We start from the raw sequence: 50,541 nt of genomic DNA, 5'->3' as shown, positions 1-50,541 counted from the left end.
TCATATAAGCCCCTTCAGCAAAAGTCCAATTGGTATTATTATCACCTGGAACCATTTGTTCTCTTAACTCCGATCGAGAATATTTTGTGTTTGCTGTGGTTGCGTTACTAGGAAATGCATAAAAATCTAAAGTTCCTTTGATAGAATCGTTATACATATAAGGAATTAGCCTTTCATCCGTTGCGTAATCAAGAATTTCTGGAGGCTCGATATTCATGGCGCCTCCCTTTCTGTTTAGTTCAGGGGTGGTAACACTCCAATGACTTAAATCTATTTTTGAGAGTTTAACTTTTTTGCGTTTTTTCTTCTTCTTTTTAGCTTTTATTTCTTTTTTAGTTTCAGAAACGCTACTTGTCTTTTCTTGACAAGTAGCGTTTAATGAAACTAAAATTATTAATCCTAAGATTAATGTTTTAGCACAATTCCTCATGTTGTTGAGTTTTATTAATCTATTCTGCTGGGTAAAGTTTTACATTATCTATGTAAGCATCTTTAGATGTTACAGCGTAAAATAAAATTGATACTTCACCGTTTGCATTCGATCTGAAAGGTAACTTCATCGTAGTTCCTCCTGAACAAGAGTTATCACCAAATTTACCATTAGCGATAGTACCTACATGCCTAACCAAAGGAATGCTAGCTACAGCACTCTCGCTGTCATCAAAATGACCATTTAATATAGTAGCAACCATACTATCTTCTCCATTACCTCCAGTTCTAATCGCATAACCATACTCAAGTACGTACTCTGTGTTAGGAGTTAGGTTAAAGGCTTGGTAAGCATACCTTGTATTTCCTGGGTTAACAGTACCTTCTAAGTCTGCTGCACTTTGGCTACTTGACCACTTAGCTCCTCTTGTTTTAGACCCAAGTGTTCCCTCATAATTTGTACAAGAACCGTCTGAGCTAGTACCAAAAGGGTTCGAATTTCCTAGACCAGCTATTTTCCATGCACCTCTAATGTTACCATCATCACTTGAATCACCATTTAATCTTTCAAAATCACCTTTAACCACTTCTGGATTAATAGAACCAAAAACCCCAACAATAACATCCATTGTTGTCGAAGTTGAAACTCCTGACTCGTTTGTCGTGGTTAAAGTTACAGTATAAGTGGATTCCTCTCCGTCATCAGCATACTCATGAGTAGGGTTTTGATCTTCAGAAACCTCCGATCCATCTCCAAAATCCCAACTGTAATTTACAGCAAGCTCTGAAGCATCTGTAAAAGTAACGGAATAGTCATTAGCATTACTATCAATAGTAAAGCTTGGTACTGAAAGAGATACTCTGTGTAAATATATATTATCAACGTTCAAAGTCGCTTCATCTGTAGCTACACCATCTGATCCTAATTCAAAAACAATCTCATTAATTGAGGTAATTCCTTCATCAGACAAATCAATATCAAAAGCAGTCCATTCGTTATCTTCTAAATCTTGTTCGTAGGTCTTTCCCCCCAAAGAAATCTTAACTTTATTAAGACCAATGCTATGAATAGAATGCAAATCAATGTGCAAACTATCAGCACTTTCTCCAGAAGCGAATGCATCTGCAATTGTTATTTCATCAAAAGATACTTTTCCAATTGTTGCACTCAATTTAGAATACTGCGCCGCATTGTTATCTCCTACCAAGGCAGCAATATACTGAGCTGTTCCTCCATCAAACGCAACATTTGATACTGAATTGGTATACGCTGATAAAGCATTTCCATCACTCAAAATAGACAATACATTTTCATTCTCTACATCTGGCGATGTAGGAACAGTTGCTAACGCAGTTGGTGTATGGATAATATCAATATTGTCTGTTAATACTTGACTATCCTCTTTACCATCAGACTTTCCAGTAACCGTTATGGTATAAGTTACCTTTTCTAATTCGTTTGGATAGTCATAAGTAACAGATCCTCCCTGCTCCGTGATGGTTAACATATCTTCTGTACTCGTATCATCACCAAAATCTACTTGGTATGAATCTGCTCCAACAGATAGAGGAGTAATGGATACAATGGTACCATCACCACTTACCTCTGCAGTAAAGCTGGACAAAACTACTTGCTTTATTCCGGAAGCTGTACTGGTAACATCTCCTGGCTCAAGCATCACATCAGATTGACATGATGACAAGATAAGACTTGAAACAACCAAAGTACTTATTCCTTTTTTTAATAAATTCTTCATATTTATTTGATTTTATTTCTTGTTTAAACTGTTAGCAACAAAGTTAATCCACCGGATAAACCTTAACATTATCGACATATGCGTCTACTGGTGTAGAAGCTGAAATCCAAATAGAAGCTTCTCCACTTGCAGGAGCGGTAAATTCTACATATAATTTATTGAAAACTCCCTTTCCGTCTACTACAGTACCTTCTTCTCTACCTAGAATCTGAGTTGCATCACCTTGTGAGGCCACGAAAGCATCTGCACCATCAGTGTGATATCCATTTAATACCTCTGCAATGATTTTTCTTCCTCCTACAGGATCTGCAGAAACATCAGTTTTTATTGAATACTGTAATTCTAAAATATACTTGAAACCAGCGGTTATTGTAATCGGCTGGTAAGCAAATCTAGAACCAGACTTTCTAGTTATTGATCCGTCGGCAGCTACCTCAATAGACGTACCTGCTGTCCACTTAGCTCCACCTGATTTTCCAGTTCCTAAATCTTCTCCGTCAATATTCAATGGTGAACCATCACTACTGGTATTGAATGAAGTAGTTGTTCCATCTGTAAAAGAGTCAATTTCCCAACCGTCACGACCACTCTCGAAATCTGGATTAATAATAACCGGAGTTACGGGACCTGGTACTACTTCAACATCAAAAGTACCTGTATTAGATACATTATTTCCATCTGTAGCTGTCAAGGTAACTTGGTACGTAGCTTCTAAATCTGCAAAAGTATACTGTGGATTGATCTCAGTAGTAGTTGTTCCATCAGGAAACTCCCACAAGAAAGTGATGGCCTCAGATGATGTATTTGTAAAATTAATAACATAATATCCTGCAGGATCTGCCAAGTAAGTAAATGCTGCTGCTGGTGGCACAAGATCTTCAACTGATCCTGTATCTGGCAATTCAAAAGCATAAGGATCCTCACAACTTACCAAACTAGTGGCTGCTAAACTTAGCAGCACTAGATTTGTTTTTAATATTTTTTTAAATAAAGTTTTCATTCTAATTGAAATTTATAAATTATTAATACCCTGGATTTTGAGACAACAAACCTTTACTTAAGTTTATTTCACTCTGAGGAATTGGCAACAATAAATCTGTTGTGGAAAAAGTATACCCCATTTCGTCTGCATGGTTTTGTAAAACTTCAGCCGCAATACCAAATCTTTGTAAGTCAAAGAAACGTTGGTTTTCGAAAGCCAATTCTAATCTTCTTTCTCGAATCAAATCTTCTTGAGTAATTAAGGTAGTATTAACTGGTGAACCCACTGCTCTTGCTCTTACCGCATTGTACGATGACAAAGCACCCGGATCAGTAGTGGTATTTGCACCTGCCATAATAGCTTCAACATGTAACAACAACACATCTGCATACCTTAACACAATCCAATCGTTACCTGCTTTACGAGGAATAATCTCAGAAAAATCTCCATCAGAAATTCCATCAGGAAAATATTTTCCAACCTCGTATAAGGATAAATTATTCAAAGACACTCTATATGAAAAATCACTTCGTACTGTTGCAGCATCTCCTGTAAATGCGTTCACAAGGTTATCATTAGGAATATTTAATCCGTCTTGGCGACCCACCTTAGAATCGAATTCCGAAGAGAATCCTTGAGCATCAGCATCTATACCAGAAATATATCCAATAGAAAATATCACTTCATCATTTCCTGTTTCATTATAGAAAATATCATTGTAATCAGCTTCCAAGAGGTATGTACCTGAATTCACAACAGCCTCACAAAGAGACTGAGCTCCTGCATAATTTGGCTCGTCTAAGGATAAGAAAACTTTTGCAAGTAAAACTTGCGCAGCTGGCTTACTAGCTCTATTCTTTGTTGTTGCCTCACCCATGCTTCCAACAGCATACTCTAAATCTTCAACGATCGCTCCATAAATTTCTGATGATGCCACTCTTTTATATAGCACATCTGAATCTTCTGGACTTACAACTGATAAAGTTAATGGAACATCACCATATAATCTCACCAAATTAAAATAGGCATAAGCTCGTAAAAATCTAAGTTCACCTCTGAAAGCATCTTGATTGCTTTCATTTGCAACCTCTACGTACTGCAACATGTTATTGGCTCTAAAAATCACTTCATACATACTCTGGTAGTAATCCATTGATTCCGCATTTGTTGCTTCTACGATATACCTATGAAAATCTGCTTTAGAACCCTCAATAGTAGCTGCTCTGGTATTGTCAGAGCGGTGCTCTGTTAATAAATACTCAAATTGCACACCTTTATTGGTCTTTATCACACTACTGGTCGTTTCCTCTGGAATCCCTTGGATAGCATCATAGACACCCAAGATTCCTTGCTCCACATCTGTATCATTGCTGAAAAAAGATGAATTTGTCACTAATGATTCTGGCTCAGGATTAAGGAACTCATCAACATTACATGATGATAAAACGCCTAAAACTGCAAAAGCCATATATTTTATATACTTCATAATAGTTGTTATTTAAAATTAAAAGTCAATATTTAAACCTAATGTCATTGTTCTATACTGAGGAGTACCTGCTCTTTGCCCTCCACTAGTTAACACTGCATCTGTGTTGCTATCAGAATGTTCTGGATTGAAACCGTGATAATTTTCATCCATGGTGTAATAAATTAAATTCTGACCTGTTGCATACAATCTCAAAGACTCTAACCCAAACTTTGACAAAAATCCTTTTGGAAAACTATACCCAACATTTACGTTACGCAAGGAAAGATAGCCAGCGCCTTGTACAATATCATTTGTTAGGACCCTATCCTGTAAGAAAGTTGGATGAGAGATCAACTCATTTTGGACAGCCAACTCAGCACCTTGATCGATAGTCCCTCCTTGCCAATGCGTGTAAAAATACTGATCACCAACATTTCTAACTTGTGAACCATGACTTCCTTGAATCATAAATGACAAGTCAAAATTCTTAATTTTAAAATCATTTGTCATACTCCAAACCAAATCTGGATAAGGATCTCCTAATACTGTTTTGTCTGAATCTGAAATGATTCCATCACCATTTAAATCTTTTACGATTACCTGTTCAGATTTTCCATTGATTGGGAAATAAGGTGTATCCCAGTATTCATTTGGCAAAGGTTTAGTATCATCTACTACGTAACCGTAAAAAGAGGATATCGGATTACCCGAAGCATTAATCCATTCTGTATTTCTACCATAAGTATCTTGAAGTATTTGACCATCAGAGTCAGCAAAATCAACCAACTCATTCTTCAAAGTTGTTGCGATTACAGAAGTTGTCCACTTAAAATTCTCATTAGCAATATTTCTTGATTTGATTTCTAATTCTAAACCCGTATTCGCAACTTGACCAATATTCACAATCCCTGAATAGAAACCAGTGACAGCTCCTACTGGGTTGTTCAACAACAAATTATAACTCTCTCTTTGGAACCAATCCACAGAACCTGTAATTGTATTGTTAAAAAATCCGTAATCAATACCCACACTTAAATCCTTATTTGCTTCCCATTGAAGCGCTGTATTGGCAAGGTTGCTTGGGTTTGGTGCTGTTGAAGATACATTATTAACTGCATAAGTATCTGAATCTAACAATGAGATATATGGAAATCTGTTTATTGTATTGTTCCCCAAATTACTAAAGTTCTCATTTCCTGTTAACCCGTAACTAGCTCTTAGCTTTAGAACACTTATCACATCGCTTTCTAGCAAAAATTCTTCTTTATGAGCATTCCACCCCAAAGATACTGCTGGGAAAGTACCCCACTTACTATCTACACCAAACACTGAACTACCATCTCGTCTTACCGAAGCATTTAACAAATACTTTTCTTTAAATGCATAATTCAATCTTGCAAAATAACCTATCTTTCTTCTGGTCTCATTGAACTCTGACCATGTTGAAACTGCAGTTGCAGCATTTAATGTTTTCACCAAATCATTAGTAAAACCGGTTCCTGTAACCATAGATTCTTCATATCTTCTCTCTTGGAATGTCAAACCTAATAGAACATTGATATCATGATTCCCTATTGTATTTGTATAAGTCAATAAGTTATCATTCACCAACCTGGTTTTAGATTGATTTTGAAGATTCAACAAAGATCTAGACGCCCCATTGGCATGGTAATTTACACCATCATACCTATGTCTTTTTCTATTCTCAAGTGTAACCCCTAACTGAGTTTTGAATTTAAAATGATCATCTATTTTATATTCTAAATATGTTTTTCCAAAAATCTTTGTTTTGTACTCAAAGTGTTCTCTTTCTACATACTGAGCGTAAGGGTTAGAATCTCCTGAAGTTCTTGGACGAGTATCACTACCATCACCATCTAAATCCAACTCTACCAAATGATTTTCATAAAAGTAATCTCCTGCTTGAACATCGCTGTAATTATTTCTGTCTACAAACTGTAAAGACTCTTCTGTGTGATATATAGGCAACCAAGGTGACTGTCTTATCGGGTTGTGAATAGAAGTCGGCAAAGCTCTACGCTTAGAGTAAGAAGGTGTAGCCGTAATACCAACCTTCAATCTATCATTTAACTTACTATCAACCTTTACGTTTGCTGAGTATAGGTTATAGCTATCGGTAATAACAACTCCTTCATCACTCAAAGATCTCAAAGAAGTAGAGAACTTAGTGTCTTTTGATCCTCCTCTTGCAGAAAAAGAGTGACTTTGTACATTACCTCCATTAAAGAAAACATCCTGCCAATCTCGATCAACGCCTAAAGCATCTACCAAAAGCTGCATGTATTGAGTTCGTTCTGACACAACTCCTTCTTCGGACTGACCTGCTTCGTAAGCTGCCCAATCTGCAACAGATTTTTTGTACCCATCACTTTGGTGTGCTTCTTTACTTCCAAAATAAGTTTTATAACTAAACTTAGTCTTCCCTACTTTACCTTCTTTTGTAGAAATGATAATCACACCATTCGCTCCTTCAGAACCATAAATAGCAGCAGAAGCCGCATCCTTTAATACCTCAAAAGACTCAATGTCATTCATATCTAAGTTAGATAAGAAATCAGAATCTACAACAATCCCATCAACCACTAGGGCTGGACCTGTTTCACCAGAAATAGAACCAAAACCACGAATTGTAATTTTTGGAGCTGCACCAGCCTCAGCATTTGTAGTTTGAATATTTACCCCCGAAACCTGACCGATCAAAGCTTCATCAACACGTGAAACTGCAACTTGATCTAATTTTTCGTTTGTTACTTTTGAAATGGCTCCAGTTATGGTAGACTTCTTTTGTGTACCATACCCTACAACAACAACTTCTTCTAATGCAGATGCATCTTCCTGGAGCACCGAAGTTAAATTGTTTTGCCCTGATATAGATATTTCTTTGGTTTTAAACCCCAAATAAGAAAGCACAATAACGTCTCCTTTCTTAACTGAAAGCTGATAGTTTCCATCAAAATCTGATATGGAACCTATAGAACTTCCTTTGATGATTACATTTACACCTGGTATTGGACTATTATCAGATTGAGATAAAACCGTACCACTCAGATTATAATTCTCCTGAGCAAACAAAGCCAAATTGAAAAACAATAAAGCTATTAGTGTTATACTTTTTTTTAGTTTCATTGGTATTAGTGTTAAGTTAATTTAAAAAATTAATAAAGTTCGAATCACTCCAATAAACTAATTACTGTCTGTGATCGAATGTGTGTTTGTGTTTTTTTTTAGCCCTTATGACTTACCTTATCAAACAATAAAGTTGTTTCTGAAGACTGTTAAAATTGATTTTTTTGTATTTTTTTTTTAGCGATAGTTTATTAAATTTTAGGTTGTTTTTTTGGTTTACCAAATTGGATAACCAAAATGGTTGACCAAATATATATTTAATATGTTACAAAACAAAATTATTTTATGAGCAACTGAAAAAAAACAATAATGTGTGCTATCCAAACATTGGGTATCAAACTAGAGTAAATTTTCTGAAAATGAACCAAAAGGAACTTCATCCTAAGCTATAAAAGCAAAAAAGAATCTATTGGAAAACCAATAGATTCTTTTTGCATACTTTGAAAGTAATATTTTGTGTCTTTTTTTTTATAAAAAGCTACAAGTTTAACCACCTAGATTTACTCCAGATTAGGGTTACTATCAATTTCTGTGTTAGGAATTGGAGTTAAATAATCCGCGTCTGAAAATTCAGGTCGAACTTCTAAACCATTAGGACCGAATGCCTGTGCTCCAATCTTTCTTCTAGCAATATCGTACCATCTTTTACATTCAAAAGCTAGTTCATATCTTCTCTCCTCTAGTACATCATTTACAGTTACTGTACCTGAAATATCAGCAGGAACAGAAGTATTAGAATAATCGTTCGCCCAAGAACCTCCAGCTCTAGCTCTTGCTCTAACCAAATTCACATAAGTCACAGCATCTTGTTGATTCCCAATTTCAACAGCTGCTTCTGCTGCAATCAACAACACCTCAGCATAACGCATCATAGATGGGTTGTGACTTGTCGCTCTTACAGCTCCTCGAGCAAATGTCCCAGGAAAACGATAGTACTTCGCAATAAATGGTCTAGCCAAAGCTTGTTCATGTACAGAACCATCTGCAGTTCCAAATTCAGTATAGTTAACTTCATAGGCCTCGTCTGGAGTATCTTCGTTAGAATCGTGATCCCCAAAGAATACTGCTTTATCATCAAAACTTACAGCTCTTCTATAGTCACCTGCTGGCCAGTCATTAAAAACCTTAATTTCTGGGACAACTTGAGCCCAACCTCCATTTCCAGCTCCGAAACGATAATTGTTTCTAATACCTGTCATTGGTGCAACTTGATCATAAGCATTATCGCTAGCCTCTACATTATTATAATCTAAAGCAAATATTGGCTCTTTTGAAGCGTCTATAACATCTGCATTAAATAAATTTTGAAAATCTGAGTCTAACTCATAGTCATATGCTGCTTTGTTGTTTATCACTTCTTTTGCTTTGTCATATGCATCTTGCCAGTCACCCTTTGTCAAATAAACCAGTGCTAAATAAGATTTTGCTGCTCCTGCGGAAGGTAAAGATCTTGCAGGTTGTGTATTCGGCAAATGAGCCTCCGCAAATTCTAAGTCCTTTATAATTCCCTTATAAACATCTTCTGCAGAGGTCTTATTAATTTTAGCTTGTGCTTCTGCAGTTGTTGCAGTAACAGGTTCCGTTAAATATGGAACTTCTCCGAATAACCTTACCAAATGAAAGTAGTAAAATGCTCTCATGAAATAGGCTTGGGCTACAACTGGATTTTTTTCGGCATCTGGAACATCTACTAAAGCAGCTCCTGCAATAGCTTCATTAGCGGCTGCAATACCTCTGTAAATTCTGTTCCATGGGTCGTAAACCATTTCATTGTCATCCGTGATTGTATGGGTATCCATTTCAACTCTTCTGGCAGTAGAACCTGTTGGTCGAAATGCAGCCATGTCAGAACGTAACATCAATGCATTAGACAGCTTTCTTCCCCAAATTTGCTCATTGTATGCGTGTGCATAAGTAGCATTTATCGCAGTTTGAATATCTTCAGTAGTCTGAAAGAATCCCTCCGGCGCTAATAAACCTTTAGGTTCTTCTACTAGATCAGAACATCCAGTTACTGATAAACCGATCAGTAACAATAAATATTTATATGTTTTCATATTATATATGTTTTAAGTAATTATTAAAATTTAATATTTAAGCTAAAGTTCACAGACTGTAAAGTTGGGTAGTTACCAAAGTCAAAACCTTGAGCAGTATTTCTCTTAGTGTTGTTTGAACCACTACCACCAAAATAACTTACCTCAGGATCTAAACCAGAATAATCTGTGATGGTGAATAAGTTTTGAGCACTTACTGAAAGTCTTACATTCTCAAATCCAATCTTTTCAACAATATTTTCAGGCAAATTATATCCCAAAGCAACATTCTTTAATCTAATGTAACTACCATCTTCTACAAAACGAGAAGATATTTCTCTAGTAGAATTATTTCCTGCACGAGGAGCACTTCCATCTTTTGAAGCATTGAAGTAATCATAAGTTGTGTTAGACTCTCCGTTATACAACTGTACGTTGGTCATGTTGAATATTTCTCCACCTTGTGAACCTTGAATGAAAATATTTAGATCCCAGTTTTTGTAAGAAAGATTGTTGTTAAATCCGTAAGTGAAATCAGGATTTGGATCACCAATAATCGTTTGATCCTTAGCACCTCTTACACCGTCACCGTCTAAATCCTTAAACAATGGATCTCCTTCTAAAGTAGTCGAGGAAGCGCCTACTGTTCCTTCTGGTAAATCACCTCCTTGGTGAACACCTACGTAATCATAACCCCAAAATTGACCAACTGCTTCTCCCTCTCTCAAGATATAGGTATTACCTACACTAAAATAACTAGGCGCAGCACTATTAAACCAATCTGTATTGTTCAATAACTTCACAACTTTATTTTTGTTAGTTGACCAATTTATGTCGGTATTCCAACTAAAATCTTTTGTAGAAATTACATTCGCATTCAAAGAGATCTCAAATCCTTGATTATTAATTTCTCCAACGTTTGCTAAAATCTCATCATTTAGGAAACCAAAATATTTTGGTAATCCTGTATTACGCATGATCAAATCTTTAGTATCAATATTATAATAATCTAAAGAAAGGTTGATTCTGTTTTTCAGTAAACCTAAATCTAAACCAATATTTGTTTGAACTGAAGTCTCCCATTTTAAATCTGGATTAGACGGTTGATCTGGAGTTACTGCATTTACTTGCTGTCCATTTACAGAAGAGTAAATAGCTCTCAGACTTGCCAATGATCCGTATGGTGAGATGGCTTGATTTCCAGTTTCACCCCAACTCGCTCTTAGTTTTAAATTAGAAACCGCTTCTACGTTTTGGAAAAAACTTTCATTTGATATTTTCCAACCCAATGCAGCTGATGGAAAAGTCGCGTACTTTTCATTTTTTGAAAAGTTAGATGCTCCATCACGTCTTATAGTTGCAGTTAATAAGTATCTATCATCATAATCATAGTTCACTCTCCCAAACTGTGATAATGTTTCTGAAACTCTTCTAAAAGAAGTTGGCTGCATTGTAACCGCACCTGCATTTAGATTGTGATACCCAACACTATTTGACGGAAATTTTTGAGCTCCTGCTGTAAAAGTTTCATTTGAATCTTTTTGATAAGAGTACCCTCCTAATAAAGTTAATTTACCTTTACCGATTTCTCTGATGTAAGTCAAATAATTCTCACTCAAAATAGTTGATCGCGTACTATTCAACAAAGTAGCTTCTCCTCCTTTTTGACTTGCCGTAACAGGTAAAGTTGAAGGTAAGAAAAGACCTTCTGTTTGGTTAACAGAACTGAAACCTAAAGTTGTTCTGAAAGTAAGACCCTCTAAAATATCGTAGCTTAAATAAGAATTTGCTCTGAAATTATCCGTAATTGTCTCGTTAATTCTTTCTGTAGCAACCGCGTAAGGGTTATCAAGGAAATCTCCTCTAGTATCTGTTTGAAAACTTCCATCTTCAGCGATAACCCCAAGGTCTGGTGAAAATCTCATAGACAAAGTAACCACATCATCATTTCCAGCAGTAACACCTCCTGATGCTTGTGTTGCTATTCCATTTTGAGTACTTCTACTTCCAAAAAGATTAAGTCCTAATTTTAATTTATCTGTAACTTGTGAATCTATGTTTGATAAGAAAGTTGCTCTCTCAAATCCAGAATTCACAACAACCCCTTCTTGTTTGAAATAATTTCCAGACGCATAAAAGTTTGTTTTTTCAGAACCCCCAGAAAAAGAAAGTTGATGATTTTGAGTATTCCCTTGTTGATAAATTAAATCTTGCCAATCTGTGTTTTCAGAACCTCCACTATAACTAACAGGAGATTCTCCTGCAGTTAGAGCTTGGTTGTTAAACACCTCTTGTTGATAAGTGGCAAAATCTCCAGCATTCAATAAGTCTAACCTGTTAGCTGTATTTTGAACAGCATAAGTAGAGTTTAACTCAATATTTAACGCTCCTTTTTTACCTTTTTTCGTGGTAACTAAGACAACTCCATTAGACCCTCTTGACCCATAAATAGCTGCCGCAGAAGCATCTTTTAACACCTCTAAAGAAGCAATGTCATTTGGTTGAGGCATTGCACCACCAACAAAACCATCTACTACTATTAATGGTGAACTACTTGCGTTAATAGAAGTATTACCTCTAATTTTGATAGAAATAGGCGCACCCGGCTCTCCTCCATTATTGGACTGAACAACAACCCCAGCTGCACGACCTTGTAATGCTTGAGCAGCATCTAACACTGGAAATGCTGTTAACTCTTCAGTCTTCACAGAAGATACTGAACCAGTCAAGTCACTTTTCTTACGAGCTCCATACCCTACAACAACTATCTCCTCTAGTTCAGAAGCATCCTCCTCTAGATATGTAGTTAAGGACGTTTGATCCGTAATCACAACTTCTTGCGAAGTAAAACCTATGTAAGAGACAACGACAACATCACCTGCTTTTACAGCAATTTGATAATTACCATCAAAATCTGAAATGGTCCCACTTGAACCTCCTTTAATAATTACGTTTGCACCTGGTACGGGACTTTGATCTGAATTAGATAAAATTTTACCACTCAGTTTAAACCCTCCCTGAGCAAACAAAGCTATATTGAAAAACAATAAAGCTATTAATGTTATACTTTTTTTTAGTTTCATTAGAATTAGTTTTTAGTTAGTTAAAAAATTTAAAACACTCTTTTAAAAGTTTAGTCAATCTTTAATAGAGCTTGGAATTCATAGTTTTAGTGCATATTAATCGTCATTTCAAAGATTAATGACATTTGTTAATTAGAGTTGGGCAAATACACAAACACCCTTTTTTTTTGATTAAGTTTTACCAATCATATAGTTTGTTTTTAGAGTTTGTTCTGGTAAACCAAATTGGTTAACCATTTCAATTCACCAAATATATATAATACAAACACATTTAACAAATATTATTTTAGGTTTTATCTCTTATTGCTAGTAAAAACCAAAAAATAATGAAGAAAGAATCATGAAAAAACTTTCTCCGAACAAAAATTAAAGCACAAAAAAAAAGAACTTCATATGAAGTTCTTTTTTTATTTTTTTGGACAATTCTAATTTTGCTATACGGTCAAAACTAAAAAAACTTATTATCTCTTAGCATGAGACAAATCAAATAATGATACTACTCTTCTTTATCACCAAAGTAAGAAACCTCTCCCCCACTCAAGAAATCTTCTCTTACCGGACTAAACGTGTCTATCAAAATACCCGACTCAAGACAAGTCGCTTCATGCCATAAATTAGGCTCAATGTAGACACCATCTCCAGCTTCAACAATTTTCTTAACACCATCTATTACAAATTCAAATTTTCCTGATGCACAAAAAGTAGCTTGGGTGTGAAAATGTTGATGTGGTGCGCCAGTAGCCCCTTTTTCAAACTTAACCTGTACCATCATAATTTGATTGTCGTAACCTAGAAATTTTCTAGAAACCCCTCCTCCGAGTTCTTCCCATTTCATATCTTTTGCCACCATGTACTTTTCACTAAATCGTTTCATATTCTTAAATTTTATTTTGTTATCTATTTTGCTCTACTTATATCGAGTGATTTGTTTTTGTGCTTACCAACTTTTTTAATGAACTAAGTAAGGTCCGTTCCATTCATATTGACGACCATCAATTCTTAATTTATGTTTTCTACTGGTATCAACTTGTTTGTTTGCTATTATGATCACTTTGGAAACATTATTTGTAGTTTTTATCGTAAAGGCTGTATAATCTTGGTCATCATAAACTACTTTAATGGTTTCAATATGACTCCTTGCATCTTCTGAAGACTCCGAAACATAATCATACCCACCATGAGACTCCAACACAGATGCAAACACAGTATTTGATTTATTTCTTCTTATCATGAAGCCTGCATCTCTTCTTAAATTAAATTTTGGATCATTCGCACCAATGCGTGTGAAAAACAATTTGTCATTCATGTCGGCGGTAGTAGTAATCGTATAATAAACACCTTTATTCAAAAATGAGAACTTTGTATTGTCTGCAAGAGGTTTTCCTATTCCTTCTACCCATAAATGTTGGTACCCATGCTTAGATCCCAAGGGAGCGAGAGTTTGATTACTGGTGTACTCAAAATTTGTTTGAATGACTTGTCCTTTAAAATAAAAAGGGAAATCGTACTGGTGAATATCTTTAGACACCACTCTCATCAAGTCAACTACATATGAACTCCCTAAAGAAGATTCCTCAATCATCATCATCGTTCTATGCAAATTAGTATCTGGGTAAGCATGATTTTCTTTGGCACTTATAATTTGAATTTTTTGATTGGATAAATCATAAAAACTCAACTCTGAATGATGTTTACTTCCCTCCTCATACTTACCTTTAAAATGAGAGATTTCGTCACGAACAATGGTATTATGAGCAATGGTCTGTTTGGCCCAAGTCTTGTTCTCCTTTAAATAATTCCCTCCTCCTTTTTGTTCAATATTTACAAATCTTGCCAATCCGTAATCTTGAATAACTTCTTCGCCATTATCAAATAAAGAATACGATAATTTATCGTAGTGCCCATGGCTCGACCCTTGAGCAGTATATTTAAAAACCAATTCTAAACCCGCTTGATCTGTTCTTAGCACACAAACTCCTCCTTCATCTCCTTCTGACCCATCACTAAGATTGACAGATTTCTTATGAAAAGGAAGGGCTTCTCCCTCTCTTATCGCTAATGCAACCATAAGCCCTGAGTCGTCAAGCAAAACCTTATTTTGTCGTTCTGCAATACTCAACAAACTCTTGTCTTGATTTCCAAAACAAAAAGCAATATCTACCGCAGAAACAACGGCTTCGGTGTAATAGGACATTCCTTTCTGACCATCATTGAGAGCAAAAAATTCACCATCTGCATCAGTTAAATTCAAAAGTGCATTCACCGATTTCAAAAGAACTCCGTTTTTGTAGTTAAAAATCTTTAGATCGGGTTTTACATTTTCCAATGCTTCTGCAAAAATCAAAAACGGATACATCGCATAACGCTGATAGTAAGGACCTTCGGTATAATAACCATCAGGAGAAAATGGTTCCTCTAGATTTGCTAAAAAACCTGCTTTTCCGTCTTTGTTTTTTATAAAACCTCCATCATCGTCTTTTGCATTTGCATCTAATCCGTCATCTTTTATACCATACAGAGCTCTTTCTAATAAGACATCGTCACCCATCACCAAGGCTATCATTCCAACAGCAGCATTTCCCCAAGTACTATGATTGTGTACACGATTGTAAAACTGTGGATTTCCTATAGATATAAAATCTGCAAAAGGTCTAAATAAGTTGTTTTCTAATCTATTGCGCTCTTTTTCTGATAAATAATCATATATACAATCATAAGCTTGACTCATATAAACCAACCAATTGGAATCATTCAAGCATTGCCAAAATAATTTACCCCTAGCATAAGACCTAGTTTTGGGATGAACTGGCAGTGTTTTGTACATCGCCTCATACTGCATCAACATATCTTTTACATAATCAGCATATTTTTCATCTTGCAGAATCTGATACAACACAGCTGCTTTTGGTAAAATTAAAAAGTTTTTTTTGTGACGAGCATGTGTATAACCCCCTGAATAATCTTTTGGAATGGGTGTATCTATCCCTGATGCCATCTCTAAGTCCACTTCCTCTTTTACCCTTTTCAATGTTTCATCAAAAAGAGGAACACGCCCTAATTCTTTCCTGATATTTTCTACACCTGACCGTGTTAAAACCAAGCTAGGGTGTTCTTGAGCATTCACTTGAAATGACACACTTAAAATCAGAAAGGTGGCTTTTATGATACAATAAAAATTCAATTTCATTTTGACTGTTTTTTTTGACAGATGTAATTAATACATCAACTTCATTTTTAAATTTTGTACAACTCTAAAATCCCCTGAATTTTTTATTTGATTATTTACGGGTTTTTGTCCTTTTTCTCCCCAAAGAACAGCAATAAACTTCACTGGGTTTTTTTCAAACGTATTTCCAAAAAAATCTGCTTGTACAATTCCTCTATTCTTTATTAGTATTTTATCTAAAGATTTTTTTCCTGAATGATATACTTTATTATGGCTAAAAACCAAATTACCTCCAATAGTAGATTCATCATAACCTCCTCTAAAATAATCTAATAGAACTCCTTCAATACGATTAAATGTTGAATTCTTAACAAATACAAATTCTGCATTGTAATCTCCTTTTGCTTCTGTTTCTTTGTTTAAAAGAAATCCTTTTTCTAGGTTATGAAAAGAGGAATTTAGCACAGAAATAGTATCCGCAAAAGAACCTTTGGAGACTTGTAATGCAGAGGTGAAATTTGAAACATCAACACCGCTTAAAAATAGATCATATGCTTTAGACATATTTTTTTCTAGTGTTGCAAAAGCATGTTGTTTTTTATTTCCTACTATTTTCAAGTGTTGCAAACGTAAATGCCCTTTTGGCTTCATTAAGAATGCCGTGTTTTCTGATGTAAAACTTAAGGTTGTTTGATTGTTTTTGTCTTCAGAGGTGATGGTTATCTTTTTATCTATACTTATTGGTGTATTGATTTCGTAGGTACCAGAATTTAACACAACCACATCTCCATTTTTAGCCTTTTCTAAGGTAGCTTCTAAATCTTTTGGATCAATGGTGAATATTTCTGGATCTCCTTCTTCTTTATTATGCTTAAACCAACTCGTTCCATATTTTGAGGAGTCAATTAAAAGTGTATTATCCTTTACAGGAATAACCATTGATCCTATCGCATTTTGATCTGCTCTCAACCTTCCAAACAAATCAGAGGTAATGGCTTTAAAACCGAAACCGCTAAAAACATCATCATGATTTAAGTTGGGTGCAAATAAATTTTCGGATATTTTATCAACTGAGAAATCCACCGTTTTTAATCCTTCGGATTTCACTTCACTTTCGTTTTTATTATTTGTAATGTTTTTTTCAAAAACAATACCATCTACGACATCATAGCTATAAATTGGCTTCTTAGCTACCTGAGAATTATAAATTAAATTATTAGCCAAAGTAGTTCTAATGGGTCTCGCTGAACGAATTTCAGATTTTGGTAATACGGCACGTTTATCCACATTGGAACCTACACTAAAAAACCAGGGTGTCGGACATTCTACAAATGAATTGTGGGCCACCACCACGTCTGTTACTTGGTTGTACCTATTCAATGGAGATTTGGGAATTCCATTCATCACTGCCAATGGAGCTCTAAACTCTGAACCTTTGAGCTTATAGAAATAATTGTTATAAATCCAGTGACCCGTATTCACAACTCTTATCCCTCCAATAAACTGGGAATTGTCGTTACCTATAAAAATATTTCCGTCTATGGTAGCATAGTTCCCATGTCTCAACACAAGAGATCCCTCGCTTTCGAAGAAGATGTTATTTTTAAAAATATTAAAATTTGATTTACTGGAAATAATCTCCACCTCTCCATTACACTTTTCAAAATAGTTGTTTGCCACATTTGTATAAGATGGAGTCATAGAAGTACCACTGTCTCCAATCTGCAAAGTTTCCCCATGCGGTCCTCCTTTTCTTGGTCTTGGACCGAAATGATTGTTGACAATTTGGTGATGATTATTGATATGCTGATTCCCTTTCAACCTCACCATTACAGTAGGTCCAAAATTGGATTTACCGGTAATATAACAATGACTCAGTTCATTGTGTTGACCCCAAAACTCAATCCAGTGGTCTGAAACATGCCTGTCTAGCTGTGTAAACCCATCTATAACACAATGGGTGACTTTAGAATGTGTCGCAATTGTTTTCTTATCTACTTTAAAAAGTATTACCTGTCCTGAAGGTGAATAACCATTTCTGAAATGCAAATCTTTTACAACCAAATGCTCTCCTCCTATTTTTAAATTAGATTTTCCCTCTATAAAAACTTCACCTGCAGTTTCTGCTCTCAATATGATTGGATGTTCTTCAGTCCCATTGGCATTGAAAACAATTTCAACATCTGTCCATACTCCGTTAGCCAAAACAATTTCATCTCCTGGCTTTGCCGTGGCTACTTTACTATTTAATTCTTTGAGATTAGTTACTTTTGCTACTGAAGATTCCTTTTTTAAATGACAAGAAAATAGCAGAAAAGCTGCGAATGATAAAATGTATTTTTGCATACCCATAATTACTTTAACTGGTTTACCAATTTGGTTTACCAAATGTATAGATTAATAGGTACTTGGCAAAGAATTAGTTTATAAAAATTTAATAAATATAGAAGGGACACTGCATTACAATTGCAACTACAAAATTTAATTTTTAACCTTCTAATTCATTGGCCTCAATTGAGCTAAAAAACAGTGCGTATTCTGTTTTGACAATAAAAAGATTAAAATTGGTCTCTAACCATTGGGTAATAATCCTATTTTTTTTCCTTTTTTAAGCATCAACTGATAAGCCTCATCGTATTCATTTGGAATCATACCATCTAAAATAGATTCTTTGATAAAGTCCTTAATCTGACCTATTTCTCTACAAGGTTCAAGCCCGAAAGTTTTCATGATGATTTCACCCGTTATTGGTGGTTCAAAATTTCTAACCTTATCTCGTTCTTCTACTTCTTTAATCTTTGCTCTGACAAGTTTAAAATTATTATGGTACCTCTTGAACTTATTAGGGTTCTTAGTGGTAATATCTGCTTCACATAAAGTCATTAAACTTTCAATCTCATCTCCCGCATCAAAAACCAATCTTCGTATAGCAGAATCTGTAACCTCTGAGGCCAAGACAATCGGCCTTGAACTTAGTAATACCATTTTTTGCACAAACTTCATCTTATTGTTTAATGGCAGTTTTAACCTCTTAAAAAGTTTAAAAACCATTTTAGAACCCACAAACTCATGATTATGAAAAGTCCAACCTATTTTTTTAGAAAAACGCTTAGTAGGCGCTTTACCAATATCATGTAATAAAGCAGCCCAACGCAACCACAAATCATCAGTGTATCCCGAAATATTATCCACGACTTCTAGAGTATGGTAAAAATTATCTTTATGCTTTTGCCCTTCTACTTCTTGAACCCCTTTTAAATCGGTCAACTCCGGCAAAATTTGCTGTAACAAACCGGTTTCTTCCAAAAGAAGGAAACCTAAAGAAGGCACGGGTGACTCTAATATTTTATTCACCTCAACCATCACCCTTTCACGAGTAATAATTCCTAATCTTTGCTCATTCCTAGCGATCGCTTTTAAAGATTCTTTTTCTATCTGAAAATTCAACTGAGTGGCAAATCTTATGGCACGCATCATTCTGAGAGGATCATCTGAATACGTAATATCAGGATTTAAAGGGGTACGAATAAGCTTAGATTTCAAATCGTCAACTCCTCCAAAAGGATCCAACAAATCTCCAAGAGAGTCTTCATTTAGAGATATGGCCAAAGCATTGATTGTAAAGTCTCTTCGATTTTGATCTTCTTGTAAACTACCTTCTTCTACTTTTGGATTTCTACTATCTTCTGAATAAGACTCTTTTCTCGCCCCTACAAACTCAACCTCTATGTCTTGGTAACGCAGCATAGCAGTCCCATAGGTTTTGAAAACTTGCACCTTAGGCTTCGTGGGTAACATCTCTGCTACTTTTAATGCCAGTGCTATCCCACTACCAACAGCTACAATATCAATATCTTTTGCTGTTCCTCTTTCTAATATATAATCACGAACATAACCCCCAATCACAAAAGCATCGACTTTTAATTCTTTTGCAGCTTTGGTAATATATCCAAAGATATTCTGCTGAATCGCTAAGTTATAATTTTCTAAAATTTGCATTTAAGGGCGAATTACGGTTATTTGGTTACGATTTGTGACCTTGATAATTGTTGAGGATTTTACACAAATTTTGTCCTGATGCAAATCTACTATATAATCTACTCCATTCAAAATCGCTGAACTTATTTCAGAGAACTGAGTAGGCGTTTTTTCACCACTAATATTTGCGGAAGTAGATATGATAGGCTTTCCAAATTGAGCAATCATCTTTTTACAAAAATCATCTGAAGCAATTCGAATCGCAATCGTATTGTCTTTTCCAATCGCATTTTTTGCAATTCCTAAGGGTTGTTCATAAACAATTGTGGTGGGGTTTCGGGCTTTTTTTAATATCTCTAGAGCTTTATCAGGAACCTCAGCCACATACTTTTTTAACATTTCTAGAGAATTTACCAAAACAACCAAACTCTTGCTCTCTTCTCTTTGTTTGACCTTATATATTTTTGATACCGCTTTTACCGAAGTAGCATCACAACCAATTCCCCACACCGTGTCAGTAGGATAGAGCAAAACTGAATCTTGCTCCAAATTATTTTTTATCATGTCATTCATATTCTACTGCTGATATTTTTGCTTTAACCAACCTAAAACAAACTCTAATTTTTCTTCAGAAGCTTGATCTAAGCTCTGCAAACACAAAAACAATTTGTTCTTTTTCCTAGACAATACATTCAATTTTAGCTTCAATCCAAACATCGAGCGTTTGTAGTTTTGTATGTATAACATTTGGGTATCTGACTTCAAGACACAGGTCTTATTTTGAATTTCTAAATGATTAGCTAAACCCTGCGGGGTAAATTGCTGATGATGTCTAAATTTATGTCGAATATTTGATACTTCAACCTCAATATTTTTGTCAAAAAAATTCTCAAAAGTACTTTTTCTTAGTGCTGCAGGCACATGACTAAACTTATAATACTTTTGAAAACCAGTTAGTACTGCACTTTTCTCTTGTGCCTTTTTATGATTTGCTTTATTTTTTTTCTTTTGGCTTTTAAACCATCTTTTATAAAAAATATTTTGGGCAAAACGATTCCAGTTACCTCTAATTACTGGATTTCCATCAATAAAAAAATCTTCTAACTGAACTGTTTTAAGGAGGAACATATCGTCGTTAAAATAAATGAAGTGCTCCGATAGATTGGGAACTTTATAGAGCTTCGTTTCTATTGGTCTACAATTAAATACAGGTAAGTATTCCAAATGACCTTTGAAAATATCAGTGTGATCAATAATAAAAACATTACGATAGGAACCTGAAGTTTTATTTCTGATAAAATCAGGGGTCTGTTTGTCAGTTATGATATAAATATTTCTAACAAAATCTGCATGTTTTAAAATAGAATCCACTGTAAACTGGATTTCATTTACTTGATCAAACCTAGTTCTAAATTTTACAGAATGGAGTTTCTGAGTGTCTTTTTGATAAAATCTTAATTTATTCTGGTGGGCGATGTCACTACCATCTACCCAAGTTACCACGGCATCAACAATCATATTTGAATCCTTGTTTTACAAAAAGTTGTTTTCTATATCTGTTTGATTTTTTTTGCTCCTTTTGGAGTGTTTGGTAGGTCCATATAACTTCCCACGATTTTGTTGTACTCCTCTGGATAAAAATCTTTCCTTCCATCCGAAGGATAAAATGTCATTTCTCCAAAGATAATTTTACTTTGAACATAATAAAAATCAACTCGAACAAATGGAAATTTGTCTGCCAATACTTCTGCCAACATTATCATTTCTCCTAATGCTTTTGGCTTTTCAACTTCTTTGTCAATACTTTTCTTTAGAGAAACATTTCTAAAAGGGAGTTTCTCTAAATTTAAGTCATAGAAAGCTCTTTTATGGTTTTCTGCTCTGTCCAAATGAATTTCAATAAACTTAGCAACTCCTTTAAAACAATAAAACTTATAATCTACCAATGAGGACTGACCTTCTTCTTTGAGTAATTTTTCAGCAATGATTCTTGGTCGTATATTTTTATATGCCCACTCTTGTCCTGTTCTGTAATACTGATTGGTACGAAGCCATTTCAAAAACTTTTTTTTAGCTTTAAATTGATCAACCTTAGACTTATCATGTACAATTAAATTGTGACTTGACGAATGTGTCGCTTTTAAAATAAATTCTTCTGGTAGTTCATCAAAATTCACTTCTGAGGCTTTATCATACACCCCAAAAAGTTCATTTAAATATTTTTGGCCAATTTTTTTTTCAACGTAAAACCTTACTTCATACTTATCTACCAATTGAGTTAATATTTTCGGACGATAAAAGACTTTGTACCACTGAATTTTCTCATTAAACTCTTTAGGGTTTTTAAGATTTAATTTTTTACCATTAAAATACTCATATGCAAAACCTGCATATAGACTTGATGGTAAAAAAGTCATCTTCTTTAATATTCTTAATTTAAATCTACGAACTGATTTATTCATTCTACAATAATTAGTATGTTTGATGACTAAACTAATAATTAAAAAACCTATCCCTATTGGCTCTGTCTTAGTTAAACAAATGTAAATGTTTTGAAACCATTTACAAAAAAACTCAACCACTAACGATTTCTTATTTTACCATGACATCAGTGCTGAGACATCAGGTAGAATAATTAAATCTCCAAGTAGCTTATTGTACATGTTTGGAGTAAAATCTTTTTTCCCATCAGACGGATAAAATGTTATTTCACCAAAAATGGTTTTACCCTCTATAGCATAAAAATCAACTCTTGAAAAGGGAAGGCTCCCCGCAAGTTTATGAGCTAAAGATTTCATTTCTTCAAAATTACTCGGCTCCTCTATTGGCTGGTCACAAAAAACTTTTCCACTCTTGATGAATGGCGTTTTTTCCCAATTTAAATCATAAAAACACTGTTGTTCATTTATCCCTCTACCAAGAATTACCTGAACATATTTAGGCACTCCATTAAAACAATAAAATTTATAATCTGTTAAAACTTTTGTCCCTGATTCTTCTAGGAATTTCTCGAAAATAATTAGGGGCTTGATATTTTTATAGGCCCATTCAAATCCTACTTTCTTGTACTGATTGTGAGTTAACCATTTATTCAGTTTAGCCTTCACTGCAACTAAATCCAATTGTTGTTTGTCTTCAACAATCATATTTAAACTACTACCATGAACTCCTTTAATAACAAATGAATTAGGTAAGTTTTTGAAATTAACATCTTCTACATTTTCATAAACTCCATACAACTCATTTAAGTACTTATTTCCTATTTTTTCTTCCACATAGGACCTCACATTAAATTTACAAGCCAATTTTGTCAATAATGGATTGTGATAATACAACTTTAACCATTGTATTTTTTCATTAAATTCCTTTGGGTTTTTTAGATTTAATATTTTACCTGTATAGTACTCATGTCTTAGTTTCAATATGGTTTTAACAGGTAAAAATTTTAAGTTTTTGGCAATTCTCACAATAATTTTTCTAACCTTCATTAAAATATATTTTTATAATAATTCATGTTGTTCCTCATCTTAAACTTCCTTATTAAATTTAATGGTTTCCTTTTTAATTTATCAACCTCATTATTCTCTAAAAAAAGAGCCGCTGCATTAATAACTCTCTCGCTAGACCTCCCATCAAAATAGGGGTGCTCTTGTTTGATAAAAAACTCTATTTTATCCATCAAATCTCTAGGTCGGGTCAGTGCATATTCACACATCTCTTTAAGTTCCTGTACATTGAGTATATTGAGCATGTAATCTTGTGGTAAATTATTTTGAAACGTAACAACCGGTTTATGCTGAATTACAAATTCTGTGATCAATGAAGTTGTGTCTGTGATCAACAAATCTGCTTTCTTCAAAGGAGATAAAGTTTCCAAAAAATCTATATATGTTACGTTTGAAAAATCTTCCAAGCGTTTGAATTTGTCTACAACATTTTGATCCATCTTAGGATGTAAATTTATGATCCAATCCCACTCTTGGGTTTCAATAATTTTTTTAATTTCATAGAAGAATTGGTCCTTATGTGCTAAACTTAGTGATTCTGTAAAAGTCGATGCTAAAAAAATAATCGGCCTCTCATTTCTGATTCTTTTAATGGGAAATAAAACATCCACTTTTGACCATCCAGTCTCTACAACTTTGAAATGCTTATGTTTTTTTTCTAATCTCTTAAATTCATCGGTGGTAGAAGGTCCTTGGGTACAATACAAATCAAATAGACCTCTAATCCTAAAATGACCCCGTGATTTAGATCTCTTATTGACACTAAATCCATGAAACAATTGAACTTTAATACCTGGAAAAAAATGAGGAACCTCATTATTAGCTACTAAAACAATATCAGGGTTATAATCCATCACTTCTTCAACCGAATTGAGAACCCTTTCCTTGGGCTGCAACATTGTTTTATTTTTAAGTATTTCTACAAACCAAACAACCTGATCATTTTTTCTTAAGATTTCTTCCTGCAAAGGGCGAACGATAGGAAAACCATATTTATGTGAAACATATAATAAGTACTTAGTCATAAAACAAATTAAAAAAACAAATATAGTTAAAGTAAAACATCCTTTTTTACAAAAAACAATTTTAAATGGAGTACTTAAATTAATAAATTATAAATTTGAAATAAAAAAATGTCTAAAATACTTGCTTTTGATTTCGGAACGGTAAGAACTGGATTGGCTGAAACAGATGATTTAAAGATGATGGCTTTTGGATTGGATACCATCCCAACCAAAGAAGTTTTTGTTTATCTAAACCAATATCTCAAACATAATAGCGTTGATACATTTGTGGTAGGAGAGCCAAAACAAATGAACGGTTTAGAAAGTGAAAGTGAAGTTTATATCAGGGAGTTTATTAAAAAACTAGAAAGCACTTATCATCATATCCCAATAAAAAGATTTGATGAGCGATTTACTTCTAAAATGGCATTTGACACCATGATTGCAAGTGGTATTGGAAAGAAAAAAAGACAAAACAAAGGATTGGTTGATAAAATAAGTGCTACCATTATTTTACAAGGATATCTAGATACAATATAAAATTATGAAAGGAATTATTTTAGCCGGAGGATCTGGCACTAGATTATACCCACTAACAAAAGCAACCTCTAAACAGTTATTGGCTATTTACGACAAGCCCATGATTTATTATCCACTATCTGTTTTAATGTTAGCTGGAATTAAAGAAATCTTAATCATAACCACCCCAGAAGACCAAGAACGATTTATAAACTTATTGGGTGATGGAAGTAAGCTAGGAATTGAGCTCTCTTATGCTGTCCAACCTAAGCCAGAAGGACTAGCTCAAGCATTCATCATTGGAAAAGATTTTATCAAAAATGATGATGTCGCTCTCATTCTGGGAGATAATATTTTTTATGGACACGGTTTCCCTACGCTACTAACCCAGGCCATTAAAACTTGTAAAGAAGATAAAAAAGCAACCATTTTTGGATACTATGTTAGTGATCCAGAGCGCTATGGAGTTGTTGAATTTGACAAAGATAAAAACGCTTTGAGCATAGATGAAAAGCCTAAAATTCCAAAAAGCAACTATGCTATTTCAGGCTTGTATTTTTATCCCAACAATGTCATTGCCATTGCCCAAAATGTAAAACCTAGCGAAAGAGGAGAGCTAGAAATCACCTCCGTTAATCAAGCCTACTTAACCAATCAAAAATTAAACGTTCAACTGATGGGAAGAGGTTTCGCCTGGTTAGACACAGGAACTCACGAATCTATGCTAGAAGCCTCTAACTTTATACATACCATAGAAAAAAGACAAGGCCTAAAAGTAGCTTGCATAGAAGAAATTGCTTACGAAAAAGGATATATAGACAAAAAGCAATTACTAGTTTTGGGTAATGAAATGAAAAAAAATGAATACGGTCAATATTTAGTAAGAAGAAGTAAACAATAAGATGAAATATAAACGCACCAAAATTCCTGATGTTATTCTCTGTGAACCCAAGGTTTTTGGAGATCATAGAGGATATTTTATGGAATCCTTTAAGGAAGATTCTTTAGAGCACTTTTTAGGGTACAAAATTAGCTTTTGCCAAGACAACGAATCCAGTTCAACTAGAGGAGTGCTAAGAGGACTACACTATCAAACAAATGGATTTGAACAAACAAAATTAGTACGAGTCATCCAAGGTAGTGTCATCGATGTTGCTGTTGACATCAGAAAACAATCTCCTACCTTTGGTCAACATATTGCTATTGAGTTATCTGCGGAAAACAAAAGACAATTATTAGTTCCCAAAGGTTTTGCTCACGGATTTATTGTCACCAGTAATACCGCCATCTTTAGCTACAAGGTAGATGCACCTTACAGTTCTGAAAATGAAAGAGGTATTGCTTTCAATGACCCAGATTTGCAAATCAACTGGGAATTAAATCCTAACGAATTTATTTTGTCCGAGAAAGACAAACAAAACCCATTATTGAAAAAGGCGAAATTATTAAACTACAACACAAAATATTATGAGTAACGTATTAGTTACAGGAGCTAACGGTCAATTAGGGTCAGAAATAAAAGATTTAGCCCCAAACTACAATCAATACCATTTTTTTTTTACAGACGTCGAGGACTTGAACATCACAAACCCAAAGGAGTTAGATGTTTTTTGCTCAACTAATAAAATTCAAGTTATTTTAAACTGTGCTGCGTATACAGCCGTTGACAAGGCAGAAGAAGAAGTAGACGTTTGCAATGCTGTTAATAATATCGCTACCCTCAACTTAGCCAAAGTTGCAAAAGCACAAAATATAAAATTAATTCATACTTCTACAGATTATGTTTTTGATGGAAAAAAATATATTCCGTTTAAAGAAGAAGATACAACAAACCCAATCAATACTTATGGAAAAACAAAGTTACTAGGAGAAGAAGCTCTAAAAAAAATAAATCCGGTAAACTCTATTATAATACGAACTTCATGGGTGTATTCTAGTTTCGGAAACAACTTTGTAAAAACGATGTTAAAACTAGCTCAAGACAGAAATCAATTGAGTATTATAGCCGATCAAATAGGAACTCCAACATATGCTTATGACTTGGCAAAAATAATGTTAAATATTATCCCTAAAATAAACAGCAGCAAGGTACACGTATATCATTATGCCAACGAGGGTGTTGCTAGCTGGTACGATTTTGCTTTTGAAATTTTTCATCAAACCAGTATAAATTGTAAAATACTTCCTATAGAAACCAAAGATTATCCCACAGCAGCGGAAAGACCTTTGTACAGTGTGATGAATAAATCAAAAATTAAAAACACATTTGAAATAGAAATTCCACACTGGAAAATCTCTCTTGCAAACTGTTTAAAAAAAATATAGATGAAAACAATCTTAATCTCAGGAACGGCTGGTTTTATAGGTTCTAACTTTATATACCATTTTATAGAAAATCACCCTAATTATCATCTGATCAGTCTAGACAAATTGACTTATGCAGGTAGCCTAGAAAATTTATCAAAAGTCAAGGATCATCCGAGACACACTTTTATTGAGGGAGATATTTGCGACAGAATTTTAATCACAAGAATATTTGAAAAATACAATATTTCTGGTGTAATCCATTTAGCGGCCGAATCTCATGTAGACAATTCTATTTCTAACCCTGGTATATTTATAGAAACAAATGTAAATGGAACCTTTACTTTAATTGATGTTGCATATAAATATTGGATGGAAAAGCCATTTGTATTTAAAAAAGGATATCAAGACTGTAAATTTCTACACGTATCAACAGATGAAGTCTATGGAACTTTAGGAGCAACAGGTTTGTTTACAGAAACTACACCCTATGCCCCTAACTCTCCATACAGTGCATCTAAAGCAAGTAGTGACATGTTAGTGCGAAGTTATCATCATACATATGGAATGAATACGGTAATCACAAACTGTTCAAATAATTATGGACCTCAACAACATGATGAAAAATTAATTCCTACCGTAATAAGAAAAGCCATCGGAGGAGAAAATATACCCATTTATGGTGATGGAAAAAACATACGTGACTGGTTATATGTTTTAGACCATTGCAAGGGAATAGACTTGGCTTATCACAAAGGGATTTATGGAGAAGTCTACAATATTGGAGGAAGAAACGAGAGAAACAACAACTATATTGCTCGTAAAATCTGTGAAATACTGGATGAATTGATACCAAAAGAAAACAGTTATAAAAATTTAATTCAATACGTAGATGACAGAGCTGGTCACGATAAGCGATATGCTATTGATGCCAACAAAATTGAAACTGACTTAGATTGGAAAGCTGATGAAAATTTTGAATCTGGGATTGTAAAAACCATTGAGTGGTATTTAAATAAATACCAGTGAACCAAATACAAAACTCAAAATTATGCCCAACGATAAGTTTTTAGTTCAGTAACAACAAACTGTAAAGCTATTCTTTGTACTTTTGCAGCACCAAAATTTTAGAACATCATTATGATTTTACCTGTAATTGCATATGGAGATCCTGTATTGAGAAAAGTAGGAAAAGAAATAGATAAAGAATTCCCAGCATTAGAAAATTTAATTGCTGATATGTGGGAAACCATGGAAAACGCAAACGGTGTGGGTTTAGCCGCTCCTCAGATTGGGAAATCACTCCGCTTATTTGTCATAGATGCTACTCCTTTTGCAGAAGATGAAAATTTAGAAACTGGGGAAAAAGAAGTTCTTCAAAGTTTTAGAAAAGTATTTATCAATCCAAAAATAGTATCAGAAGAAGGTGAGGAATGGGCTTTTGAGGAAGGTTGCTTAAGTATACCTGATGTACGTGAAGAAATATGGAGAAACGAAACAGTACATGTAACCTATCAAGATGAAAACTTTGAAACACATAAAGCAACATACACCGGATTGGCAGCAAGAGTTTTTCAACATGAATATGACCATATCGAAGGTGTGCTATTTACAGACAAAATTTCTTCATTAAAAAAGAGGTTAATCAAAAAAAAGTTAGAAAACATCTCAAAAGGAAAAACAGGATCAGATTATAGAATGCGATACTTCAAATCAAAAAGAAAATAAACAAAACAAATACAAAATGAGTTTAACAAAAATAATAGCAATCGCAGGAAAACCAGGATTGTATGAAATCTTAGGACAAACAAAAGGTGGTTTTATTACAAGTTCACTGATAAATGGTAAAAAATCACCTGTCAAGAATACGCAAAACGTTAGTGTTCTCAGTGATATTGGTATCTACACTCACGAAACAGAAATCCCTCTAGGACAGGTGCTACTCTCGATTCATGAAAAATTTAATGGCAATGAAAGTTTGAGTCACAAAGCACCTAACCATGAATTGACTGCTTTGTTTGGTGAGATTCTTCCGGAATATGATGAAGAACGAGTATATGTATCTAATATCAAAAAAGTCATACAGTGGTACAACATATTGATCAAAAACGAATTTGATTTTAAAACCATTAAGGAAGATTTAGAGAAATTAGAAGAGGCTCAAAACGAAGCTTAATAAATTAAAAAGCCTTTTTAATAAACTGTTTATTACTTTCGTTCAAACGAATGTAGTTAACAGTTTTTTTGTTTTTACTTTGCACTATAAACTTTTTATTAAGAATGATGAATACAAGAAGAGACCAACTGGCTGCAATAGATCGTTTACTGACCATCATGGATGAGTTGAGACAGCAATGCCCTTGGGATAAAAAACAAACACTTGAATCCCTAAGAAATCTGACCATCGAGGAAACATACGAACTCGCGGAAGCCATACTTTCTAATGATTTGAATGAAATAAAAAAAGAATTAGGGGACCTGCTTTTACACATTGTTTTTTATGCTAAAATAGGAAGTGAAACCAATAGTTTTGATATTGGAGACGTTGCGACCAGCATTTCAGAAAAATTGATTCACAGGCATCCTCATATTTATGGTCATGCAAAAGTAAAAAATGAAGAAGAAGTTAAAAAAAATTGGGAAGAACTAAAGCTAGAAGAAAAAGGAAATACCTCCCTTTTACAAGGAGTCCCCTCATCTTTGCCCGCTCTAGTTAAAGCAAATAGAATTCAAGAAAAAGTATCCGCTGTAGGATTTGACTGGGAATACCCAGAGCAAGTATGGGAGAAAGTCAAAGAAGAACTCGATGAATTAAATGAAGAAATAGAGAAAGGGGATAAAAAACGCATAGAAGCAGAATTTGGAGATGTTTTATTCTCTATGGTAAATTATGCTAGACGGATTGGTGTAAACCCGGAAAACGCATTAGAACGTACTAATCTTAAGTTTAAGAAACGTTTTGAGTATTTAGAGAACAACACAATGAAAAAAGGCATCAAACTTACAGATCTTACTTTAGAGGAAATGGATGTATATTGGGAAGAAGCCAAAAAATTTGATTAAACATTTTGTAGCCGCAAAGCTACTAGCACCATAGAGATAAGAACCTTTTACTCACAAATTCATGAACTGCACAACAGGTCTTTGAGGTGACTTTATAGGATTCAATAAAAACATAGCATCCACCATCACAAAAATAAAATATAGTATCTTTAAACAACTTAAAATCCCACTTATTTGTTTGCATACAAAAAAAACTAAAACATGATGAATACAATCGTTAAAGATCCTAAAGACTCTGAAGTAGAAATAACAGAATTGATGAAACCGTTGAATTCAAATTTTAGCGGAAAGATTCATGGAGGTTATATATTAAATTTAATGGATCAGGTTGCATTTGCATGTGCTTCAAAATATTCTAGTGCATACTGTGTGACGGCCTCTGTAAACACCGTAGATTTCAAAAATCCAGTTAATGTTGGTGAGTTTTTAACCTTAAAAGCTCGAGTAAATTACGTAGGAAAAACATCTATGACTGTTGGTATTAGAGTCATTTCAGAAAACATACAAACAGGAGAAAAAAAACACTGCAACTCCTCATACTTCGTGATGGTTGCTAAAAGTGCTGAGGGAGAAAATATCCCTGTTCCAAAACTTAAACTCAGAAATTCAGAAGATGTGAGACGTTTTGTTAGATCAAAAAGTCGATTAGATAGCAACAAGCTTAGAAGACAAGCTTTTAGTAAAGAAGCATTTAACTACAGGGAGCATTTGGAAGAACTAAAAAACTATAATGTTCAGATCGATCAATCATTATTATAAAAAAATCCCTTTCAAATTGAAAGGGATTTTTTATTCTTATTTCATGTTGTCAATAAACTGATCAAACAAATAGGACGCATCGTGTGGACCAGGATTTGCCTCTGGATGATATTGTACTGAAAATATTTTTTTATCCTTTATCGCAATACCTGCTACCGTATTATCATTTAAGTGAACATGGGTAACCTCTACATGACTGCTTGCCTCGACATCTTCTCTACTCACGTTGAAACCATGGTTTTGTGAAGTAATTTCACCTTTCCCAGTTATTAGGTTTTTTATCGGATGATTGATCCCCCTATGACCATTATGCATTTTATAGGTAGAAATCCCCTGAGAAAGGGCTATTGTTTGGTGCCCCAAACAAATACCAAACAATGGTAAATCTTTACTAATAATGGTTTTAGCTACTTCTTGCGCACTCTTCAAGGGTTCTGGATCACCAGGACCATTAGAAAGAAAATAACCATTAGGTTCAAAAGAGGCCATATCTTCAAAAGAAGCGGTACAAGGAAAAACTTTTATGTAACAATCTCTTTTTGCTAGATTTCTCAATATGTTAGTCTTAATCCCTAAATCTAAAGCTGAGACCTTGTACTTTGCGTTTTCATTTCCGTAAAAATAAGGTTCTTTTGTGGAAACGATAGAAGCTAAATCTAAGCCTTTCATGCTTGGTGCTTCAGTCAATTTGGCTTTTAATGCGTCAATATCATCAACTTCAGTAGAGATAGCAGCATTCATAGCACCATGTTTTCTTATGTAGCTAACAACAGCTCTGGTATCAACATCTGTAATAGAGATTAGACCATGTTCTTTTAAATACTCGTCTAATGATCCACTAGAACGGTCTCTAGAATACTCATAACTAAAATTTCTACAGACCAAACCTGCAATCTTGATTCCCTCAGACTCTACCTCATCTTCGTTTACACCATAGTTACCGATATGAGCATTGGTCGTTACCATTATCTGACCAAAATATGATGGATCTGTAAAAATTTCCTGATAACCAGTCATTCCAGTATTGTAACATACTTCACCAATTGTAGTACCTTCAATACCTACAGATTTCCCTTCAAAAATAGTTCCATCTTCTAATAATAAAATTGCTCTCTTTAATTCTTTGTACTTCATAAAAGTTGTTTTTGTTGTTGGGTGGAGGTGTTTCACCTTAGCTTTCAACAAAGAATGTTTTAAAAAATATTTTTGCAAATATAAAAAAAGGATAAACTAAATAATAGTTTATCCTTTATAATATTTAAGTTGAAGTCAATCATCTTACTCTTCAGTAGATTCTTTTGCATCATTGACAACTTCTGCTTGTGGAGCAGCAGCGTCTACTTTCTTCTTAGACCTACGTGTAGTCTTTTTCTTCTTAGCTCCGTTCGGATTATAAATTTCGTTATAATCAACCAGTTCAACCATTGCCATAGAAGCATTATCTCCTTGTCGGTTTCCTAATTTGATGATACGAACATAACCTCCAGGACGATCAGCAACTTTTACTGAGATCTTCTGAAACAATTCACTAACTGCAAATTTATTTTTTAAATATGAAAAAACAATTCTGCGATTATGTGTTGTGTCTTCTTTAGACTTTGTTATGATAGGTTCTATGTACATACGCAACGCCTTTGCCTTAGCAAGAGTTGTGTTGATGCGCTTGTGCTCTATTAAAGAACAAGCCATATTCGCTAACATTGCATTTCTGTGTGCTGTCTTTCTACCTAAATGGTTAAATTTCTTTCCGTGTCTCATTATAAATGATTTTTACTTTCATCTTGCATCTACTCTTTTTGAGGAGCAAAATATGAAAGGGGTTTAGTCTTTATCTAATTTATATTTACTTAAATCCATTCCAAAATGTAAATTTTTAATATTTACCAATTCGTCTAACTCTGTTAAAGATTTCTTTCCAAAGTTTCTAAATTTCATCAAGTCATTCTTGTTAAAAGATACTAAGTCTCCTAACGTTTCTACTTCTGCTGCTTTTAAACAATTCAGTGCCCTAACAGACAAATCCATATCTACCAATTTGGTCTTAAGCAGCTGTCTCATGTGAAGAGATTCTTCATCATAAGTCTCAGTTCTAGCAATTTCGTCAGCTTCTAGTGTAATTCTCTCATCAGAGAACAACATAAAGTGATGGATTAATATTTTCGCAGCTTCAGTTAATGCATCTTTTGGATTGATTGAACCGTCTGTAACAATGTCAAAAACTAATTTTTCATAGTCTGTTTTTTGTTCCACTCGGTAATTCTCAACAGCATACTTCACATTCTTTATCGGTGTATAGATAGAATCTGTAAAAATGGTTCCCATTGGGACATTCACCTTTTTATTTTCTTCAGCAGGCACAAAACCTCTTCCTTTCTCAATAGTAATATCAAAACTCACAGCGACTGCACTATCAACATTACAAATCACTAAATCTGGATTTAACACTTGAAAACCTGAAGTAAATTTTTGAATATCACCAGCAGTTATTTGGTTTTGACCGGATATAGATACTGAAACAGTTTCTTTATCTGAATCAACAATCTGCTGCTTAAAACGTACTTGCTTTAAGTTTAAGATGATTTCAGTTACGTCTTCGACAACTCCTTGCACAGTAGAAAATTCATGTTCTACACCTTCGATGCGTAGAGATGTAATAGCGAAACCTTCTAAAGACGATAATAAAACTCTTCTCAAAGCATTACCCACTGTTAAACCAAATCCTGGTTCTAACGGTCTGAATTCGAATTTACCTTCAAAATCGGTAGATTCAATCATGATAACTTTGTCTGGTTTCTGAAAATTTAAAATTGCCATAGTTAACTGGTGTCTAAATTATTATTTCGAGTACAACTCGACGATTAATTGCTCTTTGATATTCTCAGGAATTTGAATTCTTTCTGGAGCACTCACAAAAGTTCCTGTCTTGGTATCATTGTTCCATGTTAACCACTCGTAAACGGCAGAGGAACTTGCAATACTATTCTCAATTACTACAAGTGATTTAGATTTCTCTCTTACTCCAACTACATCACCAGCTTTCAACTGATAAGAAGGAATATTCACAATCTCTCCGTTTACAGTAATATGTCTGTGTGAAACTAACTGACGCCCACCACTTCTAGAGTTGGATAATCCCATACGAAAAACAGTATTATCTAAACGTGATTCACATAATTGTAATAAAACTTCACCGGTAATACCTTTACTAGAGGAAGCTTTTTTAAATAAATTAGAAAATTGACGTTCTAAAATACCGTAAGTATATTTTGCTTTTTGCTTCTCTTGCAACTGCAAAGAATATTCTGAGCGCTTTGCTCTTTTCTTTGCTAATCCATGCTGTCCTGGTGGATAGTTACGCTTTTCAAAAGATTTGTCATCTCCAAAAATTGCTTCTCCAAACTTTCGAGCAATCTTCGTTTTTGGTCCATTATATCTTGCCATAATAAAAATTTAAAATTGGCAGTTATGAATTAAGGCTTAGTCCTTCGATAACTTGTATTGCCAATCTATTGTTAAAAATAAAATTATATTCTTCTTCTCTTTGGTGGTCTACATCCATTATGTGGTAAAGGAGTTACATCGATAATCTCAGATACTTCTATTCCAGCATTATGTAAAGTACGTATAGCAGATTCTCTACCATTACCAGGTCCTTTTACGTAAACTTTAACTTTACGTAAGCCTGCTTCATGTGCTACACCAGCACAATCTTCAGCAGCTGTCTGAGCTGCATATGGAGTATTCTTTTTTGATCCACGGAATCCCATCTTACCTGCAGATGACCATGAAATTACATCTCCTTTTTTATTTGTTAAAGAAATGATGATGTTGTTAAATGAAGCTGTAATGTGTGCTTCACCAACAGACTCAACAATAACTTTACGCTTTTTAGCGGTCTTTGTATTAGATTTAGCCATAACTTAATTATTTCTTTTTGTTCGCTACAGTTTTACGTTTACCCTTTCTTGTTCTAGAGTTGTTTTTGGTTCTTTGACCTCTTAAAGGTAATCCTGCTCTGTGACGGATTCCTCTAAAACATCCAATATCCATTAAACGCTTAATGTTTAATTGGATTTCTGAACGCAACTCCCCTTCAATTGTGAACGTACCTGCTTGCTCACGGATTGCTCCAATTTGAGCATCAGTCCAATCTTGAACTTTGATGTTCTCATCTACTCCAGCACTTGCTAAAATCTCTTTAGCTCTGGTTCTACCAATTCCAAAAATATAAGTCAAAGCGATAACACCACGCTTATTTTTTGGAATGTCAATACCTGAAATTCTTGCCATAACTAACCTTGTCTTTGTTTGAATCTAGGATTCTTTTTATTGATTACATATAATCTGCCTTTTCTACGCACAATCTTGCACTCGGCACTTCTCTTTTTAATTGATGCTCTTACTTTCATCGTAATGATATTTAGTATCTATAAGTAATTCGAGCCTTTGATAAATCATAAGGACTCATTTCTAACTTCACTTTGTCTCCAGGTAGTAATTTAATATAATGCATTCGCATTTTACCTGAAATGTGTGCGGTAACAATATGACCATTCTCTAACTCAACTCTAAACATTGCATTAGAGAGTGCTTCAGTAATTGTACCGTCTTGTTGTATGGATGCTTGCTTTGCCATATAATTAAATAGTCGATCTTCTTTTTGTTCCTGTTTTCATCAATCCGTCATAATGCCTATTTAGCAAATATGAATTGATTTGTTGTATGGTGTCAATAGCAACACCTACCATAATGATTAATGACGTACCACCATAAAACATTGCCCAGTTTTGTTGTACACCAAAGTGTACGATGATAGCTGGAAAAACAGCTAACAAAGCTAAGAAAATAGATCCAGGTAATGTGATTTTTGACAAAATACTATCCAACTTTTCAGCAGTTTCAACACCTGGCCTTACTCCTGGAATAAAACCTCCACTTTTCTTTAAGTCATCAGCCATCTTATTCGTTGGTATAGTAATCGCTGTGTAAAAATAGCTAAATACTATAATCAATACACAAAATAGAATATTATAACCCCAACTATTAAAATCGGATAAAGCATTAAAAACCGTCTGTAATGTACCTTCTGTATTTCTCGCAACCAAACCTGGTACAAACATAATCGCCTGTGCAAAAATAATAGGCATTACTCCAGCAGAGTTAAGTTTTAATGGAATATACTGTCTTGCTCCTTGAGCATCATCAACACTACCAACTACGGTGCGTCTAGCATACTGAACGGCGATTTTGCGAACAGCAGTCACCAATAATATACTAGCCAAAATGATCAACAACCAAACTATAATTTCTAACAGGATCATCATAAAACCACCTGAGCCTGCAGCATATTTTGAAGTAAACTCTTGCATGAATGCCGCTGGAAATCTAGCAATAATACCAATCATAATCAATAATGAAATTCCATTACCAATTCCTTTTTCAGTAATTCTTTCTCCTAACCACATGGCAAAAACTGTACCTGCAGTTAACAAAATCATTGAAGAGATCCAAAACATACCCCCTTGACCTAAAAGATAGGCTTCGGCCGGAATACCTAGCGAAGGCAAGCTTGTCAAATAAGCACCCCCTTGAACTATAGTTATCCCTATTGTTAACCAACGAGTGATTTGGTTGATCTTATTCCTTCCACTCTCTCCATCTTTCTGTAATTTTTGCAAATAAGGAACCGCAATTCCCATAAGCTGAACAACAATAGAGGCTGATATGTAAGGCATAATACCTAACGCCATGATAGAAGCTCTTGAAAAAGCACCTCCAGTAAACGCACTTAACAAACCTAAAAGACCGTCTGAAGTCTTATCGCCTAATTGAGTCAACTGTTGAGGATCTATTCCTGGCAATGTAACCTGAGCCATAAATCTATATACAGCCATCAAACCTAATGTCAAAAGGATTTTAGACTTTAATTCGTCAATAGACCAAATGTCTTTTATTGTTTGGATAAACTTCTTCATTCAATTTTATTATAAAGTTACAGCCTCACCTCCTGCTGCCTCAATAGCAGATTTTGCAGAACCAGTAAATTTGTGAACAGTTACACTTAGTTTTGCTTTAAGTTCTCCTCCTCCTAGAATTTTCACTAGGTCATTCTTATTTGCCAAACCATTTTCTATCAATACAGATAAGTTAACTGTATCAGTAACTTTACCATTTTCTACAAGTGATTGTAATTTATCTAGGTTGATACCAGTATACTCCTTACGGTTGATATTGGTAAATCCAAACTTAGGCACTCTTCTTTGTAGTGGCATCTGTCCTCCTTCAAATCCTATTTTTCTAGAATATCCTGAACGAGATTTTTGTCCGTTATGTCCTCTAGTAGCAGTACCTCCATGACCAGAACCTTCTCCTCTAGCTATACGCTTACTACTTTTAACAGAACCCTTAGCAGGTTTTAAATTGTTTAAACTCATCTTTTTATAACTTATTTAACTTCTTCAAAAGAAATTAAGTGTTTAATTTTATTTACCATCCCTATGATTGAAGGTGAAGCATCATGCTCAACAACCTTACCAATTCTAGTCAAACCTAACGCTTCTAAAGTTCTTTTCTGAACTTGCGTACGATTTATTTGGCTCTTAACTTGTGTAATTTTAATTTTTCCCATGGTGTTGAATATTAACCGTTAAATACTTTATCCAAAGAAATCCCTCTTTCCGCTGCCACAGCTTGTGGGCTTCTCAATTGTAACAAAGCATCGAATGTTGCTTTAACTACATTGTGAGGGTTTGAAGATCCTTGAGATTTAGATAATACATCGTGTACACCAACAGATTCTAACACCGCACGCACAGCACCACCAGCAATAACTCCGGTACCATGTGAAGCTGGCAATAACAATACCTTAGATCCACCAAATTTTCCTTTTTGTTCATGAGGCAATGTTGCGCTCATCAATGGAATACGAACTAAACTTTTCTTCGCTTCTTCCACAGCCTTAGCAATTGCAGATGCAACATCTAAAGATTTACCAGATCCATAACCTACTACACCTTCTCCGTTTCCTACTACCACGATAGCAGAAAATCCAAAAGTACGTCCACCTTTAGTAACTTTAGTTACACGGTTTACAGCTACTAAGCGATCTACTAAATCTAATCCGCTTGGCTTAACTCTTTCTACGTTTTTATATCCTTGCATAATATAATATTCTTAAAATTTTAAACCAGCTCCTCTAGCTGCTTCAGCTAATGCTTTAACTCTACCATGGTATAAATAACCATTTCTGTCGAAGGCAACAATTTCTACTCCTGCAGCTACAGCTTTTTCAGCAATAGACTTACCTACTGAACTTGCAACTTCAATTTTAGAACCTTTTACTTCGATTTCCTTATCTCTTGACGACACAGATACTAATGTAACACCTGCATTGTCATCAACCAATTGAGCATAAATTTCTTTGTTACTTCTGAACACAGACAATCTAGGTTTAGATGCTGTACCCACAGAAATTTTTCTAATTCTACGCTTAATTCTTTGTCTTCTTTCAAGCTTTGATAATGCCATAATACTATAAATTATGCAGATTTACCTGCTTTTCTTCTTAATTCTTCCCCTACAAACTTAATTCCTTTTCCTTTGTATGGCTCTGGCGCACGGAAAGAACGAATCTTTGCTGCTACTTGACCAACCAACTGCTTGTCGAAAGAAGTAAGTTTAACGATTGGGTTTTTTCCTTTATCTGATACAGTCTCCACCTTAACTTCTGGAGCAATATCTAAGATGATATTGTGTGAAAATCCAACAGCTAAATCTAAAACATTTCCTTGATTAGAAGCTCTATACCCTACACCTACCAACTCTAATTCTTTGGTCCATCCCTTAGATACACCTTCAATCATATTGTTGATCAACGATCGATACAAACCATGCTTCGCTTTGTGTGATTTTGACTCTGAAGGTCGCTCTAAAACAATAACACCTTCTTCTTCTTTGATAACGATACCATCAGTTATCTCTTGAGTTAGTTCTCCTAACTTCCCTTTTACAGCAACTGTGTCTCCGTTAATAGTAACAGTAACACCAGCTGGAATTGCGATTGGGCTTTTTCCTATTCTTGACATACTATCCTATTTTTAATATACGTGACAAATTACTTCTCCACCAACTTTTTCTCGTTTGGCTTGCTTAGAGGTCATTACTCCTTTTGAAGTAGACACTATGGCAATACCTAAACCATTCAAAACTCTTGGTAAATCTTCTACACCAACATACTTACGTAAACCTGGAGTTGAAATTCTTTCAATCTTCTTAATTACTGACTCATTGGTGACAGGATTGTACTTCAAAGCAATCTTGACAGTACCTTGGGCAGTACCTTGTTCAAATTTGTAGCTTAAAATAAAACCTTGGTCAAATAAAATCTCAGTAATTGCTTTTTTGACCTTTGATGCAGGGATCTCCACTACTCTGTGGCCTGCTAGATAAGCATTTCTTATCCTTGTGAGATAATCAGCTATTGGATCTGTATACATATAAATTTAGTTTGTGATTCCGGTTTTTCATCCCTCAACAGGACAAAACCTAAAATCAATTAAAATAACCTCTTTTATGAAAGAGTTTGCAAATGTAGTTTTTTTATATTTATTTAAAAAATATTTTTAAAAGTTTGTTTTGTGTTTTTCAACTTGAGATATGACTTAATAGGAATTAGCAACTTAATAAAACCCATCTACATTATGACTCAAAAAAACCTATTGAATAAAAATCCAATAGGTTTATATGTTATCACTTTAATGTACCGGTCTAAAGATACAAAAGTTGTCATTTCTGATGTACGTAAATTGTTTTGGTTACCAGCTAGCTTTTGTAACTCCTGGAATCAAACCTTGATTTGCCATTTCACGGAAAGTAACACGTGAAATTCCAAATTGACGCATATAACCTTTTGGTCTACCTGTCAATTTACAACGGTTATGTCCACGAACAGGGGATGCATTCTTAGGTAACTTCTGTAAACCTTCGTAATCTCCAGCTTCTTTTAAAGCTTTACGTTTCTCAGCATACTTAGCAACTGTTTGAGCTCTTTTTCTCTCACGAGCTTTCATTGATTCTTTTGCCATGATTAGTTCTTTTTAAAGGGTAAACCTAGTTCTGTTAATAATGATTTAGCTTCTTTATCAGTTGCTGCAGAGGTAACAAATGTAATATCCATACCTCCAATTTTTTTCACTTGGTCAATATTGATTTCAGGAAAAATGATTTGCTCAGTAATTCCTAAGTTGTAATTTCCTCTACCATCAAAACCAGTAGCTTTGATTCCATTGAAATCTCTAACACGTGGTAGTGAAGCTGTAACCAAACGATCTAAAAATTCATACATTTTAGTACCACGTAACGTTACTCTCGCCCCAATTGGCATACCCTTACGTAATTTAAATGTAGCAATATCTTTTTTAGATAAAGTTGAAACCGCTTTTTGTCCTGAAATTGTAGTTAACTCTTCTACAGCATAATCAACTAATTTCTTGTCTGCAATAGCAGCACCTACTCCTTTAGAAATAACAATTTTCTCTAGTTTAGGTACTTGCATAATATTGCTATATCCGTACTCTTCAGTTAAGGCTGCCTTAATTCTGTCTGTGTACTCTTGCTTAAGTCTTGGAATATAACTCATATTAAATAGCTTTTTGTGATTTTTTAGAAATACGTACTTTTATACCGTCTTCTATCTTATATCCTATCTTGGTGATGTTTCCATCCTCCAAAATAGCTAAGTTAGAAATAGGCAAAGCAGCTTCTTTCTTTACAATTCCACCTTGTGGGCTTTGAGCGCTTGGCTTCGTGTGCTTAGAAACTAAGTTAACACCCTCAACAATTGCTTTGTTTTTGTCAGTAATCACTGATAAAACTTTCCCTTCTTTTCCTTTTTGATCTCCAGCAATAACTCTTACTGTATCTCCTGATTTAATTTTAATCTTTGCCATTGTTTTACAAATATTAAAGCACCTCAGGTGCTAATGATACAATTTTCATGAATTGCTTATCACGAAGTTCTCTTGCTACTGGTCCAAATACACGGGTACCAGACATTTCTCCAGTCGCATTTAACAATACACATGCATTGTCATCAAAACGAATGTAAGAACCATCTTTTCTTCTTACTTCTTTTGAAGTACGAACAACTACGGCTTTGAATACTTGACCTTTTTTAGCGCTACCATTTGGAGTTGATGACTTTACAGTAACAACAATTTTGTCTCCAATTGAAGCATAACGCTTTCCTGTTCCTCCTAAAACACGGATCACTAAGACCTCTTTAGCTCCAGTGTTATCTGCTACGTTTAATCTTGATTCTGTCTGTAACATACTATTTCGCTCTTTCTAGGATTTCTACTAATCTCCAACGTTTAGATTTACTTAAAGGACGTGTTTCCATGATTCTTACAGTATCTCCAATGTTGCAGTCGTTCTGCTCATCGTGTGCAACGTATTTTTTCGTATTTAATACGAATTTACCATACATTGGGTGTTTCACTTTTTTTACCTCAGCAACAACTATAGACTTGTCCATTTTGTTACTAGATACAACACCAATTCTTTCTTTTCTAAGATTTCTATTTTCCATCTTTTAAAAATACTTATTGTCTGTTAGTTAACTCAGTAGCTACTCTTGCTACAGTTTTTCTAAGCGCTCTCAACTCTAAAGGATTCTCTAATGGAGAAATAGCATGAGCCATCTTAAGATCAGTGTAATTCTTTTTAAGAGTATCTAATTTCTCTTGTAAGTCTACAACTGACAATTCTTTAATTTCTGATTGTTTCATTTCTCTTAGATATTAAGCGTTATCATAATCTCTCGCAACAACGAACTTAGTTTTCACTGGCATTTTTTGAGCTGCTAAGCGTAAAGCTTCTTTAGCAACATCGAAAGGAACTCCTCCGATTTCAAATAATATTCTACCAGGTTTAACTACGGCTACGAAATACTCAGGAGCACCTTTACCTTTACCCATACGAACCTCTAAAGGTTTCTTTGTAATAGGCTTATCTGGAAAGATTTTGATCCACAACTGTCCTTCTCTTTTCATATGACGAGTCGCAGCAATACGACCTGCTTCTATTTGTCTAGAGGTAATTAAGGCTTGTTCTAAGGATTTGATCCCGAACATACCAAAAGCTAACTGATTCCCTCTTTGAGAATCACCGCTCATATTACCTTTACCTTTCTGTACCTTACGGTACTTTACTCTTTTAGGCTGTAACATTTCTAAATTCTAATTTTTGTGAAAAATTATTTTCTTCTACGAGGTCCTTTTTTGGCTCCTGCGTTAGCTCCACCTTTTCCTCCTGACTTTTTAGACAGGCCTACTAATGGAGATAATTCGCGCTTACCGTAAACCTCACCTTTCATAATCCATACTTTAACTCCGATTCTTCCGTAAGTTGTATGGGCTTCTACCAAAGCATAATCAATATCAGCTCTAAAAGTAGATAGAGGAATTCTACCTTCTTTATAGTGCTCTGAACGTGCCATTTCAGCACCATTCAAACGTCCTGAAATCTGGATTTTAATCCCTTCAGCATTCATACGAATAGTAGCAGCAATAGCCATCTTGATTGCACGTCTGTATGAGATTCTATTCTCAATTTGACGAGCAACACTTGCAGCAACTAAATTAGCATCTAATTCTGGGCGTTTGATTTCAAATATATTGATTTGTACTTCATTTCCAGTTAACTTCTTCAACTCCTCTTTCAACTTGTCTACCTCTTGTCCACCTTTCCCGATAATGATACCTGGTCTAGCTGTAGTGATAGTAACGGTTACAAGTTTTAGAGTACGTTCAATGATGATTCTAGAAACACTCGCTTTGTATAATCTTGCATTTAAGTACTTTCTTATTTTATTATCTTCAGCAATTTTATCTCCGTAGTCATTACCTCCGTACCAGTTTGAGTCCCATCCTCTGATGATTCCTAAACGATTTCCTATTGGATTAGTCTTTTGTCCCATGTCTACTTTTGATTATTTGCTTTCAATATTTTTACTTCCCAACACAATAGTCACGTGATTAGAACGCTTACGAATTCTATGTGCACGACCTTGTGGAGCTGGCCTCAATCTCTTTAACATCGCTGCAGAATCTACAGTGATTGTTTTCACGTATAAATTAGCTTCTTCTAAATTAGCCTCTTCGTTTTTAGCTTGCCAGTTTGCAATCGCAGACAACAATAACTTCTCAACGTTAATAGATGCTTCTTTTGAACTAAATTTTAAGATTTGTAAAGCTTTTTCAACCTCTACTCCTCTTACCAGATCAGCCACCAATCTCATTTTCCTTGGTGATGTAGGACAACCAGTCAATTTAGCGAAAGCAACATCTTTCTTTGCTTCCTTGATCTGTTTTGCCATGTTATGTTTACGAACTCCCATATCCTACTATTTTTTTCCTTTATTTTTCTTGTCTGCACCGTGACCTCTAAAGGTACGTGTTGGTGAAAACTCTCCTAATTTATGACCTACCATGTTTTCAGTAACATATACTGGTACAAATGTTCTTCCGTTGTGAACTCCTATAGTTTGACCAACGAAATCTGGAGTAATCATAGAAGCTCTTGACCAAGTCTTGATTACTTCTTTACTTCCTGCCTCTGCATTTGCAACAACTCTTTTCTCAAGTTTATGAAATATGAAAGGTCCTTTTTTTAATGAACGTGCCATGTCTTACTTATTTTTTTCTACGTTCTAAAATATACTTATTACTCGCTTTTGTCTTCGATCTCGTTTTGTATCCTTTTGCAGGAATACCATTTCTTGATCTTGGGTGACCTCCTGAAGAACGTCCTTCACCACCTCCCATAGGGTGATCAACAGGGTTCATTCTAACAGCATTTGTTCTAGGTCTTCTACCCAACCATCTAGATCTACCAGCTTTACCAGAAACTAATAATTGGTGATCTGAGTTAGACACAACTCCAATAGTTGCAATACAAGTCAATAAGATTAGTCTTGTCTCTCCTGATGGTAATTTAACAGTAGCATACTTTCCTTCCTTTGCCATTAACTGAGCAAAAGATCCCGCTGAACGAGCCATAACAGCTCCTTGTCCTGGACGTAATTCAATACAACAAATAGTTGTACCTAGAGGAATATTTGCCAAAGGCATTGCATTACCTACATCTGGAGTAACAGCTTCTTGACCGCTTACGATAGTTTGTCCAACCTGTAAACCAGCCTGAGCAATTACATATCTCTTCTCTCCATCTGCATATTCTACTAATGCAATAAATGCAGTACGATTTGGATCGTACTCAATTGTTTTCACAGTAGCTTCAACACCGAATTTATCTCTATTAAAATCGATAATACGGTATCTTTTCTTATGACCTCCACCGATATAGCGCATTGTCATTCTACCACTGTTGTTTCGACCTCCAGATCTTTTATTCGGCGTCAATAAAGACTTTTCCGGCTTATCAGTAGTAATGGCGTCGAACCCATTGACTACTCTAAAACGCTGACCTGGTGTGATTGGTTTTAATTTTCTAACTGACATGTTAAAATTTAAAATTGTTTATATTAATTAAATATTGCTATAAAAGTCAATATTCTCTCCTTCAGCCACCTCTACGATAGCTTTTTTATATGCAGATACTTTTGACTCAACAACACCTTTTTTGGTGAACTTTGTTGAACGCTGTACTGGATATATCATTGTTCTTACTTTCTCAACTGAAACTCCATAAGTCGCTTCTACAGCTTCTTTGATTTCAATCTTGTTAGCCTTTAACTTCACAACGAAAGCATAACGGTTCAACAACTCGCTATCTTTGGTCGCTTTTTCTGTAATAATAGGTTTTATTAAAATACTCATATCTGCTCCCTATTTACTTAAATTAGCTTCAATATCTGCAATTGCTCCCTCTAACAAAACTACCTTACCTGCATTCAATAGCTTGTAAGTGTTTAGTTCTGAGTTAGTTACAACTTCAGATCCCTTTAAATTTCGTGATGACAAATATACATTATTATTTGACCCACCCAAGACAAATAGAGATTTTCTATTGTCTAACTCTAAAGCTTTCAACACATTAATAAAATTCTTAGTGTTTGGAGCTTCGAAAGTAAAATCTTCTACAACAATAATATTCGACTCTTTTGCTTGTAAACTTAAAGCAGATTTTCTAGCCAATCTCTTTAAATTTTTATTCAATTTGAAAGAATAATCTTTTGGTCTTGGTCCAAATATTCTACCTCCACCTCTAAAAACCGGAGACTTAATAGATCCTGCACGTGCAGTACCTGTCCCTTTTTGCTTTTTTATCTTTCTAGTAGACCCTGCAATCTCAGCTCTTTCTTTTGCTTTGTGAGTACCTTGCCTTCTATTTGCCAAGTGCTGCTTTACATCTAAGTAAACTGCGTGATCATTTGGCTCTATAGCGAATACTGCATCAGATAACTCTACCTGACGCCCTGTATCTTTTCCTGTGTAATCTAAAACTGATACTTTCATTATTTCTCGATAGTTAAATAAGAGTTCTTAGCACCAGGAACACATCCTTTGACTACGATCAAGTTCTTGTCAGTAACAACTTTCAAAACTCTTAAGTTTGCAACTTTAACTGTATCTCCACCCATTCTTCCAGCCATACGCATTCCTTTGAATACACGTGCAGGATAAGATGCAGCACCAATAGATCCTGGAGCTCTTAAACGGTTGTGTTGACCGTGAGTAGCTTGTCCTACTCCAGCAAACCCATGACGTTTTACAACCCCTTGGAATCCTTTACCTTTTGAAATCCCTGATACATCAACAAATTCTCCTTCAGTAAAAAGATCTACACCTACTGTATCTCCTAAATTTAACTCTTCCTCATCAAAACTAAACTCAACAACTTTTCTTTTAGAAGTAGTCCCAGCTTTTGCAAAGTGTCCCTGCAAAGCTTTGGTCGTATTCTTGTCAGATTTGTCATCGAAACCTAATTGGATAGCAGCATAACCATCTACTTCCTCAGTTCTGACTTGGGTAACTACACACGGACCAGCTTGAATTACAGTACAAGGAATATTCTTCCCGTTCTCATCAAATATGCTAGTCATTCCGATTTTTTTTCCTATTAACCCAGACATTATTTAAAATTAATTATTAATTATACTTTTATTCCCGTCTCAGAATGCAATCCAATGTTGAGCTTGTTTCAATGCAAAAACTTATGGACTTACCTAGTAAACCCTACATTTGAGCACAAAATTACAGGCACTCAACACCTGTATACACCCTAAAAAAGGACTGCAAAGATAGTAATTATTATTTAATTTGCTAATTCTCAGTGTAAAGATTTTGAGGTTTCTTGAACCTTTATGGGGATTCATTTGCTCTTCACCTATCATTCATATTTAAATTTAAATATTGTCCCATCATAACATTTAATTGGCTTTCTCGAGACTCTCTTTAATCCAGTAGATTCTTTGATCAAAATACTTAAAAACCCCTAAGAATCGGCAGACCTCTATTTCAGAGGTCATCTGTGAGCCTAAAACATAACCATTTTAATGAATATTTCATTACGCTATAGATGACAGATACAGTTACTAGCAAACCTATTAATCTTTTAAATATGTCATACTCAGCAAATAAGAGGTTTTATTGAGTTTGGTTGAGAAAAATACAGAGGGAACAAATGATTCTTCTACCTAAGTTTTAAAAAACCACTGAAAGGAGAACAAGAAAGTATACAACAAGACAATGGAACAAGTTAACCCAAAGGAGGCAATAGACTACACGCGATGATATTCCTTTATTTACAAACCGTCTTTTTATGCATCCTGCTATATCGTATTTGATAGCATTATGGATTTAGACAAAAAAAAGAGCAGATTCAAATGAATCTGCTCTTTTTTTCTTCGGTACGACAATTAGATTATCACACTTTAATTTCTACTTCTACTCCAGAAGGCAACTCTAATTTCATCAAGGCATCAATTGTCTTAGATGAAGAACTATAGATGTCTAACAATCTCTTGTAAGAAGACAACTGGAATTGCTCTCTAGATTTTTTGTTTACGTGTGGTGAACGTAATACTGTAAAAATCTTTTTATTGGTTGGTAAAGGAATAGGACCGTTTACAACAGCTCCAGTAGACTTTACCGTCTTTACAATCTTCTCAGCAGATTTATCTACTAAGTTATAATCGTAAGATTTTAATTTTATTCTGATTTTTTGACTCATTTTCTAATGTTTTAAATTAAGCTTTAGTAGCTGCTATGACTTCTTCTGATACGTTAGAAGGTGTTTGTGCGTAGTGTGAAAACTCCATTGTAGAAGTTGCTCTACCCGATGATAACGTACGTAAAGTAGTCACATAACCAAACATCTCTGATAACGGCACATCAGCTTTAACAACCTTAGCTCCTCCTCTATCACTCATATCGTTAACTTGACCTCTACGTCTGTTTAAGTCACCTACAATATCTCCCATGTTCTCTTCTGGCGTAATCACATCCATCTTCATCACTGGTTCTAGTATAATAGCTCCTGCTGCTTTCGCACAAGACTTATATCCTAATTTTGCAGCTAATTCGAAAGATAAAGCATCAGAATCAACAGGGTGGAAAGATCCATCCTTTAAAACAATCTTCAATGAATCCATGACAAATCCAGCTAGAGGTCCATTTTGCATAGACTCTTTGAATCCTTTTTCTACCGCTGGTATAAATTCCTTAGGTATACGTCCACCTTTGATCTCATCGACAAACTGTAATCCAGTTCCTTCAAAATCTTCATCAACAGGCCCCATTGTGAATACAATGTCACCAAACTTACCACGACCTCCAGATTGCTTTTTATAAGTTTCTCTGTGTTCAGTAGTTTTTGTTACAGCTTCTTTGTATTCTACTTGTGGTTGTCCCTGATTAACTTCAACTTTGAACTCACGTTTCATACGGTCAACTAAAACCTCTAAGTGTAATTCCCCCATTCCAGAAATCACTGTTTGACCAGAGGCTTCATCAGTTTTAACTGTAAATGTTGGGTCTTCTTCAGCTAATTTACCTAAAGCCAATCCCATTTTATCAACATCTGCCTTTGTCTTTGGCTCAATAGATATACCAATCACGGGTGCAGGAAAGTCCATGCTCTCTAATACAATAGGTCCATCTAAAGAAGACATTGTATCACCAGTTTTGATGTCTTTAAATCCAACAGCAGCACCAATATCTCCAGCCTCAATATGATCAATAGAGTTTTGTTTATTTGCGTGCATTTGGTAGATACGTGAAATACGTTCTTTTTTACCTGAACGATTGTTTAAGATGTAAGATCCTGCATCCAAACGCCCTGAATAAGCACGGAAAAATGCCAAACGTCCTACGAAAGGATCTGTAGCAATTTTAAACGCCAAAGCAGAAAATTTATCATTTACATCAGGACTTCTTGTCTCTTCTTGTTCTGTATCTGGGTTTGTCCCAACTATCTCTGGTCTGTCCATCGGTGATGGCAAATAACGACATACAGCATCTAACAAAAATTGAACACCTTTGTTTTTAAACGATGAACCGCATATCATTGGAATGATTGCCATATCCATAACAGCAGCTCTTAATGCAGCGTGCACCTCTTCTTCAGAGATAGAGTTTTCATCTTCCATGAATTTCTCTAACAACTCTTCATCATAAGAAGCCACCTCTTCGATCAATCTAGCACGAGCCTCTGCAGCCTCATCAACTAAATCTTCAGGAATATCAATCACATCAAAGGTTGCTCCTTGGGTGTTGTCATGCCATACAATAGCTCTGTTTTTTACTAAGTCTACAACCCCTCTAAAATCATTTTCTTCACCAATAGGCAAAACAATTTCAACTGCATTAGACCCTAACATTTCTTTTACTTGCTTACATACGTTAGCAAAGTTAGATCCTTGTCGGTCCATTTTGTTTACAAATCCAATACGAGGTACTTTGTAGTTGTCTGCTAATCTCCAGTTGGTTTCTGATTGAGGCTCAACACCATCAACAGCACTAAATAAGAATACCAAACCATCTAACACACGCAAAGAACGGTTCACCTCAACAGTAAAATCAACGTGCCCTGGAGTATCAATAATATTAAAATGGTAACCTTTCGCATCTGAAGTAGGCTGACCATTTTCTACAGGAAACTGCCAAGTACAAGTAGTAGCAGCAGAAGTAATCGTTATACCTCTCTCCTGCTCTTGTTCCATCCAGTCCATAGTCGCTGCACCATCGTGTACTTCTCCAATCTTGTGAGAAACTCCAGTGTAGTATAATATACGCTCTGTCGTAGTGGTTTTACCCGCATCAATGTGCGCTGCAATACCAATATTTCTTGTAAGTTTTAAATCTCTAGCCATTTCTATTAAAATCTAAAATGTGAAAATGCTTTGTTAGCTTCTGCCATCTTGTGAACATCCACTCTCTTTTTAACAGCAGCTCCTTCTTCTTTTGCAGCAGCCAATACTTCTGCAGCTAATTTCTGAGCCATAGTCTTTTCATTTCTCTTTCTAGAGTAAGAAATCAACCATTTCATTGCCATAGAAACCTTTCGGTCTGGTCTAATTGGCATTGGAATTTGAAAAGTAGCACCCCCAACACGACGGCTACGTACTTCTACTTGAGGCATTACGTTAGACAATGCATCTTTCCATATTTCTAATGAAGATTTCTCTTCCTCTTCTCCTTTTTTATTTTCTACAATCTCTAATGCATCGTAAAAAATTTTGAACGCTGTAGATTTCTTACCATCCCACATTAAGTTGTTCACAAAACGTGTCACCAATTGGTCGTTAAACTTTGGATCTGGTAAAAGAATTCTCTTTTTTGCTCTCCTTTTTCTCATGTTTTCTTAAGAATTTAAAAGATTAATAGATTATTTTTTTGGACGCTTAGTTCCATACTTAGATCTACGTTGAGTTCTTCCCTCAACACCAGCAGTATCTAAAGCTCCACGTACTACGTGATACTTTACCCCTGGTAAATCTTTTACTCTTCCTCCCCTTACTAATACTATCGAGTGCTCTTGTAGGTTATGTCCTTCTCCTGGGATGTAAGCGTTTATCTCATTACCGTTAGTCAATCTAACACGGGCTACTTTACGCATTGCCGAGTTAGGTTTCTTAGGTGTTGTAGTATAAACACGCGTACATACTCCACGACGTTGTGGACATGCCTTCAAAGCAGCCGATTTACTCTTCTTAGTAACTTGGGCTCTTCCTTTTCTAACTAATTGTTGAATAGTTGGCATAAATTAATATATATAACGTTTTAATATTTTCCCTTTGAAAATTATCTCCAAAGGCTTGCAAAACTACAAATATTTTCTAATTAATCAAATACCAATGAGTTAATTTTATTTTTTGG

Annotated in this window: 58 protein-coding genes; 9 read left to right on the top strand and 49 right to left on the bottom strand. The window is 34.8% G+C overall.

The annotated features are described in order from the left end of the window. The 16 genes from ABF281_RS05820 to ABF281_RS05745 all read right to left on the bottom strand — a co-directional run. Window positions 1-430, bottom strand: a 430-nt coding sequence (locus ABF281_RS05820) for a polysaccharide lyase family 7 protein (protein WP_347180738.1), incomplete at its 3' end; no start/stop codon positions are given. A gap of 19 nt (window positions 431-449) precedes the next feature. Next, window positions 450-2,186 (bottom strand): PKD domain-containing protein, encoded by a 1,737-nt coding sequence (locus ABF281_RS05815; protein ID WP_347180737.1) that lies wholly within the window; start codon window positions 2,184-2,186, stop codon window positions 450-452. Between the two features lie 43 nt (window positions 2,187-2,229). Then, window positions 2,230-3,186, bottom strand: a complete 957-nt coding sequence (locus ABF281_RS05810; RefSeq protein WP_347180736.1) for a PKD domain-containing protein — start codon at window positions 3,184-3,186, stop codon at window positions 2,230-2,232. Window positions 3,187-3,208: 22 nt separating this feature from the next. After that, a complete protein-coding gene (locus ABF281_RS05805; RefSeq protein ID WP_347180735.1) occupies window positions 3,209-4,654 on the bottom strand; it encodes a RagB/SusD family nutrient uptake outer membrane protein in 1,446 nt (481 codons plus the stop codon). 18 nt (window positions 4,655-4,672) lie between these two features. Continuing rightward, window positions 4,673-7,783 (bottom strand): TonB-dependent receptor, encoded by a 3,111-nt coding sequence (locus ABF281_RS05800; protein ID WP_347180734.1) that lies wholly within the window; start codon window positions 7,781-7,783, stop codon window positions 4,673-4,675. Window positions 7,784-8,283: 500 nt separating this feature from the next. After that, window positions 8,284-9,840, bottom strand: a complete 1,557-nt coding sequence (locus tag ABF281_RS05795) for a RagB/SusD family nutrient uptake outer membrane protein (RefSeq protein ID WP_347180733.1) — start codon at window positions 9,838-9,840, stop codon at window positions 8,284-8,286. A gap of 23 nt (window positions 9,841-9,863) precedes the next feature. Continuing rightward, window positions 9,864-12,902 carry a TonB-dependent receptor gene (locus ABF281_RS05790; protein WP_347180732.1) on the bottom strand — a complete coding sequence of 1,013 codons (3,039 nt, stop codon included), beginning with the start codon at window positions 12,900-12,902 and terminating at the stop codon, window positions 9,864-9,866. Between the two features lie 496 nt (window positions 12,903-13,398). Then, window positions 13,399-13,776 (bottom strand): cupin domain-containing protein, encoded by a 378-nt coding sequence (locus ABF281_RS05785; protein WP_347180731.1) that lies wholly within the window; start codon window positions 13,774-13,776, stop codon window positions 13,399-13,401. 75 nt (window positions 13,777-13,851) lie between these two features. After that, entirely contained in the window at window positions 13,852-16,089 is a 2,238-nt protein-coding gene (locus tag ABF281_RS05780) for a heparinase II/III family protein (protein ID WP_347180730.1), read from the bottom strand. Between the two features lie 27 nt (window positions 16,090-16,116). Continuing rightward, window positions 16,117-18,414: a chondroitinase-B domain-containing protein gene (locus tag ABF281_RS05775; RefSeq protein ID WP_347180729.1), complete on the bottom strand. Its 2,298-nt coding sequence runs from the start codon at window positions 18,412-18,414 to the stop codon at window positions 16,117-16,119. A gap of 225 nt (window positions 18,415-18,639) precedes the next feature. After that, a complete protein-coding gene (locus ABF281_RS05770) occupies window positions 18,640-20,067 on the bottom strand; it encodes an HD domain-containing protein (protein WP_347180728.1) in 1,428 nt (475 codons plus the stop codon). Beyond that, window positions 20,068-20,610: an L-threonylcarbamoyladenylate synthase gene (locus ABF281_RS05765; protein WP_347180727.1), complete on the bottom strand. Its 543-nt coding sequence runs from the start codon at window positions 20,608-20,610 to the stop codon at window positions 20,068-20,070. A 12-nt stretch (window positions 20,611-20,622) separates the two neighbouring features. Continuing rightward, the gene (locus tag ABF281_RS05760) at window positions 20,623-21,564 is read right to left on the bottom strand and encodes a Stealth CR1 domain-containing protein (RefSeq protein WP_347180726.1); all 942 of its coding nucleotides are present in this window, start codon (window positions 21,562-21,564) and stop codon (window positions 20,623-20,625) included. Between the two features lie 32 nt (window positions 21,565-21,596). Then, window positions 21,597-22,508: an ATP-grasp fold amidoligase family protein gene (locus tag ABF281_RS05755; protein ID WP_347180725.1), complete on the bottom strand. Its 912-nt coding sequence runs from the start codon at window positions 22,506-22,508 to the stop codon at window positions 21,597-21,599. 135 nt (window positions 22,509-22,643) lie between these two features. Next, entirely contained in the window at window positions 22,644-23,534 is an 891-nt protein-coding gene (locus ABF281_RS05750) for an ATP-grasp fold amidoligase family protein (RefSeq protein WP_347180724.1), read from the bottom strand. Next, a complete protein-coding gene (locus tag ABF281_RS05745) occupies window positions 23,534-24,577 on the bottom strand; it encodes a UDP-N-acetylglucosamine 2-epimerase (RefSeq protein WP_347180723.1) in 1,044 nt (347 codons plus the stop codon). Before ABF281_RS05745 ends, ABF281_RS05750 begins: the two co-directional genes overlap by 1 nt. A 108-nt stretch (window positions 24,578-24,685) precedes the next feature. Here ABF281_RS05745 and ruvX point away from each other — a divergent pair, with 108 nt between their 5' ends. The 9 genes from ruvX (at window position 24,686) to ABF281_RS05700 (ending at window position 31,201) form a co-directional block, all read left to right on the top strand. Beyond that, on the top strand, window positions 24,686-25,096 hold the full coding sequence (ruvX, locus tag ABF281_RS05740) for a Holliday junction resolvase RuvX (protein ID WP_347180722.1): 411 nt from the start codon (window positions 24,686-24,688) through the stop codon (window positions 25,094-25,096). Window positions 25,097-25,100: 4 nt separating this feature from the next. Further along, window positions 25,101-25,976 carry a glucose-1-phosphate thymidylyltransferase RfbA gene (rfbA, locus tag ABF281_RS05735; RefSeq protein WP_347180721.1) on the top strand — a complete coding sequence of 292 codons (876 nt, stop codon included), beginning with the start codon at window positions 25,101-25,103 and terminating at the stop codon, window positions 25,974-25,976. A 1-nt stretch (window position 25,977) separates the two neighbouring features. Next, window positions 25,978-26,550 (top strand): dTDP-4-dehydrorhamnose 3,5-epimerase, encoded by a 573-nt coding sequence (gene rfbC / locus ABF281_RS05730; RefSeq protein ID WP_347180720.1) that lies wholly within the window; start codon window positions 25,978-25,980, stop codon window positions 26,548-26,550. Continuing rightward, entirely contained in the window at window positions 26,543-27,400 is an 858-nt protein-coding gene (rfbD, locus tag ABF281_RS05725) for a dTDP-4-dehydrorhamnose reductase (protein ID WP_347180719.1), read from the top strand. The genes rfbC and rfbD overlap by 8 nt, the downstream gene beginning before the upstream one ends. Then, a complete protein-coding gene (gene rfbB, locus ABF281_RS05720; protein ID WP_347180718.1) occupies window positions 27,401-28,408 on the top strand; it encodes a dTDP-glucose 4,6-dehydratase in 1,008 nt (335 codons plus the stop codon). A 111-nt stretch (window positions 28,409-28,519) separates the two neighbouring features. Further along, entirely contained in the window at window positions 28,520-29,107 is a 588-nt protein-coding gene (def, locus tag ABF281_RS05715; protein WP_347180717.1) for a peptide deformylase, read from the top strand. 16 nt (window positions 29,108-29,123) lie between these two features. Continuing rightward, window positions 29,124-29,555 (top strand): DUF5606 domain-containing protein, encoded by a 432-nt coding sequence (locus tag ABF281_RS05710; RefSeq protein ID WP_347180716.1) that lies wholly within the window; start codon window positions 29,124-29,126, stop codon window positions 29,553-29,555. Between the two features lie 107 nt (window positions 29,556-29,662). Continuing rightward, window positions 29,663-30,442: a nucleoside triphosphate pyrophosphohydrolase gene (gene mazG / locus ABF281_RS05705; RefSeq protein WP_347180741.1), complete on the top strand. Its 780-nt coding sequence runs from the start codon at window positions 29,663-29,665 to the stop codon at window positions 30,440-30,442. Between the two features lie 204 nt (window positions 30,443-30,646). Then, the gene (locus ABF281_RS05700; RefSeq protein ID WP_347180740.1) at window positions 30,647-31,201 is read left to right on the top strand and encodes an acyl-CoA thioesterase; all 555 of its coding nucleotides are present in this window, start codon (window positions 30,647-30,649) and stop codon (window positions 31,199-31,201) included. A 36-nt stretch (window positions 31,202-31,237) separates the two neighbouring features. On the opposite strand, the gene carA is transcribed toward ABF281_RS05700, so the two are convergent. From carA to rpsL, 33 genes are all read right to left on the bottom strand, one after another. Next, window positions 31,238-32,335, bottom strand: a complete 1,098-nt coding sequence (carA, locus tag ABF281_RS05695; RefSeq protein WP_347180715.1) for a glutamine-hydrolyzing carbamoyl-phosphate synthase small subunit — start codon at window positions 32,333-32,335, stop codon at window positions 31,238-31,240. Between the two features lie 144 nt (window positions 32,336-32,479). Then, window positions 32,480-32,959 (bottom strand): 50S ribosomal protein L17, encoded by a 480-nt coding sequence (gene rplQ, locus ABF281_RS05690; RefSeq protein ID WP_347180714.1) that lies wholly within the window; start codon window positions 32,957-32,959, stop codon window positions 32,480-32,482. 63 nt (window positions 32,960-33,022) lie between these two features. Beyond that, window positions 33,023-34,015: a DNA-directed RNA polymerase subunit alpha gene (locus ABF281_RS05685; protein WP_347180713.1), complete on the bottom strand. Its 993-nt coding sequence runs from the start codon at window positions 34,013-34,015 to the stop codon at window positions 33,023-33,025. Window positions 34,016-34,036: 21 nt separating this feature from the next. After that, window positions 34,037-34,642: a 30S ribosomal protein S4 gene (gene rpsD, locus ABF281_RS05680; RefSeq protein WP_347180712.1), complete on the bottom strand. Its 606-nt coding sequence runs from the start codon at window positions 34,640-34,642 to the stop codon at window positions 34,037-34,039. A gap of 83 nt (window positions 34,643-34,725) precedes the next feature. After that, window positions 34,726-35,118: a 30S ribosomal protein S11 gene (rpsK, locus tag ABF281_RS05675; protein WP_347180711.1), complete on the bottom strand. Its 393-nt coding sequence runs from the start codon at window positions 35,116-35,118 to the stop codon at window positions 34,726-34,728. A gap of 7 nt (window positions 35,119-35,125) precedes the next feature. Next, entirely contained in the window at window positions 35,126-35,491 is a 366-nt protein-coding gene (rpsM, locus tag ABF281_RS05670) for a 30S ribosomal protein S13 (protein WP_347180710.1), read from the bottom strand. A gap of 2 nt (window positions 35,492-35,493) precedes the next feature. Beyond that, complete coding sequence (gene ykgO / locus ABF281_RS05665; protein ID WP_013621733.1) at window positions 35,494-35,610, bottom strand: type B 50S ribosomal protein L36; 117 nt, start codon at window positions 35,608-35,610, stop codon at window positions 35,494-35,496. A gap of 11 nt (window positions 35,611-35,621) precedes the next feature. Beyond that, window positions 35,622-35,837 carry a translation initiation factor IF-1 gene (infA, locus tag ABF281_RS05660; protein ID WP_010137062.1) on the bottom strand — a complete coding sequence of 72 codons (216 nt, stop codon included), beginning with the start codon at window positions 35,835-35,837 and terminating at the stop codon, window positions 35,622-35,624. A gap of 4 nt (window positions 35,838-35,841) precedes the next feature. Continuing rightward, the gene (gene secY / locus ABF281_RS05655) at window positions 35,842-37,176 is read right to left on the bottom strand and encodes a preprotein translocase subunit SecY (RefSeq protein ID WP_347180709.1); all 1,335 of its coding nucleotides are present in this window, start codon (window positions 37,174-37,176) and stop codon (window positions 35,842-35,844) included. 9 nt (window positions 37,177-37,185) lie between these two features. Then, a complete protein-coding gene (gene rplO, locus ABF281_RS05650; RefSeq protein ID WP_347180708.1) occupies window positions 37,186-37,635 on the bottom strand; it encodes a 50S ribosomal protein L15 in 450 nt (149 codons plus the stop codon). Between the two features lie 11 nt (window positions 37,636-37,646). Then, window positions 37,647-37,829: a 50S ribosomal protein L30 gene (rpmD, locus tag ABF281_RS05645; RefSeq protein WP_347180707.1), complete on the bottom strand. Its 183-nt coding sequence runs from the start codon at window positions 37,827-37,829 to the stop codon at window positions 37,647-37,649. 11 nt (window positions 37,830-37,840) lie between these two features. After that, window positions 37,841-38,365, bottom strand: coding sequence for a 30S ribosomal protein S5 (rpsE, locus tag ABF281_RS05640; RefSeq protein ID WP_347180739.1), 525 nt, complete (start codon window positions 38,363-38,365; stop codon window positions 37,841-37,843). Between the two features lie 9 nt (window positions 38,366-38,374). Further along, on the bottom strand, window positions 38,375-38,728 hold the full coding sequence (gene rplR / locus ABF281_RS05635) for a 50S ribosomal protein L18 (RefSeq protein WP_347180706.1): 354 nt from the start codon (window positions 38,726-38,728) through the stop codon (window positions 38,375-38,377). Between the two features lie 11 nt (window positions 38,729-38,739). Next, window positions 38,740-39,285 carry a 50S ribosomal protein L6 gene (gene rplF / locus ABF281_RS05630; protein WP_347180705.1) on the bottom strand — a complete coding sequence of 182 codons (546 nt, stop codon included), beginning with the start codon at window positions 39,283-39,285 and terminating at the stop codon, window positions 38,740-38,742. 12 nt (window positions 39,286-39,297) lie between these two features. Continuing rightward, window positions 39,298-39,696 carry a 30S ribosomal protein S8 gene (gene rpsH / locus ABF281_RS05625; protein ID WP_347180704.1) on the bottom strand — a complete coding sequence of 133 codons (399 nt, stop codon included), beginning with the start codon at window positions 39,694-39,696 and terminating at the stop codon, window positions 39,298-39,300. Window positions 39,697-40,014: 318 nt separating this feature from the next. Then, window positions 40,015-40,284 carry a 30S ribosomal protein S14 gene (rpsN, locus tag ABF281_RS05620; protein WP_347180703.1) on the bottom strand — a complete coding sequence of 90 codons (270 nt, stop codon included), beginning with the start codon at window positions 40,282-40,284 and terminating at the stop codon, window positions 40,015-40,017. Between the two features lie 2 nt (window positions 40,285-40,286). Then, a complete protein-coding gene (rplE, locus tag ABF281_RS05615; protein WP_347180702.1) occupies window positions 40,287-40,838 on the bottom strand; it encodes a 50S ribosomal protein L5 in 552 nt (183 codons plus the stop codon). Window position 40,839: 1 nt separating this feature from the next. After that, window positions 40,840-41,148: a 50S ribosomal protein L24 gene (rplX, locus tag ABF281_RS05610; RefSeq protein ID WP_347180701.1), complete on the bottom strand. Its 309-nt coding sequence runs from the start codon at window positions 41,146-41,148 to the stop codon at window positions 40,840-40,842. Between the two features lie 13 nt (window positions 41,149-41,161). Continuing rightward, window positions 41,162-41,530 (bottom strand): 50S ribosomal protein L14, encoded by a 369-nt coding sequence (gene rplN / locus ABF281_RS05605; RefSeq protein WP_347180700.1) that lies wholly within the window; start codon window positions 41,528-41,530, stop codon window positions 41,162-41,164. A gap of 1 nt (window position 41,531) precedes the next feature. Next, window positions 41,532-41,789, bottom strand: a complete 258-nt coding sequence (gene rpsQ / locus ABF281_RS05600) for a 30S ribosomal protein S17 (RefSeq protein WP_068827442.1) — start codon at window positions 41,787-41,789, stop codon at window positions 41,532-41,534. 13 nt (window positions 41,790-41,802) lie between these two features. Beyond that, a complete protein-coding gene (rpmC, locus tag ABF281_RS05595; protein WP_347180699.1) occupies window positions 41,803-41,988 on the bottom strand; it encodes a 50S ribosomal protein L29 in 186 nt (61 codons plus the stop codon). A 12-nt stretch (window positions 41,989-42,000) separates the two neighbouring features. Next, window positions 42,001-42,429, bottom strand: coding sequence for a 50S ribosomal protein L16 (rplP, locus tag ABF281_RS05590; protein WP_347180698.1), 429 nt, complete (start codon window positions 42,427-42,429; stop codon window positions 42,001-42,003). A gap of 26 nt (window positions 42,430-42,455) precedes the next feature. Next, window positions 42,456-43,178, bottom strand: coding sequence for a 30S ribosomal protein S3 (gene rpsC / locus ABF281_RS05585; protein WP_347180697.1), 723 nt, complete (start codon window positions 43,176-43,178; stop codon window positions 42,456-42,458). A gap of 12 nt (window positions 43,179-43,190) precedes the next feature. Beyond that, window positions 43,191-43,598, bottom strand: a complete 408-nt coding sequence (gene rplV / locus ABF281_RS05580) for a 50S ribosomal protein L22 (RefSeq protein ID WP_347180696.1) — start codon at window positions 43,596-43,598, stop codon at window positions 43,191-43,193. Between the two features lie 6 nt (window positions 43,599-43,604). Then, window positions 43,605-43,886: a 30S ribosomal protein S19 gene (rpsS, locus tag ABF281_RS05575; protein WP_167188617.1), complete on the bottom strand. Its 282-nt coding sequence runs from the start codon at window positions 43,884-43,886 to the stop codon at window positions 43,605-43,607. A gap of 7 nt (window positions 43,887-43,893) precedes the next feature. Beyond that, window positions 43,894-44,721 carry a 50S ribosomal protein L2 gene (rplB, locus tag ABF281_RS05570; protein WP_347180695.1) on the bottom strand — a complete coding sequence of 276 codons (828 nt, stop codon included), beginning with the start codon at window positions 44,719-44,721 and terminating at the stop codon, window positions 43,894-43,896. A gap of 27 nt (window positions 44,722-44,748) precedes the next feature. Continuing rightward, a complete protein-coding gene (rplW, locus tag ABF281_RS05565) occupies window positions 44,749-45,039 on the bottom strand; it encodes a 50S ribosomal protein L23 (protein WP_347180694.1) in 291 nt (96 codons plus the stop codon). A gap of 9 nt (window positions 45,040-45,048) precedes the next feature. Then, complete coding sequence (gene rplD / locus ABF281_RS05560) at window positions 45,049-45,678, bottom strand: 50S ribosomal protein L4 (protein ID WP_347180693.1); 630 nt, start codon at window positions 45,676-45,678, stop codon at window positions 45,049-45,051. Beyond that, window positions 45,678-46,295 (bottom strand): 50S ribosomal protein L3, encoded by a 618-nt coding sequence (gene rplC, locus ABF281_RS05555; RefSeq protein WP_347180692.1) that lies wholly within the window; start codon window positions 46,293-46,295, stop codon window positions 45,678-45,680. The genes rplD and rplC overlap by 1 nt, the downstream gene beginning before the upstream one ends. Window positions 46,296-47,089: 794 nt before the next feature. Continuing rightward, window positions 47,090-47,395: a 30S ribosomal protein S10 gene (rpsJ, locus tag ABF281_RS05550; protein WP_010137088.1), complete on the bottom strand. Its 306-nt coding sequence runs from the start codon at window positions 47,393-47,395 to the stop codon at window positions 47,090-47,092. A 16-nt stretch (window positions 47,396-47,411) separates the two neighbouring features. Further along, on the bottom strand, window positions 47,412-49,535 hold the full coding sequence (gene fusA, locus ABF281_RS05545; protein ID WP_347180691.1) for an elongation factor G: 2,124 nt from the start codon (window positions 49,533-49,535) through the stop codon (window positions 47,412-47,414). Window positions 49,536-49,540: 5 nt separating this feature from the next. Beyond that, the gene (gene rpsG / locus ABF281_RS05540) at window positions 49,541-50,020 is read right to left on the bottom strand and encodes a 30S ribosomal protein S7 (RefSeq protein WP_302882750.1); all 480 of its coding nucleotides are present in this window, start codon (window positions 50,018-50,020) and stop codon (window positions 49,541-49,543) included. Window positions 50,021-50,050: 30 nt separating this feature from the next. Beyond that, entirely contained in the window at window positions 50,051-50,425 is a 375-nt protein-coding gene (gene rpsL / locus ABF281_RS05535; RefSeq protein WP_068827466.1) for a 30S ribosomal protein S12, read from the bottom strand. Window positions 50,426-50,541 lie beyond the last annotated feature (116 nt).

Source organism: Wenyingzhuangia sp., from assembly GCF_039768515.1.
Lineage (GTDB): Bacteria > Bacteroidota > Bacteroidia > Flavobacteriales > Flavobacteriaceae > Wenyingzhuangia.
The sequence above is the reverse complement of the archived record's forward strand: the minus strand, read 5'-3'. Positions and strand labels throughout refer to the sequence as shown.

Coding starts and splice junctions, on each gene's coding strand:
- ABF281_RS05815 (WP_347180737.1), bottom strand. CDS start 2,186: ATGAAGAATTTATTAAAAAAAGGAATAAGTACTTTGGTTGTTTCAAGT.
- ABF281_RS05810 (WP_347180736.1), bottom strand. CDS start 3,186: ATGAAAACTTTATTTAAAAAAATATTAAAAACAAATCTAGTGCTGCTA.
- ABF281_RS05805 (WP_347180735.1), bottom strand. CDS start 4,654: ATGAAGTATATAAAATATATGGCTTTTGCAGTTTTAGGCGTTTTATCA.
- ABF281_RS05800 (WP_347180734.1), bottom strand. CDS start 7,783: ATGAAACTAAAAAAAAGTATAACACTAATAGCTTTATTGTTTTTCAAT.
- ABF281_RS05795 (WP_347180733.1), bottom strand. CDS start 9,840: ATGAAAACATATAAATATTTATTGTTACTGATCGGTTTATCAGTAACT.
- ABF281_RS05790 (WP_347180732.1), bottom strand. CDS start 12,902: ATGAAACTAAAAAAAAGTATAACATTAATAGCTTTATTGTTTTTCAAT.
- ABF281_RS05785 (WP_347180731.1), bottom strand. CDS start 13,776: ATGAAACGATTTAGTGAAAAGTACATGGTGGCAAAAGATATGAAATGG.
- ABF281_RS05780 (WP_347180730.1), bottom strand. CDS start 16,089: ATGAAATTGAATTTTTATTGTATCATAAAAGCCACCTTTCTGATTTTA.
- ABF281_RS05775 (WP_347180729.1), bottom strand. CDS start 18,414: ATGCAAAAATACATTTTATCATTCGCAGCTTTTCTGCTATTTTCTTGT.
- ABF281_RS05770 (WP_347180728.1), bottom strand. CDS start 20,067: ATGCAAATTTTAGAAAATTATAACTTAGCGATTCAGCAGAATATCTTT.
- ABF281_RS05765 (WP_347180727.1), bottom strand. CDS start 20,610: ATGATAAAAAATAATTTGGAGCAAGATTCAGTTTTGCTCTATCCTACT.
- ABF281_RS05760 (WP_347180726.1), bottom strand. CDS start 21,564: ATGATTGTTGATGCCGTGGTAACTTGGGTAGATGGTAGTGACATCGCC.
- ABF281_RS05755 (WP_347180725.1), bottom strand. CDS start 22,508: ATGAATAAATCAGTTCGTAGATTTAAATTAAGAATATTAAAGAAGATG.
- ABF281_RS05750 (WP_347180724.1), bottom strand. CDS start 23,534: ATGAAGGTTAGAAAAATTATTGTGAGAATTGCCAAAAACTTAAAATTT.
- ABF281_RS05745 (WP_347180723.1), bottom strand. CDS start 24,577: ATGACTAAGTACTTATTATATGTTTCACATAAATATGGTTTTCCTATC.
- ruvX (WP_347180722.1), top strand. CDS start 24,686: ATGTCTAAAATACTTGCTTTTGATTTCGGAACGGTAAGAACTGGATTG.
- rfbA (WP_347180721.1), top strand. CDS start 25,101: ATGAAAGGAATTATTTTAGCCGGAGGATCTGGCACTAGATTATACCCA.
- rfbC (WP_347180720.1), top strand. CDS start 25,978: ATGAAATATAAACGCACCAAAATTCCTGATGTTATTCTCTGTGAACCC.
- rfbD (WP_347180719.1), top strand. CDS start 26,543: ATGAGTAACGTATTAGTTACAGGAGCTAACGGTCAATTAGGGTCAGAA.
- rfbB (WP_347180718.1), top strand. CDS start 27,401: ATGAAAACAATCTTAATCTCAGGAACGGCTGGTTTTATAGGTTCTAAC.
- def (WP_347180717.1), top strand. CDS start 28,520: ATGATTTTACCTGTAATTGCATATGGAGATCCTGTATTGAGAAAAGTA.
- ABF281_RS05710 (WP_347180716.1), top strand. CDS start 29,124: ATGAGTTTAACAAAAATAATAGCAATCGCAGGAAAACCAGGATTGTAT.
- mazG (WP_347180741.1), top strand. CDS start 29,663: ATGAATACAAGAAGAGACCAACTGGCTGCAATAGATCGTTTACTGACC.
- ABF281_RS05700 (WP_347180740.1), top strand. CDS start 30,647: ATGAATACAATCGTTAAAGATCCTAAAGACTCTGAAGTAGAAATAACA.
- carA (WP_347180715.1), bottom strand. CDS start 32,335: ATGAAGTACAAAGAATTAAAGAGAGCAATTTTATTATTAGAAGATGGA.
- rplQ (WP_347180714.1), bottom strand. CDS start 32,959: ATGAGACACGGAAAGAAATTTAACCATTTAGGTAGAAAGACAGCACAC.
- ABF281_RS05685 (WP_347180713.1), bottom strand. CDS start 34,015: ATGGCAATTTTAAATTTTCAGAAACCAGACAAAGTTATCATGATTGAA.
- rpsD (WP_347180712.1), bottom strand. CDS start 34,642: ATGGCAAGATATAATGGACCAAAAACGAAGATTGCTCGAAAGTTTGGA.
- rpsK (WP_347180711.1), bottom strand. CDS start 35,118: ATGGCTAAATCTAATACAAAGACCGCTAAAAAGCGTAAAGTTATTGTT.
- rpsM (WP_347180710.1), bottom strand. CDS start 35,491: ATGGCAAGAATTTCAGGTATTGACATTCCAAAAAATAAGCGTGGTGTT.
- ykgO (WP_013621733.1), bottom strand. CDS start 35,610: ATGAAAGTAAGAGCATCAATTAAAAAGAGAAGTGCCGAGTGCAAGATT.
- infA (WP_010137062.1), bottom strand. CDS start 35,837: ATGGCAAAGCAAGCATCCATACAACAAGACGGTACAATTACTGAAGCA.
- secY (WP_347180709.1), bottom strand. CDS start 37,176: ATGAAGAAGTTTATCCAAACAATAAAAGACATTTGGTCTATTGACGAA.
- rplO (WP_347180708.1), bottom strand. CDS start 37,635: ATGAGTTTAAACAATTTAAAACCTGCTAAGGGTTCTGTTAAAAGTAGT.
- rpmD (WP_347180707.1), bottom strand. CDS start 37,829: ATGGGAAAAATTAAAATTACACAAGTTAAGAGCCAAATAAATCGTACG.
- rplR (WP_347180706.1), bottom strand. CDS start 38,728: ATGGCATTATCAAAGCTTGAAAGAAGACAAAGAATTAAGCGTAGAATT.
- rplF (WP_347180705.1), bottom strand. CDS start 39,285: ATGTCAAGAATAGGAAAAAGCCCAATCGCAATTCCAGCTGGTGTTACT.
- rpsH (WP_347180704.1), bottom strand. CDS start 39,696: ATGTATACAGATCCAATAGCTGATTATCTCACAAGGATAAGAAATGCT.
- rpsN (WP_347180703.1), bottom strand. CDS start 40,284: ATGGCAAAAGAATCAATGAAAGCTCGTGAGAGAAAAAGAGCTCAAACA.
- rplE (WP_347180702.1), bottom strand. CDS start 40,838: ATGAGTTATATTCCAAGACTTAAGCAAGAGTACACAGACAGAATTAAG.
- rplX (WP_347180701.1), bottom strand. CDS start 41,148: ATGGCAAAGATTAAAATTAAATCAGGAGATACAGTAAGAGTTATTGCT.
- rplN (WP_347180700.1), bottom strand. CDS start 41,530: ATGTTACAGACAGAATCAAGATTAAACGTAGCAGATAACACTGGAGCT.
- rpsQ (WP_068827442.1), bottom strand. CDS start 41,789: ATGGAAAATAGAAATCTTAGAAAAGAAAGAATTGGTGTTGTATCTAGT.
- rpmC (WP_347180699.1), bottom strand. CDS start 41,988: ATGAAACAATCAGAAATTAAAGAATTGTCAGTTGTAGACTTACAAGAG.
- rplP (WP_347180698.1), bottom strand. CDS start 42,429: ATGTTACAGCCTAAAAGAGTAAAGTACCGTAAGGTACAGAAAGGTAAA.
- rpsC (WP_347180697.1), bottom strand. CDS start 43,178: ATGGGACAAAAGACTAATCCAATAGGAAATCGTTTAGGAATCATCAGA.
- rplV (WP_347180696.1), bottom strand. CDS start 43,598: ATGGGAGTTCGTAAACATAACATGGCAAAACAGATCAAGGAAGCAAAG.
- rpsS (WP_167188617.1), bottom strand. CDS start 43,886: ATGGCACGTTCATTAAAAAAAGGACCTTTCATATTTCATAAACTTGAG.
- rplB (WP_347180695.1), bottom strand. CDS start 44,721: ATGTCAGTTAGAAAATTAAAACCAATCACACCAGGTCAGCGTTTTAGA.
- rplW (WP_347180694.1), bottom strand. CDS start 45,039: ATGAGTATTTTAATAAAACCTATTATTACAGAAAAAGCGACCAAAGAT.
- rplD (WP_347180693.1), bottom strand. CDS start 45,678: ATGAAAGTATCAGTTTTAGATTACACAGGAAAAGATACAGGGCGTCAG.
- rplC (WP_347180692.1), bottom strand. CDS start 46,295: ATGTCTGGGTTAATAGGAAAAAAAATCGGAATGACTAGCATATTTGAT.
- rpsJ (WP_010137088.1), bottom strand. CDS start 47,395: ATGAGTCAAAAAATCAGAATAAAATTAAAATCTTACGATTATAACTTA.
- fusA (WP_347180691.1), bottom strand. CDS start 49,535: ATGGCTAGAGATTTAAAACTTACAAGAAATATTGGTATTGCAGCGCAC.
- rpsG (WP_302882750.1), bottom strand. CDS start 50,020: ATGAGAAAAAGGAGAGCAAAAAAGAGAATTCTTTTACCAGATCCAAAG.
- rpsL (WP_068827466.1), bottom strand. CDS start 50,425: ATGCCAACTATTCAACAATTAGTTAGAAAAGGAAGAGCCCAAGTTACT.